Below are 57,671 nucleotides of genomic sequence, written 5' to 3' on the forward strand. Positions count from 1 at the left end.
GTGTTTCATAAGATCAGAAAGTGACCAATTCATTTAAAAACCTCCTAATGCAACGAATGTAATTATACCTGTGCAAAAAATCTTTGTCAATGGAAATTCCTTGACAGTCACACTAAAATAATTGGTTTTCGTCCAATTGTTTGTTCTTGACCTGTTAATAAACTATAAATTTGGTCAGCTTGACAAGTAATTCGGTAAACAGAATCACTTTCTTCTTTTCCAATTCTACTCAGCACCAACAAATTCAAAACCTGCATTTGATGTAAATACTGTTGTCCAATTGGATTAAATCCAAGAACTCGAAACACTGATTTTTGGTTAAGCATTTGCCCTTTCTTAAGATTTAACGTAATAGCCAAACACAAGCGCTGCAAATGGGTATACGTATACCGTTTTGTTTTTAACGCTTGTATAAAAGTTGTAAAATCAGTAGTTTTCTGAATGATAGCTTTAATTCGATTTTCAATTCCTTCTGAAACACCATAAATTTGACCTATTTCTTCTGCCGAAGTAGTTAATACCCGATACTTCAGGTAGGGCCATAAATCGTTCCAACTAACTACAGGACCTGCCAAATCCTTTTTCGTTTGTTCCGGAATAAAAATCTCATAATTTTTATTTTTTTTAAAACGAGCCTTCCGAATCGCCGAAGCACTCGCAAAATGTGCAAAATTTAAAGATCGATCCGAATGATCGCTTTCTAGTCTTTGTACAGGGACTAACTTCATTTTAGAAGTTTCCACTTTTTGATTGGCCAAAAAATAATTAAAGGCCAAAATATCATTGGCAGTCTTTAATTCAGTCCCGGTTTGTTGAGCGAGTGTTTTAAATAGCTGCGCAGCAAAGCTTTGAGCATGATTCGAACCTTCAAATTTAAGATTCTGCGCTTTTTCAACTAAATAATTATAGTTTAACTCTGGGTGCTCACTTCCAAAAACCAAATAATCACTACCCAGCTGTGCTGCCATTGAAACCGCACCTTGCGCAAATAAATGAGCAGCTTGCATGGAAACATTGATTGGCAGTTCGATAACCAAATCAGCCTGACTACTCAAAGCCTCTTTCGCGCGTTTCCACTTATCAATGATGGCAGGTTCTCCTCGCTGTAAAAAATTGCCACTCATTAGCACCACTAACACATCAGCGTGCGTTAATTCACGGGCTTTGTTTAAAAGATAGGCATGTCCGTTATGAAACGGATCAAATTCTGCAATTACACTGCAAACTGTCATTTAGTCACCTACTTTGAACACTCGAAAAACCACCGCGTACTTTTGTCGTTGATAGCATCTCTGCCAAAATTGCTTGAAGTTTTCACATTCTTAAAGCCAACTTCATTAAGCAAACTCAAATACGTTTCCAATTCATAAGTGCGTTCATGATGTAATTCATTAATTTTACTATAAGTGTTTGTGGCGTCATTTTTCACAAAAAAGGTCAAGTCGTGCTCTACACTATGTGGTTCCTCAGTCTGATAGGTTGTCCATAAAAACGCCTGCTCGTCATCCACATAGTTATACATATAGCCAGGATAGATCTCATCTGTTTGATACGGCGAAATCACATCAAACAAGAATTTTCCATCCGCGTTCAAATGCTGAAAAACCTGAGCAAAACAGGTTTTCAAATTCTGTTTATTTGGTAGATAGCAAAAAGAATCTGCAAAACATGACACCACATCGTAATTTCCAAGTTCACTCAAATCTAACATGTTACCTTGCATCAATGGCAAAGTAACTTTGGCCTCTTGTGCATGTTCATCCGCCAAAGCCAACATTTCATCAGATAAATCGAACCCTGAAACCTGATAGCCATCTTGAATGAGTTTAACCGCTAATCTTCCACTGCCACAAGCAAGATCCAACCAGTCAACTGTTTTGTCAGACTGCCGTTTGGAAACAAAATCCAGCCACTGATCATACATGGCTGGGTCCATCAAATCATCATATAGTTTAGCAAAGGTCTGATAAATCATGCTTCAACCCATTTTTGAACATCAACAGGATTGGCCTGTGACCAAAGCTTTTCCAAATTATAGAATTTACGTTGATCAGTCTGGAAAACATTTACAATAACGTCGCCCAAATCAATTAGGATCCATTCAGCGGCACGTTGGCCTTCTACGTGGCGGACGGACACACCGTTTTTTTCATTTTGGTCAACAATTTCATCTGCAATAGCGGCCACTTGTCGATTTGAATTAGCACTCATAATCACAAAATAATCTGCCAACAAACTCACATTTTCCATGTCTAAGGCAATGATGTTTTCTGCCCGTTTACTACTTGCTGCTTTCACAGTCGTTTCTAAGATTGTTTTACTTTCTGTCAATGAATTTCCTCCTATTTTTCGTTCTGCCATGCGTTATATGTGGCAATGGTACCCGGATAAATGGGCTTTGCATTTTCAACTAAATAACTTAGCGTCTGTTGTGTTTGAAAAAAGACACCCTTTTTTAAACTTTCATGTGTGATCTGGCGAGCTTTGTCAACACCAGGGAAATCTCGACCAGGCTCGATATAATCGGCCATATAAACAATTTGATCAAGTTTAGTCATATAGGCTGCGCCAACTGTGTGACGGCGCACAGCGTTCAATATATCTTCGTCATAGATATGCAATTCATCTTTGATGAGCTCAGCCCCAACCACACCGTGCCAAATTGCATTACCATAATCCAAAAGAACCGGATTCATCTGTTTATCATTAATCACTTTAATAAAATCATGATCAGATCGTTGCTTGGCATAATCATGTAAAAGGCCAGCAATAGCAGCTTTTTCAGGATCTACATTGTTTTCATTTGCTAATTCCATTGCTTGCTTTTCAACCCGTAAACAATGCTGAAAGCGTTTGTCATCTAACTTTTCTTGAACTTTATCTACTAATTGTTTTCTTGTATAAGGAATTAAATTTTCTGAATACTCAATTGTGTCATTTTTTTCCATATAATTTATGCTCCCTAATGTATTCGCAAACTTGCTGTGGAACAAGATACCTTATTGAATGCCGTTTAGCAATCTTGTGGCGAATTAGTGTTGAACTCAAATCAATTGTGGGGGTATCAACCCATAAAATTGGATAGGCACTATGCACTTTCACTCCGGGCCGTTTAACACCCACGAATTGAACCATTTTTGCCAAATCAGCGATCCGATACCATTTTGGTAAATAAGCAACCATGTCAGCGCCAATAATAAAATAATATTGATTTTCCGGATGAGCACGTTTCAAAGCTATCAATGTATCATAACTATAGCTTTTCCCACCTCGATTGATTTCGGCAAGTTCAACACCGAAATTCGGATTATCTTCAACTGCAAGTTTGACCATCGCCACTCGATGCTTGGCTTCAATTGCAGATTTAGTATCCACATGAGGTGGAATAAAATCAGGCATAAAATCCACTCGATCAAGTCCGAGTTGCGAACAAACCTGTTCTGCCATGATTAAATGTCCCAAATGAGGCGGATTAAATGTTCCTCCCAATAAACCAATTCGTTTATGCACAATATCACTAACTAATTCTGTTTCGACAGTAACTTTTGTCTGTTGAACGGTTTTTGTCCGCGTCAAAATCTTTCACACTCCGTTGATTAAACTTAAATATCTTTAACCTGCAACGAAATATTGCGTTTGTCTTCGTCATCAGACTCTTTAAACAACACTAAGACATGACCAATGATTTGAACAACCTGAATAGCAGTATGACTTTCAATGAAATCCTTAACCTCTTCAGGAGTAACGTCTGCACTTTGTTGCAAATTAATTTTAATTAATTCATAGTTATTCATGGCACCATCTAGCTGATCGACCCATGCTTGAGTTAAGCCATTTTTACCAACTGAAAATTTCGAGCGAAAGCGTTGAGCCTTACTACGTAAAAATCTTTTTTGTTTTCCTCTTAAATTCATATTTTCCTCTTTCATTTTTAAACCAGTGGGCGACGGACGACAGTTGAGATGCCTCTTGGCGCCCAAATAGCAATCGTTGAATGACCAGGAACCGTAATCCATCCCAATCCCTCAATCACAACATCACTCTTTTCATCCAAATGAAATTCATGGCGTTGTAACTCTGGCAATTTCTCCAAACCTTCTTTATCCGGCGGTGTTAAAAGTTCACCCACATGCTTGGTATAAAAGTTTTCTGCGTTGCTTAACTTCGTCCGATGAATCATTAAATTATTTTCAAAATAGGTAATTACTGCGCCATGGCCACTTATATAATCAAATCGACCTAGACCACCAAAGAAAAGTGTTTGTTGATCATCCAATTGGAATGTACTTGGTTTGATTGTCTTTTGTGGTGAGACGTATTTCAAGTCTTTTCCGGTTAACACATGGGCCATCTGATCCTCATGGACAATTCCTGGTGTGTCAATTAACATTTTACCGTCTTCGAAAGGTATTTCAATTTTATCAAGAGTTGTACCAGGAAAACGAGAAGTGGTAATCAAATCCTGGGTCCCGTTGTTTAACCGAATAATTTGATTAATCAGGGTAGACTTTCCAACATTTGTCACACCAACAACATAGGCATTACGATTTTTACGATACTTTTCAATCGTATTTAATAAAATTTCAATTTCATCAAGATTTTTTGCACTCGTTAAGAGGACATCAAGAGGCCGAATCCCTTGTAAGTTGGCCTGTTGTTTCAGCCATTCTTTCATTTTGTTTCGTTTCAAAGACTTAGGAAAAATATCTTCCTTATTTCCAACCAGCAAAACTGGATTATCACCAACGAAACGATGAATCCCAGGAATCATACTTCCATTAAAATCAAACATATCGACAACGTAGACAATCAAAGCATCATCATCGCGAATTTGGCTCAATAAACGTAAAAAGTCGTCATCCGTCAATGACACAGGTGCAATTTCATTGTAGTGGCGTAAACGGAAGCAACGCTGGCAATAAACTTCGCCCTTTTCTAATCCCTTATCTAACGCACTCTGAGGCGTATATCCCAGTTGGTTTTTATCTGTTGTTTGAATTTTTGCGCCACAACCAATGCAATAAACTTCATCTTCGGCTTGATCCATTTATTTAATTTCCTCCTGCCAGTTCATATCTGGGTATTTTTTTGTTAACCTTTTCTGAATAAAATATTCAAAAAAACGATTTATCTTAGTATTCCATGCATCCGAATTTAATAGTGGTTTCACTAGTATACTGCGTGTCCCTGCTGAATTTGCCGCTAAAATATCAGTAAGTAATTGATCCCCAACCATAACCACTTGATCGGCATTGAGATTTAATTTTCTTAGTGCCCGGTGAATTCCAAAACCTAATGGCTTCAATGCTCTGGAAACAAATGGTAACTGTATGTTTCTTAGTGCCCGTTTAACCCGTGAATGACTATTGTTAGAAACAACGATAACCGGGATCCCAGCTAATTCCATTTGTGTGATCCATGTCCTTAATTCACTTGTGCCATCTGGATTATCCCAAGCAATCAAAGTATTGTCTAGATCAGTTAAAACCGCTTTTATTCCTGCTTTTTTGAGCTCGTTTGGCGTTAAACTATAAATCTTTTTCAATCGCCAAGTTGGCTTAAACTTTTCAATCATCCTACTCTCCTTAAAACACACTATCCCATCATTATAGTTGATTTTCACAATTTTTGCATTCAAAGTCGCTAGAATCTCATTAAGATTTTTAATTGCCTAAATAAAATCAAATTGTTTAAGGTTTTTAACCTTGTTGAGTTAATATTAGTCATAAACTAATTTACTCACATAAACAATAAATATTAATTCACTTTAAAGGAGTTTACTCAATATGAAGGCATTTGGATTTGAAAAATATGGTAGCCCTAGTGTTTTTGAAGAATTCAACCTTACCCAGCCCACTCCTGAAAAAGGACGAGTCATTGTTAAAACCCAAGCTTTTGCGATGAACCCTTTTGATAGCAAACTGCGTCAGGGAAAAATTTCATTTAAAAATGCTCCCCAACTGCCATTCGTCCCTGGAAGTGACGTCGCTGGAACCGTTGTTGATGCAGCACCCGATGTCACGGAATTTAAAATTGGCGACTCAGTGATGGGTCGTGTCGTTCGTGGTGCTTATTCAGAATTTGTGTCCGTCCCTCATTTAAAACTTATCGCCAAACCAAAGGAGCTGTCGTTTGCAGAAGCCGCTGGGATACCCAGTGCTGGTGTGACTGCTTATGATGTGCTCAAAGGGGCAGTCCATTTAGAAAATGTGACTTCCATTTTAGTGTTAGGTGCATCTGGAGCTGTGGGTTCAATGATTGTCCAAATTGCAAAAGCAATGGGTTTGTTTGTTGCAGCTACTGCCTCACTTAAAAACGCGGATTTTGTCAATCAACTGGGTGCCGACTTATTTATTTCTTCAGATCAAGTGATGCAAAGAAATTTTTTAGATCACGCACCGGTTGACGTTTTAATCAATGCCACTCCAACCGAGTTCACAGAAAAAAATGGTTACAGATGGTTAAAACCTGAAGGTCAATTAGTTAGCTTGAACGGGTTTTCGAAAGAATTCAAAGTCCAATTTGAAACAAAATCCATTACCGATTTTAACGATGCTACTTACCACCAAAATAAAAAAGCCTTAGTTTATCTCACTGAATTAATCATGCACAATCAGTTACACGCATCAATTGCACAAACTTTCCCTTTTTCACTTGAAGGCGTCGTTCAAGGCCAGACTCTCTTGGACGACCATCATAAACCAGGTAAAATTGTTGTTTCCAAAGAATTAAATTAAGGCAACGCTTAACTGTTTATCTAATTTTTACAAAAAAAATCCTCGATTCTTGTTAACTATTTCAAAATGAAATAACCTAACAATTCGAGGATTTTTTACTAAGCCAAAGCCTTTTTAGCTGACTCAACTAAAGCTGTAAATGCTGCTGCATCACTAACTGCGAGATCTGCAAGCATCTTACGGTTCATATCAATGTTAGCAACTTTTAAACCGTGCATTAATTGGCTATAACTCATATCATTCAAACGAGCTGCAGCATTAATACGTGCAATCCAGATCTTACGAAATTCACCTTTACGGTTACGACGATCACGAAAGGCATACAAACCAGACTTCATAACTTGGTCTTTAGCAACCTTAAAGTTAGTATGTTTTGGTCCGCGATAACCTTTAGCAAGTTTCAATACGCGTTTACGACGACGACGTGTTACTGTTCCACCCTTTACTCGTGGCATAATAATTCCTCCTAGAACTGGTCACCCAGCATTTTATTCTTTAAATTAGACTATTTGCTGATTGGAGCTAGCATCTTACGATAACGCTTAACGCTCGTATGATCCATCATGCTCAATCCACGTAATTGACGACGTTGTTTCTTTGTCTTTCCATGGAATCGGTGACTTGTATAGGCATTTGCACTCTTAAAACCACCATTAGCAGTTCGTTTAAAACGCTTTGCAGCAGCGCGATTTGTCTTCATTTTTGGCATAATATGTTCCTCCTACTTTACTTTTCTGAAATTGGAGCCAGCATCAAAAACATGCTTCGTCCTTCCATTTTAGGATATTGTTCAATCGTTGCAACATCAGATACAGCTTTTGCCATCCGATTCAATACGTCACGACCAATATCCTTATGTGTAATGGCACGGCCCTTGAAACGAATTGATACACGAACTTTATCACCCTTTGCTAAGAACTTTTTAGCGTTCTTAAGCTTAGTATTGAAATCATTCGTATCAATCGTAGGACTCAGACGAACTTCCTTAATGCTAACTGTTTTTTGTCGTTTGCGAGCTTCACGTTGCTTTTTTTGAAGCTCAAAACGGTATTTTCCATAATCCATGATCTTGGCAACTGGCGGTTTAGCTTTTGGGGAAACCAATACCAAATCAAGTTCTGCTTGTTCAGCTAACTCTATAGCCTCTCGTTTCGACTTCACACCCAATTGTGTGCCATCATCACCGATTAATCGTACCTCGCGAGCACGAATACCGTTATTAACCATCATATCAACAGCTATGGCAATTCACCTCCAAATTATTTTAAGAAAAAGGCAGAAAAAAACGAGGTGCATACACACCCCGCCATTAAGACTATTCCTAGTCTATTCATCGTTTTAGCCCAGCAATCTTAATTACTAAGGCGAGAAGCGGGTGCCTCTGCTTAATTTCTCAACTTGTCCAGAATATCAGATTCCAGAGTTTCTGTCAAGAATGCTTACTTAATTAAGCTATCATTCTTGCCACTGTCACCGGTCCGACTATAATTCTGAATTTCAGCCAACAAACTATCGATGAACATATTGTTATTTTCACTTTCAGATTCCTTTTGACCATACTTACGAACACTTACGGTACCAGCTTCAAGCTCTTGGTCACCTACAACTAAAACATAAGGAACTTTTTGTGTTTGAGCTTCACGGATCTTGTAACCCATCTTTTCATTACGGTTGTCAACATCAACTCTGATCTGTTTAGCAGCCATTTTAGCCCGTAGTTTTTCAGCATAATCACCATGGAATTTAGGATTAACTGGAATAATTGTCACTTGTTTAGGCGCCAACCAAGTTGGGAATGCACCCTTGTAAATTTCTGTTAAGTAAGCAGTGAATCGTTCCATTGTTGAAACTAAACCACGGTGAATCATAACTGGACGATGATCTTCACCATCGGCACCAACATAGTGCAAATCAAATCTTTCAGGAAGCATGAAGTCTAATTGAATCGTTGAAAGTGTTTCTTCGTTGCCAAGTGCCGTCTTAGTTTGAACATCCAGCTTTGGACCATAGAACGCAGCTTCACCTTCAGCCTCAACATAATCCAAACCAAGATCATCCATTGCAGCTTTTAACATAGCTTGAGATTTATTCCACATCTCATCATCATCAAAGTACTTCTTAGTGTTCTTAGGATCACGGTAACTTAAACGGAATGTGTAGTCTGTAATATCAAAATCATCGTACACTTCCACCATCAAACTAAGAATCTTTTTAAATTCATCTTGAATTTGATCTGGAGCCACGAAAGTATGACCATCATTCAAAGTCATTTCACGAACTCGTTGTAATCCGGATAAAGCGCCAGATTTTTCGTAACGATGCATCATACCAAGTTCAGCAATTCGAATTGGTAATTCACGATATGAACGAATATGATGTTTGTAAACCTGAATATGTGAAGGACAGTTCATTGGACGTAATTCCAACATTTCACCATCACCCATGTCCATTGGTGGGAACATATCTTCACGATAATGCTCCCAGTGACCTGATGTCTTGTAAGCATCCAAGTTCATCAAAACGGGAGTATAAACGTGTTGATAGCCATTGGCAACCTCCTTGTCAATGATGTAACGTTCGATGGTGCGACGAATTGTGGCACCTTTTGGCATCCAGTAAGGTAATCCGGCACCGACCTTTGGATCAACAAAGAATAGGTCCAAGTTATTACCAATGACACGATGATCACGATCATGAGCTTCTTGTTGGCGTGCTAATTCAGCATCCAAATCTTTTTGCTTCAAGAAAGCTGTTCCGTAGACCCGTTGAAGCATTGGGTTACTTGATTTACCCTCCCAATAAGCACCAGCAACGGATAATAGTTTGAATACTTTTACTTCGCTCGTATTTTCAAGTACCACACCACTGTTCAAAATAACATTGTCATTAATTTTATAAACGCTGACCTTGCCATCTTTTGCTTGAGCATGAACTAATTTAGCACGGTAAGGATCACCATCTACAACCTTAAGTGCTTCTTCTTCAGACAAAAATTCTTGCTCCAATGGCAATTTTGCTTTAATTAATTCAGCCATCTTGTCTTCAATGGCGGGTAAACTATCTACACTAATTTGTTCACTACCATTGTCAGTATCACAATAGAATCCATGTTCAACATTACCTTTGGTACCAAAATGAATATCTGAGTAGATTTCGTGGACTGCAGCTTCCAAGACAACAGCTGCAGTATTCCAAATAACCTGTAATCCTTCTTCAGAATCCTTAGTTACAATTTCAAGTTTAGCATCCCCATCCAATTCTTGGTCTAAAGATACTAACTGATCGTTAACTTTACCGGCAACAGCCTTCTTTGCCAAACTGACACTAATATCTTTTGCAACATCTAATACACTTGAGCCAGCTGCAACAGCACGTTTTGCACCATCAGCTAATGTAATTTCAATATCTGCCATATTCTCTTCTCTTCTTTCTAATTTTTTGTATAAAAAAATCCCGAGTACACAAGTATGCACTCGGGACGTTATTAACGCGGTTCCACCCAAGATTACAGACCAAGGCCTGTATCTCATTGGGTTCGATAACGGGAACAATCCGTCCTGATATTTCCACCAGGCTCAGAAAAGTGGTAGTCATTGGCGCTTCATAGGTGACTTCCAGCTATAGTCACCATTCCCTGAATGAATTCACAATGATCATGTCTTTTCTTTGATTTCAAAACTAATTAAACCACACTCTGAAAAAATGTCAACAACCAAACTCACATTTTTCTTTAATAATTTTAAATTTACGATTGGCGCCGATTGACACCAACCATTGTCACTTCAGTAGCTAAAAACTTAATCCGCTCCATCAGCCGTTTAGCCTTCAGCGGTTCTGATTCACCGCGCTGATTAATCTGCAAATGTTCTTTTTCCAATTGATCCATTGAAAAATTTGAACTGAAAAAAGTAGGTAATTCATTTTGCATACGATATTCCAAAATCACGCCTAAAACTTCATCTCGCACCCAGCTGGACATGGCATCTGCCCCAACATCATCTAACATTAAAATTGGGGCTTCTTTAATTATATTTAGTTTTTCTGCCAAATTATTTTCACCAATGGCGTTCTTCATTTCCACCGCAAAACTCGGAAAATGAACTAAGGTAGACACAAATTCCTGCGAAGCCAATTCGTTGGCAATTGCCCCCAGCAAATAAGTTTTACCAACTCCAAAACTGCCCGATAAATAAAGTGCCTTGTGAAAGTGATGTGGATCAGTCTCATAAGCTTGAACAAAATCTAATGCAGCATTCAATGCGCTTTGCCGATTTTCATCTGGGTAAAAATCTTCAAAGTGAGCTCGTCTAATCATTTTAGGCATATTAACCGATTTGACACGTGAATTGAATTCTCGTTGCTTTTCATCTGCCAAAAGCTGTTTACTAGGCTTATACGAAACTTCAATCATATGATTATTCACAATCAAAACTGGCTGATATCCCGGCATTAGCGTGGGTTCATGGCGGTTAAATTTATCTCTTTCTTGCACATACTCATATAATTTAGAAGCTGATCGTGCCACACTATCAGAGGATAATTCCGCTTTGTGGGCCTCACAGAAAGCTAAAACATCGGCGTCTTCATATACGGAGGACATCAGATTCTGAAACTTAGTATCTAATTTGCGCTTGCTCATAAGTTCTGTTAAGACCTTGCGTACGTTTTCCATATCTACTTATCCTCCTTATGCTGCTTGCGAAGCTCATTTAAACGCTTATTAAGCCGCGCTTGATCATCCTTATTAACCTTAGTAGTAGTTGATGTATTGTCACTTTTGGCCCAGTCAGGAAGCGTTTCTTTAGCCACAACCCTTCTTGATTGAGTAACTTGTTTTCTGGTTGTGGCCTTAGCACTGGCAAAATTCTTAATTTGTAGAATTGCTCCTTCAGGTGTAGTCACATGTGCCCGACTCCAGTTATTGGCCATCGTATCTACCAATTTATTTGGTAATGTGGTAATTTCTCGATCAATAACAATGTATGAGATCAAAATATTGATCACACTAATCGGAAACAGATTACGATCAATTAAGTTTTTCAATAATTGACGTTCACTATACGTGACATAGCCCCCGTGAATCGAGCGTTTCAAATTTTCCAAATAAGTGGCCGGTGCATAGGCTTTGGCGGCCTTGATAAGTTCTTGATCTTCCTTAGTTAAACCGGTGTTATTATTAGCTTTTGCTTTTTCCGATGGCCCTGGAGTATCGACATATTTTTGATTTTGACCCTGATGGGCAGTAAAATTTTTGGCAATCTGTTGTTGCAATTTTTTGGTATTTAATTCAGCCGTTACCAAATCAGTTGCTTGTCCGATTTGACGCGCCATTTCCACTTCATCAAGTCCATACAAAAGATGCTCACTTAAAATTAGTTTCTGCGCCTCATCTACAGAGTCCCACTTGGTAAATCCCTTGCTGAGTAACTCTTTTAATAAGCTAAAATCAAAATTTGGATTGCCCAAATTTATTTGTGCTGGCTTACTATCTTGGCCCGCCTTCTTAAATTCAGCTTGTGTTTCACGAATCAAAGAGTTTGGTTCCTTAAGTGCTTGTTCAGAAATATGAAACGCGGTTAAAAAATCGGTTGAAACATTCTTTAAGTCTTTGACATTCGTTTGAATTAACTTAAAGTGATCAGCCAATTCAGAAAAGCGACGTTCTCCCACTGCTTCTAGCAGTAGGCTACTTAATAAATCATCTTTGAAAAAACTATCCGGCAAAACCGGTTTTCCAAGTTGGTATACAAAAAAGTGTCCAAGCGAGTCTTCACCCTCATAGGACTTCAATAAACCAATTCCTTCAAGCTTTTGCCGACTTGTATAGAACTCTGGCAAATCACAGTTCAGAATGTCTAATAATTCCAAATGAGACTTTCTTTCTGAACGCATTCCAACTGGATTCATTTCAGTCCAGAGAGTTAAAAACAGACTAAACGCCTTGGCACCAATAATTGGTTGATATAAATAAGTGAGCACTTTTTGATCAAAATTACTCAAATACGCCTGCTGGGTAACTAAAAAGCCATCCTTAGGACTTAAATTTGCCCATCCCTCATTCATTACGCCTCGCCACCATCATCTTTATCTTTATGCGTGGTTGGTTTCTTCACTTTCTTGTCCTGTGCCATCATATCTTTAAGTTCTTTCATAAACACATTCATATCTTTAAATTGTCGATAAACGCTCGCAAACCGGATATAGGCAATTTCATCTACTTTAGCAAGTATATTCATCACATACTCACCAATGATTTGACTAGAAACTTCATTTTCGCCTAAACCACGAACTTTATTTTCAACCTCATCAACAATTTTCGACATTTCATCCGCACCGACTGGTCGTTTCTCAGCCGCACGAATAAGCCCACGAAGAATCTTCTCTCGATTAAATTCTTCTCGGGTACCATTTTTCTTAATCACCAATAACGGTGAAGCTTCAATTCGTTCAAATGTTGTAAATCTAAATCCGCATGCTTCACATTCTCTTCGACGCCGAATAACTCGTCCATCATCAGTAGGACGGCTATCAACGACACGTGAACCATTATGGTGACAGTGTGGACATCTCATGGGCCTTTTACCTCCACTTACTAACGTAACTTCCTATTGTCAAGCCATTTTAACACTTGACGGTGGGTTTCTTCAATAGACCGACCGTTGTCAATCACAATATCAGCCATTTCAATCTTCTTTTTTTGTGACCATTGACTCAAAACTCTTTGCCGAGCTTCTTTATCTGAAAGACCATCCCGTTGTTTCAACCGCTCCAACTGAACAGCTGACGAACTGGTGACAACCATGATTTGATCAACTAATGATTGGTACCCTTGCTCTAAAAGTAACGGAGCATCTAAAACAATTAGGTTGTCGGAGCCTTTTTTGAGCGTTCGAATTTGAAATTCAATTTCAACTCTGATTGCTGGTTGCATAAGCTCATTTAGTTTTTTCAGAGCTTCAGAATCAGAAAAAACTAGATTTCCAAGTTTCTTTCGATTGAGGACATCGCCTTCAAAAATTTGATTTCCAAAAGTTTGTCGCAATCTTTGTGTTACTGGCTGCCCCGGTGCCACAATCTTGCGCGCAACTATATCTGCATCAATGACCGGGAAACCTAATTCTTTCAAATACTGGCTGACGGTGGATTTACCTGTAGCAATGCTACCAGTCAGACCTAATACAATTGCCATTAGTTATCAACTTCAATCAATTTTTGACAAAACGGACAAAAATGGGTACCACGTTGAGAAACCTTAATTCGTTCAATTAGCGTTCCGCAACGTTCACAAGGTTCCCCAGTACGTTGATAAACATGGAGTTGATTTTGAAAGCTTCCTGCATGACCACTAGCATCCAAATATGAAAAAACGGTTGTTCCCTTTGCTTTAATGGCTAAGTCCAGTTCATCAAAGATTTTTTGCCTAAGAGTCACAATTTTGCCAACCGGTACTGTATTAGTCGGTTGTAAAGGGTGAATTTTGGCCAACCACAAAACCTCATCACAGTAAATATTTCCTAACCCGGCAATCATATTTTGATCAAGTAAAAATGCTTTAATTGCCTTGTGATGCTTTCTCATTGTGGTTGTTAAATAATCAATGCTCAACGTTTCCGGCGTCGGTTCGGGACCAATCGTTTTAAGTCCAGCAACCGAATATTCTTCGCCAGTAGGCACTACCACCATTCGACCAAATTTTCTTGTATCGTTGTACCGTAATTCCGTCCCATCAGTAAACTCAAAAACCACATGATCATGTTTGTTGAGAGGCATTTCATGCGCTTGAACCGAGTATTTCCCCTCCATGCGTAGATGTGAAACCATTGAAATACCTTGGTCAAAATGAAAAATCAAGTATTTTCCACGCCGCTGAATTTCTACAATTGTTTTCCCCGTCAATGCTTTAACAAATTCTTTTTCATTTGGCAGAACCATTTTTGGATAATAAATATCAATTTTGTTTATTTTTTTATCAACTACAAGCGCAGTTAACCCACGTCTCACTGTTTCAACTTCCGGTAATTCAGGCATAGCAATCCTTCTAACTTTTACTTTTTAGCAGTATACCAACTTTTGCCATAAGCACTTTCAACTTTCAGCGGAACATCAAGTTTAATTGCGGAGTCCATCACACTAGGAACTAATTTCTTAATTTCTTCTAACTCATCATTAGGAACATCAAAAATCAATTCATCATGGACCTGTAACAGCATCTTTGTCTTAAGTTTCCGTGCTTCTAACTCTTTTTGCATTCTAATCATGGCAATTTTAATAATATCAGCCGCACTTCCCTGGATGGGGGTGTTCATTGCGGTTCGTTCTGCAAATGAACGTTGATTATGATTGCTGGAATTAATGTCAGGCAAATAACGCCGACGATGTGCAATGGTTTCAACGTAACCTTTTTCTTTTGCACTTTGTACAATCGTTTCAATATAATTTTTGACACCAGGAAATTCTTGAAAATACGTATCAATGAATGTCTTGGCTTGTTTTCGTGAAATACCAATATTTTGTGACAATCCATAGTCACTAATTCCATAAACAATTCCGAAGTTCACCGCTTTGGCCTGGCGCCGAATATTAGGAGTTACTTCTGAAGCATCCTTCAATCCGAAGATTCGGACAGCCGTACTTGCATGAATGTCTTCATCGTTTTGAAACGCCGCTTGGAGATTCTTATCTCCTGTAATATGAGCCAAAACACGGAGTTCAATTTGAGAATAATCAGACGAAAAGATTTGTGAATCTGCCTGGCTAGGTACAAATGCCTGCCGAATCTTGCGTCCTTCTTCTAACCGAATCGGAATGTTTTGTAAATTAGGATCAACTGAAGAAAGCCGTCCTGTCTGCGTCAATGTCTGTAAATAGGTTGTGTGCACCTTTTGATCAGTAGAATGGACAACTTTCAATAACCCCTTCACATAAGTGGATTGAATTTTTGAAATTTGTCGATAAGCTAAAATGTTGTCAATGATCGGAGCTTGTCCACGTAAGCCTTCCAGAACACTCACGGCAGTTGAATAGCCGGTTTTTGTTTTTTTAGAACTTGGTAACCCGAGTTTATCAAATAAAATGGTGCCTAATTGCTTGGTGGACTTAATATTAAACTTTTCGCCAGCTTCATTGTAAATGGTCTGTTCAATTTCACTCAAGCGTTCCGTAAATTCACTTTGCATCTGTTCTAAACGGCCAGTATCAACCTTGATCCCCGCAATTTCCATCTTAGCAAGAACTAAAGCTAATGGTAATTCAATAGTGGTATACAACTCACTTTGTTCATTTTGCTTAAGTTCTGTTTGCAATTGGGGTACTAATTTTTGAATTGCCCGCAATTTAGTTGCCAAATGTTTAAAAAAGACAGTATCATCTTCAGGAATACCCCGTTTGACTCCCGTTCCATATACTTCTTCATCAGTTTGAATGTCTTGGTAGCCATGGCGGTGCGCTAATGCACCCAAATCATTGGAATTATCGTTGGTATCCAAAAGATAGGATTGCAGCAAAATATCATTTTTACCATTTGTAAATAAAATTCCCAAACGATTCAAGCCAACATAAGTCCGTTTGAGATCGAAAACGTTGAGTTGTTTATCGGAATTTGTAAAAATGTCTTTAATCACCGGCTCTGATAACAAGTCAACATTACGCGTAACGTACCATTTTTCATCACACCCAATGCCAAAACCGGCAAATGCTGAAGTATGATAATTCTTATCAGGCAATTCTAAGTAAAACGAAATTTCACCCTGTAACTTGGCCACTTCAGTCAAATTTTCTTTTGTCAATTCAACGTATGATATATCTTGAAGAGTTTGCGAATCCTCAAATCCTTCTGTAGATCGCATTTGTTTTAAAAATGATTGAAAATTCATGCGTTCATAAAAATCAACTAAATTAGCCGTATTCTTCCCAGTATATTTCAAGTCTGCCAAAGTCACTTTAATTGGCGCCTGCCGGTTAATTGTTGCGAGTTTTTTACTGAGAAAAGCATTATCATGATCCTCAATCAAATGCTCCTTAAGTTTGGAAGTTTTCATCTCATCAACATGTTCATAAACACCCTCAACCGAGTCGTATTGTTGAAGCAGTTTTATTGCTGTTTTTTCGCCCACTTTAGTGACACCAGGGTAATTATCCGAAGTGTCGCCAGCAAGGCCCTTCATATCAATAATTTGAGCTGGTTTCAAGCCTAACTTTTCTTGAACATGCTCGGGGGTGTAATGCTCAACTTCACTAACCCCTTTAATTGTAACCGAAACCGTGGTCTTTTCACTTGATAGTTGCGTTAAGTCTCGATCACCAGTGACCACAGTTACTTGATAGCCGGCATCTTCTGCTTGCTTTGAAAGGGTCCCAATAATATCATCAGCTTCATAATTAGCCAACTCATATGTTTTAATGCCATATCCTTTTAACAGTTCACGCAAATAAGGCATCTGTTCAGAAAGCTCTGGTGGTGTCTTTGACCGACCACCCTTGTAATTGTCATACATTTCAGTTCTAAAGGTTGTTTTGCCTGCATCGAATGCAACCAACGCATCGGTTGGCTGGACAATTTCTAAAATATGATCCAACATTTTATTGAATCCATAAATCGCATTAGTATGGAGCCCATCCTGATTTGTGAACTTGCTTAAAGCATTATGGAGCGCAAAAAACGCACGAAAGGCCACACTGTTTCCATCAATCAAAAGTAATTTTTTATTGGCCATTTTATTCTCCTTTTATATTCATAGCTTTATTTTAACAAATTCCAGACACTTATTGTTACGAATCGTTTCTTTAATTTAGATTGATTCCAGCCGTTTTAAAAATTTTCTAAAAAAAACAACCAACCTGTAATAACTCACAAGTTAGTTGCTTTTTCTAAAAACTGTTAATCACGACTACCAAATCCACCAAAGATTTGTAATAAGAATTGGAATAGGTTCAAAAAGTCTACATAAAGCTGCAAGGCACCTTGAGTAGCTAATCCATTCATGGAAACCCGATCCCCATATTGTAAATAAATAGCCTTCATTTTGTTAGTGTCCGTCATTGATAGCCCGGCAAAGATGATCACGCCAATAAACGAAAAAAGATAATCAATCACTGCACTTCGTAAGAAGATGTTTATAATCATCACGACAAACAACGCAATAAATGCGGCAAACAATTGATTGCCAATTCGTGTCATGTCTTTGTGTGTAGTTGCGCCAATTACCGACATGGAAACAAAAGTAATTGCGGCCGCAATAAACGCCGAAGCAATGGTGGGTAAATTAAAGGTTAAAAAGATAACCGAAAATTCTAACCCAAAGAATAAAGCAAACAACGTTAACATCAAAAAGCCAGTCTTAGCATTTTGAAGAGCTTTTCTACTTGCCGTGCCACTGAAAACCAATAGCCCAATTAAGACGATTATGAAAATAAACGGATGTCCTGAAAGGATTGGCATCATCTGTGCTCTAAACACAACGCCACTCAGATAGGAAATAAGTGCTGAAAGCGCAACGGCATATCCCATAAATCCATACATTCTTGTCATAAAGGTACTGAGACCTACTTCAGTGTTAACAAGATTTCGTGGTTCTTGCATACCAAACTCCCTCTTTCTTTCATTTTGAATACATTCTATCAGATTAAAAATTTCAATCAAGGAAAAAGGTCAGAATTAGTCAAATTATTTAATTATTTTTAAAACTTAAATTGCTAAGGAGTTCCTCATAAGCCTTTTCATAGCGTTGTACATCCCCAGCACCCATGAATACAACTACCGCATCATGATAATCTAAAAGTGGCGACATATTATCGACCTTTAGAATCTCGCCGCCTTTATTAATTTTGGCACCCAAATCTGCTGATGAGACTTTACCATTCTTTTCACGAACGGAACTAAAGATGTCGGTCAAATAAACTTTGTCAGCTAAATTCAAGCTTTTGGCAAAATCGTCCAACAAAGCAATTGTCCGACTAAAAGTATGTGGCTGGAAAACGGCGATAATTTCTTTTTCAGGATATTTTTGTCGGGCAGCATCAAGTGTTGCTTTAATTTCCGATGGATGATGGGCATAATCGTCAATAATTGTCATATCAGCCACTTTTTTCTCAGAGAAGCGCCGTTTAACACCCTTAAAATCTAGTAATTCATCTTTAATTTCGTTTAAATCCACTTTTTCAAAGTAAGCCACTGCAATGACAGCTAAACTGTTTAACACGTTATGTTCGCCATATAAATGAATTTGATAATGACCTAAAAATTCATCTTCATGATAAACGTCAAACTCAGAACCCAGCGTTGTCCGTTTAATATCACGAGCTTGGAAATCATCATTCTTGCCAGTCCCGTAATAATAAATTGGGACATCAGCCTTTAAGCGACGTAAATTGACATCGTCACCCCATGCAAAAATTCCTTTTTTGACTTGTTGAGAAACGTCTTGGAAAGCATGATAAACATCTTCAATACCGGTATAGTAATCTGGATGATCAAAATCAATGTTGGTCATGATCATATAATCTGAATGGTAGGCCATAAAGTGCCGCCGATACTCGTCAGCTTCAAAAACAAAGAAGCGGGCATTCGGAGTTCCCTTACCAGTTCCATCCCCAATCAAGTAACTGGTTGGGGCCACACCGCTTAGCACATGAGAAAGTAAGCCTGTCGTACTTGTTTTGCCATGCGCACCAGCAACACCGATACTGGTATATCCAGACAGCATTTTTCCTAAGAAGTCATGATATCGAGTGACGGACAATCCCATTGCTCTTGCTTTTTTAATCTCAGGATGATCATCTGTAAATGCATTACCTGCAATGACCGTCAATCCTTCTTTAATATTAGCTTCATCAAAAGGAAGAACCTCAATGCCGGCCTGCTCTAATCCGCGCTGTGTAAAAGTATATTTTTCGATGTCAGACCCTTTTACTGTATACCCTTCATCATGAAGAATTAACGCTAGCGAGCTCATTCCCGAACCTTTAATACCTATAAAGTAATATGTCGTCTTGTTATCCAATTTTTCTCTTCCTCTTTATCAGTTTTATTAACAGTTTACCACAATAAAAACCCGTTTTTTATCGAAATCAGGGCTGTTCATCATGAATCTTTTTCAAATCTGTTTGAGTAAAATAAACTTCACGTGGTTTTGACCCGCGAGCTTCCGAAACGTAATTCTGACTTTCAAGTTGGTCAATAATGGTTGCCGCGTGATTATAACCAATCGAAAAGACCCGCTGCAACTTGGATGTGGAGATGGTATCCTCATCAGCCAGATACTCTAAAACGTCTGGTAGTAACTCATCTTGTTCATCAATTTGTTCAACCTGCTTTTTCAATAAATCTGGATCGAATTCATAATGGGGTTGCGATTCAGAACGAATAAACTCAGTAATTTCATCAATTTCGCCATCGACATAAGATCCCTGCAGCCGAATCGGCGTACTTGCCCCATTACCCAGAAATAACATATCTCCACGGCCCAACAACCGTTCTGCCCCACTATGATCCAAAATTGTGCGCGAATCAATTTGGCTAGAAACCATGAATGCCACTCGCGTTGGGATATTATTCTTAATCAACCCGGTGACCACGTCCACACTAGGTCGTTGCGTCGCGATGATTAAATGAATTCCTGCTGCTCTAGCCTTTTGGGTAATCCGGACAATATAATCTTGAACTTCAGAGGAAGCGACCATCATCAAATCAGCTAATTCATCAATGACAACTACGATGTAAGGCAAATAATCTGCAGCATGACCTGATGTTTCAGCTTTCTTATTGAATTGTTCAATATTACGCACTCCAGCGGCTGCTAACTTTTCATAGCGCTCATCCATTTCGTTGGTGACCCATTTTAAAGCTGCTGACGCCGACTTAGGATCCGAAATGACAGGAGCAAGCAAATGCGGCAATTCATTATATGGTGCCAATTCAACTGTTTTGGGATCAATCAAGAGTAACCGTACTTGCCGTGGCGTCGCCTTATAAAGAATTGAAATCAATAAACTGTTGATAAACACACTTTTACCTGAACCAGTTGCCCCCGCAATTAAGCCGTGCGGCATTTTTCTCAAGTCATAAACGCGTGGTTGACCAAACAAGTCCACCCCTAAGGCAATTGTTAACGGTGACTGACTTTCCTTAAAGGCAGCTGAGTTTAATACTTCTGACAACATAACTGGTCGCGATTTAAAATTTGGTACCTCAATACCAACGGTACTTTTACCTGGTATTGGGGCCTCAATTCGGATGTCTTTAGCTGCTAACTGTAATTTCAAATCGTCCGTTAGGTTGGTAATCTTATTAACTTTTACTCCCCGTCCCAGTTCAATCTGAAACTGGGTGACAGTTGGCCCGACCGTCCAATCCACAACCTTCGCATCTACCCCAAAAGCGTTTAAAGCGCTGTCCAAACTTTGCACCTGATCCTTTAACCACTCTGATTGGGAGTCTGCATCCAGTTTAACAGGAGGTTTCAACAAGTCAACTGACGGAAATTGATATCCCATCGCCGTTGAATTTTCTGAAGGTCCAAGTGCTGTGGTTGTCGGCTTTTGTGGTGTCATCTGACGTGATTCAAACTGACGCTCACTGGAAAATGCCGGGTCTGCTTCATTATCAATTTGTGAATGCGCCATCTGGACTGGTGCCACACTTGAACTCATGGACATCTTAATTTCCGCCAATGAACCGTGATCTTCACTTATCGAAGGTTCTTCACTAGCTGGCGAATAATTCGTCTCAGGGGCCGAATCAGGTTGAACCGTTGGTGCTGCCTTCACAGCTTCACTTTGATCTTCCGATCGATCATTTGCCATTGCCGCAGAACGCAAAATTGTGCGTTTATCTATGGCTTTTGGCTGCTCTAAATTAACCGCCGATCTAGCATCCTGATTATTTAAAAAGGGAATATTCGTTTTTGAACGCTTTTCAATTAATGGTTTCCTTCGTTTTTCGTGTTTCTTATTCACTTGTTTATTTAGCGAATCCTGATCTTTTCGAAAAAAAGCAGGACCATCATAATGCCTCATAATTTCGTTCACCCAACTTTATTTAGTCTTAAACAACTTGGCACCCTGTGAAAAATCAAACGGCGCCCCAACTTTAAATTCACCATTATCGGGTAAAATTAATGCGCCCTTCTTTTGAGGAGCGTTTGGCAGATGTAATTCTCTACCAGAACAAATCATGCCAAAACTATCAACCCCACGGAGACTACCAGGCCAAATAATTAATCCGTCCGGCATCATTGCCCCCACTTTAGCTACGACAACTTTAATTTGGGATTTCATATTAGGAGACCCACTTACGATCTGAACCTTTTCATCATGGTCAACAAGAGTTTGGGTAACCAGCAAGTGATCTGAATCTGGATGTGGCTCAGCCGTTTCAACAAACCCAACTATAAATTTGCTTTTAGTATCTGCTTTTAACTCTGGATCAAAACCAACTGACTTTAAATACGCATTTAATTTTTCAACTTGTGCAACTGTTAGAAAAACTTGACCCCGGGTCTTTAAATTACCTAATAGCTCAGAGATTGCTTTAAAATTAAAACCTAAAGTGTTATTGGTTTTGGGATCATAAATCCGGGTGACATTTTCTTTTGTGGCAACCGATTGCGTTTCTGTATCTGGATTTAAAATGCAAACTAAGACGTCGCCTAACTCTGTGGGATTATAACTACTGATTAACATAGCGTTTCCTTTCTGTTTTAACTCATTCTGATATATTATTTTAAACGATCTTGGTATACTATAACTATAAATAGGAACTAAAAGAGGAGTGACTCACAATGTCCAAAAAAGAAACCGTCATTACACAAGTTGCAATCGGCTCAATTGGTTTAACAACTGGCGCCTTGGCAAGCTGGTTTTTATTTCATAAAAAACGGGTTTCCGCCAACGCTATTTTGGAAACTGTTCGCAAGGCTTTCTTAAAAGAAGGTCCGATTGAAGGTTCCTGGATAGAAATGAAACAAGCACCCTTGCAAAAATTTGCAATCAAAACAAACGTCTATTATGGCGGGATTACTCGCTATGAAGACGGGGACCTAATTCAATACGAGTTTTTAGCAGACGCAAAAACAGGCACAATTATTGATATTTATCGTCTCTAAAAATGACTTTTTAGTTTGTAAATGCGCTGTCCTTTTTCACTAAATTTGTGTTCATACTCGGTTTCAACGTTCTCCAGTGCTTCATCACTATGATGCAAATCTAAATAAACACCGTCAAATACCAGGCCAAAATTATTCATACTTAAAAGGGAATATTCGAATAAGCCCTGATTATCAGTTTTTAACTCAATAGCTCCATGTTCCACCAAAATTGTGCGATAAACTTGCAAGAAGGTTTTGTAAGTCAGTCGTCTTTTTTCGTGCCTTGTTTTTGGCCAAGGATCAGAAAAATTCAAATAAATACGGTCAATTTCACCATCCTCAAAATATTCATTCAAATCGGCCCCATCAGCTAAAACCAATTGTAGGTTTGGTAAGCCATTGGCCAAGGCTTTTTTCAAGGCAATTGCTGCCACTGAACGTTGAATTTCAATACCAATAAAATTAATTTCCGGATATTTTAAAGCCATTTCGACAATAAAATGGCCCTTCCCCATGCCGATTTCAATCCGAATTGGTTGTGGCTTTTTAAATCGAGCCTGCCAATTTCCCTTAAATTCAATAGGATTGGTACTTATCACTTCAGGGTGAGCCGCAATCAGTGGTTCAGCCCATGGTTTATTTCTAACTCTCATTATTTTTCCTCAAGTTTCTCTTCAAAATTCCGTCATCAATTAATTCTATAGATTGTCCCCACACGCGTCAAGAATTCATTTTCTTAATTCGACTAGGAAAATAAAGCTTAACTAAGAGCCAAACTTCAATTACTCCTAGTACAAAACTCAAGCCGGCTTGCACTATAGAAGTATTTGCGATGCCGACAACCAACGCAAATAAAATAACTGTCCCCATCAGCAAACGACTGACTAACCAATTAAAACCTGCATTTTTGATTGCATTCTTAATGGGATATAAATGTGTGAAGACATTTTCATTATAATTGACTAACAAAGGTAACAATTGAAAACTGATTAAATAGATAAACAGGATTTGCAAAAACAGCGACAAATACATATTTGGCACAAAAATCAATAGCACCATTCCCAAAATAGTCAAACGAAAATATAAGCCACTATAAATCGTACTCCGCATGAGTGCGCGGGAAAACAAATAAACATATGGATTTTTTGAATGACGATCGACCATAGTGAGCAGCCGGTCTAAATATTTACGCCGATGAACCGTTCCGTGGACATTCGGTACATCTGTAAACAAGTTAAAGAAACGATAAATCCTTAACATTCGCTGCTCTTCAACGTTAACGGCTAAATTCCAGCTTAACGATCTTTGTTGCCACTGACTGTTTTCTCTAAGTACTTCAATCAGGCTCTGTACAATTGACAAACCAATAGCAATCCAAACGTTCAAATAAATGCCCATGATCATCCATAATATGGGTAAAATCCAGTCCATTACTAGGCGTTGCCACCACAAAAAAACTTGATTTTGATATAACTGATTTAATGCCATAGAAAGTTGACCAAATTTTAGAATAACCACGGTAATCCCAAAGCCCAAAATTTGCCAGCCGGAAAGATGAAACGCAATAGCCATAAATGGAAATAAAACTGCTATTCCAACAATTTCAACACAGGCACTAAAAATTGCACTATGCACACGGGCTTGTTTTAGGTAAGCATGCATGTCATGTTCTCTAGGAAGCAAAAAAACCGGGTCAGCTTTTTTTAATAAGGTCGCTAAATTGCCTATTTGCAGAATTACCACTAAACATAAAATGGTAACCGGTCCTGCCCACCAACTTGTTGTTTTAAAACCTTTCAAGAAATTGGAATATCCATATCCAAGACCACCTACCAAAAACATCAAAGCAATCACAAAATGATCATTTAAAACGTATCGTAAATATTTCAGCATCTCCAGAAAGTGAGCACGTTGTCTTTTCTTCCAAAGATCAGTCATGTGATTCACCCTCTCTTGCCAATCCAAGATAGATATCTGTCAAAGATTGTCCTAAAGTTGGATTCTGTTTTCTTAAGGAAGCCAAATCACCTTGAGTTTGAATTTTACCGCTATGAAGCAAGATAAATCGATCACAGTATTTCTCTGCCGTATCCAAAACATGGGTGGACATCAACACAGCTGCACCATGCGATTTTCTATCATTAATTAATTTCAATAAATCATCGGTTGCTAATGGATCAAGTCCTAAAAAAGGCTCGTCAATAATGTAGAGTTTGGCATCTGTCAAAAATGCACAAACAATCATCACTTTTTGTTTCATTCCTTTGGAAAAATTATCAGGAAACCAATCCAATTTGTTAGCAAGCCGGAATGTCTTAAGCAATTCGGTTGCCCGTTGCCAAGCTCGAGCTGCATCTAAACGATATGCCATAATCGTAAGGTTGATATGTTCTTTTAAAGTCAATTCTGGGTATAAAACGGGTAATTCGGGAATATAAGCAATTTGTTTTTTATAGGCATCACTATCTTGATAAACTGTTTTCCCATCAATCGTGATTCTACCCTTCTGTGGCGTCAACAACCCAATGATGTGATTTATAGTTGTTGATTTTCCGGCTCCATTTAACCCGATCAATCCAACTAGTTCACCCTCGTGGACCTCAAAATTAATGTCTTTTAAAACAGGGATTTGTGAATATCCGCCGACTAAATGCTCAATTTTTAAAACCATTCTAGTTTCTTCCTCTTTCAATACTTGATTTGATTCGATTATATCATGATCTTCCCGTTTTCACAGGTTTCATGAGCAATGTTCTTTTGGGCTTACCTCTAAATATTGGTATAATGAAATCAATTAAGAAAAAGAGGTAATCAATATGGCTAACAAACGTGATGCATCTTGTATTTTTTGTAAAATTATTGATGGTGAAATTCCTAGTTATACAATCTACGAAGACGAAAACATTAAGGCCTTTCTAGACATTTCTCAAGCAACTCCAGGTCATACACTCATTGTCCCCAAAACTCACGTAAAGGACATTTTCGAATACGATCCCGAGTTAGCTTCTAAAACTTTTGCTAAGATTCCTTTAATTGCACAAGCTATTAAGGCTAGTAACCCCAACATCATTGGTATGAACATTGTTAACAATAATGGGTCAATCGCCTACCAATCAGTTTTTCACTCTCATTTTCATCTTATTCCTCGTTACTCTGAAAATGATGATTTCAAAATGATCTTCGGTGACAACACAGATTCCTACTCGAAAGAACAACTTGTTGCTATTCAAACAAAAATAAAATCTGAACTGGAGGCTTAAAAATGGCCAAAAAAAAGAACCACCGTTTACTCAAGCTCACCGTTTTGTCCCTGCTAGGATATCGTGGTGGTAAATATGTTCTGTCCCACCCCGATTTTTTAACTAGTATTAAGCAAAGTTTTACAGAAACCATTGAAAGTATCCATCATTTCGGCCAAGCAGTCACCAAATTAAAGGACAGCACTCAAAAATTACAGCAAGCTGTTGCCGACAGTCAACCCACTTTAAATGCCATTCAAAAAGATGTTGACCACTTTCAATATAAATTACAGCCCCGATTAGAAAGAATTGAAAAGCTGACTCAAGATATTAATAAACAACTAGATTCTATTGGTTCTGATAAACCAACAAAATAATGATTCATGAATATAGTTTGAATTTTTATTAAAGATTCATGTAGGCTTATAAAACAAACGGTTTGTATGTTATGATGGGAATTGAAGTTTTTCAAACAATTTAGTTAGGATGTGTTTATGGATGAAGAAATGGTTAATTGCATTAGCCAGCGTTTTTATGGCAGTGAGTTTAGCTGCATGTAGTAAAACAGTTGCAACAACAAAGGGTGGTAAGATCACCGAAAGTGCTTATTATAGTAGCTTGAAGTCAACTTCAAGTGGTAAACAAGTGCTTCAACAAATGATCTTGAATAAAGTTCTCGAAAAGGACTATGGTAGCAAAGTTTCTAAGAAAACTGTTACTAAGCAATACAATGCTTATAAGACAGAATACGGTACCTCATTCAAGAGTGTTTTGACACAAAACGGAATGACAGCTTCAAGTTTTAGACAAGAAATTCGTTCTAATTTACTTTTGAAGGAAGCCGTAAAAGATAATGCTACAATCACTAATGCTGATCTTAAGAAAGAATGGAAGACCTATGAACCAAAAGTTACGGTCGCACAAATCCTTGTTTCAAAGAAATCAACTGCAGAAACAGTTATCAAAAAGCTTAAAAAGGGCGAAAGCTTTACTAAGCTAGCCAAACAATATTCTACCGACAGTTCTACTAAGAACAAAGGCGGAAAACTTTCAGCATTTGACGATACTAATACTTCTTTAGATTCCAGCTTTACTAAAGCTGCATTTGCTCTTAAAGAAGGCGAATACACCACTACTCCTGTTAAGACAACTTATGGTTACCAAGTAATCAAGATGCTCGACTATCCTTCTAAAGGTAAGATGAGTGATCATACTAAGGCACTTAAAGAACGTATCTGGACTGCTGATATGAGCAGTAGCTCTAAGTTAAAAGCTGTTGTTGCTAAGGTTCTCAAAAAGGGTAATGTTTCAATCAAAGATAGCGATTTGAAGAATGTACTTTCAGATTATCTATCAAGTTCAAGTTCTTCATCTAAATAAGTTCCAAAGTAAAAAGATCAACCAACTTCAAGTTTTGAAGTTTGGTTGATCTTTTTTTGCGCTTATTCTGATTGATGGCCAATTCGTTTATAGAAGTTACGTCCGTCCATTCCAAAAATACGTTCTGAGAAAGTGCCGTCTTTAGTATGGCTAAGTGCCCCGGTGACCATCTGAATGGACGCATCCAAATCATCTAACGCATGTAAGACAACCGCTTCTAATAATAAGGGTTCAATTGGTGAGCCATATTCTTTCAACCCATGATGCGAAACGATCATGTGCCGTAACAGTAAGATGTCCTCACTACTATCACTAATTTTCAGTTCTTGGCAGGCTTTGACAATTTCGCCGTCCATGATAACAATATGACCTAACAGATTTCCCTCAACGGTATAGGTTGTGGAAACTGGCCCTGATAATTCAATTGTTTTACCTAAATCATGTAAAATGGCTCCGGCGTATAATAACGACCGATCCACTTGAGGATATTGATCACTGACACTTTTGGCAAGTCGCAAAATAGATATTGTATGAAATGCTAGTCCACCCTGAAAGGCATGGTGATTTGTTTTTGCGGCCGGATACGTATAAAATTGTTCATCATACTTCTGGAGTAAAAAGCGGACGACTCTATTCCAATTTGGGTTAGTGATGTCAAAGAGAAGTTTGCTGACCTCTTCTTTCATATCAGCAACCGTCATTGGTGCTTTTTTTGTATACAAACTGGGGTTACTAGGTTCTGTTTCTGTTGCCAGTCTCATACCCAAAATCTTAATTTGCGGTGTTCCCTTGTAGTTTTCTCGTTTACCATTTAAAAAAATAACTTTTCCAGCTTCAAAGTTCTTAATATCTTGGGAACTAGCATCCCAAAATTTACCACCAATATCGCCGGATCGGTCTTCAAAAACCATTGCGAGAAAATCTTTACCATTTTTGGCCACACGTACCTCAGCACTCTTAATCAAAACAAAAATGTTTAAGGTATCATCAACTGCAAAGTCAAAAAGTTTTTTACTATCCATTATTAACCGCTCCTTATGCTTATTTAAGCCGAATTACTTGAGCCTTTGTATCTAAATCATCAATTTGATCATCAGCTGTAAAATAAATAACTTGATGTTCTTCACTAATCTGATTAAGTAGCGCCATCACATTTTGCTTCCGGTTTGAGTCAAAGTTGACAAAACCATCATCGATAATAATTGGCAAACTGACTAAATCAGCCATCACTTTTACAAACGCCAACCGAATTGAAACATACAACTGTTCGGCGGTTCCTTGAGAAAGTTCCCCCACTTCGGAGCTTTGGTGATCGGAATCAAATACAACAATTGTCTCGTCATCGAAACTAATCTTATTGTACCGTTTATTGGTTAACAAAGAAAAATATTGTTCAGCATAGTTCATAATCTTTGGTAATCGGCCTTGACTAGCTACTGATAAAGTTTCATCAATCCATTGAGCTGCTAATTTTTCGGTCAACCAATCACGTGTTTGGGCCAAGATCTCAGCCTCTAAGTTAGCCTGTTGTTGTTGCAAATTAGCGTAGGTTTCATCATTTGCTAATTGTTGCATTTGTGTGTTCAAAACTGTCTTTTGTTCAACTAATTTTTCCTGTTCATCACGCAACTGGGTCAAATTATTTTCTTGCCTGTGCAATTGGGATTGAATTTCTTCCTGATCAGAAAAGTGTTGCAAGTCTGTTAAAGTACTTTCCCCTAATTGCTGTTTAAGCTGGGCAACTTGTCCTATCATAGCCTCTTGATCAAACTGGGCTTTCTTAGCAGTCTCAAAACTTTCCCAATTTTTCAAAGAAAGTTTCTGGAGATATTCTGATTCAGCTTGCTTAGCTTTTTTACTTTCCAGTTCAACTTGATTAAAACGATCCTGATAATATTTTAGATCTTGTTTATTTTGGTGAGTAATCTTTTGTTCTTGTTCAATTTTTTTGAAATAGTCTGCTAGGTTCTTTAATTGCTGATTAATTGATCCTGTTAAAACTACCCAATCGGCCAATATTTTCGTTCTTTCATTAAACACCGCAATGATTTCTTGATTGTTATGTTGCTGACTTTGATTAGCTCGCTGATCTTCAGATAATCTCTCAAATCGTTTTAAATCATTTTGCATTGCCAACCAGGTTTGTGGATCAGTCTGCGAGATCCCTTTAGCCACACCAAATTTTTGAATCCGCTCGTTCACGTCCTTGCTTTGCTCTGTGATTTCTTGTAGCTGTTTTTGCAAACTTGTCACTTGAGTTTGTAAATCGTCTTCAGCATGATCTGTCTTGTTCTCATTTGGATTGATCAACCATCCACCTAGAATGATGAGTAATCCTAACACTAATAAACCTATTTTGACACCCATTGACAAACTAAGCGCCCAAGGCAAAATGATAATTATAAAACCAATTACTGAAAAGCTCATTTTTAGCTTGTCTTTTGAGTTATTTGAGTTAGGATTGGACGTTTTAAGCAGCTTGTCTTGTAATTCAACAACTTGGTTTTGCAGATTTTGCTTTTCGCGAGTTCGCTCACTTTTTTGCTTTAAATCACGTTGAAGCTGATCAAACTCCTCTTCACTAAAAGGCTCCGGAACTGTTTCTTGAATCCCCAGTTGACGCCGAATTTGATTTTGTTCCGCATCAATTTCAACCTGCTTTTTTCCCAACTGCTCATCTTGAATCACAACATTTTCAATCTTATTTAAATCCTGACGAATGTTCTCAAATTCTTGTTCATGGCTACTATAAAATAAGATTCGCGGATTTTGTTGTTCCTTTTGTTTTAGGTCGGAAATTTTTTCTTGCAGAGTTTGAAGTGTTTGTGCTGCTTCACTAATCTGCTGGTGATTATGTTCAACAGCCTGCATTAAATCGGAAGATATTTCCACAAAATGGCTGTTTAGTTTAGGCGCAAGCTCAAGATATTTTTGATAAGCATCCCAGCCAGACAAATCATGTTTTAGCTTATCTAGTTGGGCTTTGCTAGTTTCAATTTTTACCTGCAATTGCGACAACTTAGTTTGGTTCAAATTCATATCAGTCGCGTATTGTTTATACAATTCAGTTTCATTTGCCGCTTTTTGAACCGACTGACTAAGTGAATCATATTCTTTGAGTAACTTATTTAATGGCCGCACTCGTCCTTTAGGAGCATAAATTTTATCGGCACTCTTTTCAAAGGAACTCTGGAGGCCAATCCATTCATCGCTGCCAACTGCCCCAATTTTTAAAACTCGTTTACGAAATTCATCCCGATCTAATTGGCGCACCTCGGCTAATTCGCTTTGACTAAAACTAAACATCTCATTGAAAAGTGTTTCATCAACCGAACCCAACAAATTGCTCAACTCATCATTTGCCAAAACTTCTTGTGTTGCCACATTTGTTATGGTTAGCTTGCCGCCACTTTTTCCCTTTACACGGGTCAACAAGTACTGCTCATCATGGTTCTCAATTAATAGCTCACCGCCGTATTTGGACCCATTTTTGGGTTCATACCTCAAATAACGGTCAGCTCCTCTTTTGGTGCGAAAGCCAAACAAAACACTTAAAATAAACTGGCGTAAGGTAGATTTTCCGGCCTCGTTGGGACCTGAAAACACAGTTAAGCCATTCGTTAAATCAAACTGTTGGTCTTGCCATTTGCCAAACCCATAAACATTAATCTTTAGTATCTTCATCGTTTTGCTCCTCACGACCACCATTTTCAAGTAGTAAAGTTTCCGCTAAATCCTGGAGTTGTGTATCTTGAGACTTTTCATTTAGGGCTTCAGTAATAAATGAATAATTCAGTAATTTCCCCGCAATTTGAGTCACGTTTTCTTCAGTAAAAATCTTTTTGCGACTTTGCTCCCAAAACCCACTATCCAAAGCACTCAAATTGGATAGTTCTTGAGCTGGTACTGGTGTAATTTCATAAACCCAAGATTGGCTATTTTTAAGAAGCTTTTGCTGAACAACTTCTAATAAACTACCATCTTTAATTCTTGTTAAAACCGCTCCAGATAAGGTCTGGACATTTTTTATTTTGACATCAATAAAGTTAGGTTGCTTATCAAGCAGAATTTCGATGTGATGTAAAATTGTTTTCACAATCTCATCAAACGTGTCGGCCGCCGTCACCTCAATCGTGAGTTTTTGCCAATTAATCACTGAGGCTTCCTTAAATTTCGGAATGAGTTTTTCCCCCTCACTTGAAACCAAATAAAAGCCCTTCGTTCCTGGTTCATTTTTATGCCGTCCTTGTAAATTACCAGAATAAATAATGGCCGGATCTTCATTTAGAACCTGACGTTTGTGAATATGGCCAAGCGCCCAATAATCATAGTGTAAGTTTAATAATTCGGTTTTGGAAAAGGGAGCGTAGTTCGCTTCTGGTGCATTTAAAGAATCCAAACTACCGTGAACCGTACCAATTTCGAAATCAGCTTGATCACGTGCTGGAAATTCGGCCACAATATCTTCTTTCACAGCCTGTTTATCATAGCTAAAGCCAATGATAGAAACGGTCGTCCCATCCTTTAGCGTCAACTGCTCTTTTTGAGGATTACTTGAAAAGACATGCACATTTTTCGGATAATTAATAATTTCCGTATTGTCATTTAAATAATCATGATTACCATAACTCAAATAGACCGGAATTTGTTTTTGATTTAAGCGTTCGAATTGTTCGTTAACAAACAAATCCGCCCTAATGCTGTGTTGAACTTGGTCAAATAAGTCTCCTACAATTAAGACAAAATCCACATTTTCCTTAATGGCCGTCGTGACTAAATTAGAAAACGCCCGATACGTAGAATCATGAATAAGCTGCCACACTTGATCTGGTGCTTTTCGTAATCCTTTAAACGGACTATCCAAATGAATATCTGCTGAATGAATAAATTTCATAGTTTAACTCCTTGATTCATAAAAAAGGGCCAGAACAAATCATCATTTGCACTAACCCTGTTTGTATTTAAAATACGCTTTTTGAAGCGTTATTCATCTTAATTTTGATACAATTCTTGTATCGGTTTAGTAATAATTTGATTGATATCATTTAAAAGTTGGTTCAAATTGCGTTCTTTGTCCATCAACGCCTTAATGACATCCACGTTGCCAACTTGACTCGCAACTTCGCGTGCATGCTTCATCTCATCGTCAGTTAGATCTTCACCATTCATCTGTTTTTGCTGCAAATTAACTTGAACTTCTTGAAAATCTTTAAAAAGTTCATATGCCTTAGGATCTTTCTTCATTTCTGCATATGCTGCACTCAAACTCGTATACTCAGTTGTTTGGCGAATTTCTTCTTCCATTTTGTTTGCAGTATCGTAAATATTAACAGCCATTGTCTTCCTCCTAGATGTTTACGCTTTTATACTGATATTGTATCATACCAAAGCCGGTTTGATACGCGCATTCAATAAAGTTTAATTACCACCAAGAAAATTCTTGGCTTTATCAACCCATTCACTTGCCTTTTGCTTAAAGGATTCTGTTCCTTTTGAAAAGCTTTTTTCTGCGCTAGAAGTACCATTTTGAATACTGTCCCAAATACTAGAACCTGAACTGGAACTTTCCGCGGTAGCTAAAGTAGACGCATTGGTGGTATTGAAACTCGTGCCAGCAGTATTTGGTAAAATGCCTTCCATCTCCGCCTTAAACAAGGAGCTTAAACCAACTCCACTTAGGTTTTCCAAATGGTTCGTTTTGGTGGTATCGTCAAAGCCTTCCCATGTGGCTACCACCATATCTGGCGTATAGCCAATCATCCATTCATCAGTGGTTGCGTCGCTAGTTGAGGCACCATCTACCTCAGTACTACCGGTCTTACCGGCAATTGTGTACCCAGCAGGTTTCGCATTCACGCCAGTCCCATATGAATCACTATAAACACCTATCATCATACTTGTCATTTCTTTAGCCACTTTTTTGGAAATCACACGTTTGGTTTGTGTCGTATTATTCACAATAGTCTTTCCAGAAGAATCCACAATCTTTCGAATAAAACCGGTTTGCGCCAGTTCACCATTATTCGCAAAAGCCGTGTAAGCACTTGCCAACTGGTAAGGCGAAATACCTGTCGTTAATCCACCCAGAGCTAATGCCAAGTTCTTATCACTTTTATCAATATTCAAACCAAATTTTTGAACAGACGCATACCCTTTAGCCACACCAATCTTATTAAGTAACCAGACTGCTGGGGCATTACGACTCTCCGCCAACGCCTTATACATTGGCAACGAACCCACATACTCATTGTTATAATTTTCTGGGCGATACTTGTTTGTCCCGTAGGATTGTAACTTGTCCGTCAAAGTAGAATCGTAGGAATATCCGCTAGACAATGCTGGTGCATAAATGGCAATCGGCTTCAATGTTGATCCAGGTTGACGTTTCATCTGGGTTGCACGATTAAAGCCCCTGAAAACGTGCTTGCCACGTCCGCCGACTACAGCGGCCACTCCCCCCGTTTTAGGGTTGATCGCAATTGAAGCCGCTTGTACTTTTGTCCCATCTGATGCATTCGCAGGAAAATAACTAGAATTCTTGAATTTTTCCTGCATACTTGTTTGATCGCTCTGATTCAAGTACGTGTAAATTTTGTAGCCACGATTCATGATATCAGATTCAGTCAAACCATAGCGACTAATTGCCTCGTTGATTACGGCATCAAAGTAATACGGATACTTATAGCCACTGGTATCTGAAAAAGTATTAGCGGTTGTTAAAGCCGTTCTTTCATACGTTTTTGCTTGAGAAGTCGTTATTTTTTTATTTTCGGCCATCAAGCTAAAAACGACATTCCGTCGTTGTTTTGAAGCCGCGGGGTGATCGGCCGGATTATATGCACTAGGTGACTTCAATATCCCCGCTAAAACAGCTGCTTGGGGGACTGTTAATTGACTTGCAGAAACCCCAAAATAGCGTTTAGAAGCATCTTGAACACCCCAGACACCGTTCCCAAAGTAAGCATTATTCAAGTACATTTCTAAAATTTCTGATTTAGTGTATACATTTTCGACTTCAATCGACAAAAACAGTTCTTTTGCCTTGCGCGTAAAGGTCTGTTGTTGTGATAATAGAGCGTTTTTAACCAGCTGTTGAGTTAACGTACTACCACCACCACTTATATAATTCCGCCTTAATACTTTATTCACTGCATACAACAATGCCGCCCTACCAATTCCTTTAACAGAGAAACCATACTCTTTATAAAAGCCTCTATCTTCAGTTGATATTACTGCATTTTGCACATTGATTGACATCTTGCTTAAGCTGACCCAAGTTCCCTTTTGAGAATACAAGGAGCCGGCTTTTTTATTTTTTGCATCATATACGACCGTTGGTTTTTCTAATTCTGTCTTTAGGTCAGCAACATTAGCCGTTTTGGCCCGGTAAGTCAGATAACCACTCATCACCAAAAAAAAGCTTAAGAACAAAATAATCAACCATCGCGTTAATTGAAATCTTCGCCAGTAACGACCAAAAAGGACTCTAAATTGACGCCAATATGGCGCTAAAAAATGACCAATTCGTTTAATTACCGTTAAAACCGAAGAAAGGAAATTATTAGTTTTCATAAAAGTCTCCGTTTAAATAGAATGTTAGCTGTATTGTATCACAGTTTAAGAACCCCTTTTAAATCCTCATCGAATTTTAAAAGACCCTTAAAAAGCGGCCGAAAAATTTTTCTTTTTGAAACCACAAAAACAGAGCAAAACTAGATTTTAACGATAATTGAGCCGTCGTCAAAGCTTCTGGTTTTACTCTGTATTCTTATTAGCCTTCAGCAGATAAATAATGAGCTAACTTTTGATGTAATTGAGTTGCTAATGCTTCATCGGGACTAAAAACCACAATCGTATCAAATCCCGCTAAAGTTCCAACGATTTCTGGCATCTGTGTATCATCAAAAACAGCTGCCAATCGATTACCATCATTTGGTGTTGTTTTAATAATATTAACAAACTGAATTTGATCAATTTGTTGTGCCGTTTGCTTAAAGGTTTTAAAAAGAGCTTCTGCTGGATCTTCATCATTGGTTTCAAAAATCATATACCTTTGATGACCTTCATGATCGGTTCCCTTTACAATATGCATTTCGCGCATATCACGAGAAATAGTAGCCTGCGTTGCCACAACTTGATGAGTTTTCAACAAGGTCATCAAATCATCTTGCTTCGCAACTAGTTGATTTGCAATAAGGTCTTTAATGATCTTTTGACGTTCACTTTTTTTCATAACTGCACTTCACTTCCGTATTAACTTTCTCAAGTATACCAAAATTCAAAAACACATAACAGTCTAGGCTTCTTCGGTATAGATTTCTGGAAAGAAAAGATATTTACGTGAATACTCCAGCTCAGTTTCATCAACTAATTCGTGAATAACTTGGCCAGCTGTTTCCCGGGTAGTGCCCGCAATTGTGGCAATTTCTTTAATTGTTAACGGAAACGGGATTTGTCTGCCGCCTTCCAATTCTATACCATGATGATTATTCAAGTACTTTAATACCTGCTCCACTCTTTTTGTTGCAGATGGAGTCAACGCCCTCTGAATAAAAATCTCCTCTTCTGAAACGACCTCTTGCATCTTTTTAATAATCATTAATGAAAATTTGTGATTACTTTTCAGCAAGCCCTCAAACGTTTTTGTTGGGATAAAAATGACTTCTGCGTTAGTCAACGCTGTAACTGTATAACAATAACGACTGTCAACAAACATCCCCCGTAACGGAAACAGCATATTGGGACTGAGAAAGCTCACGTAGGACGCGTCCTCTTTGGCATCGAATGATCTGATTTTTAAAAAACCCTTTTTTAATATAAACGTGTAATTTCGATCATCGTGCTGATCAACCAAATTCTGACCCTTGGCAATCTTCTTATAATGCAGACAACTTACCACCTTTTTATATTCGGAAGCTTTAAGAATATGACTTCCTGGGACATGTGCTAGATGACGCTCAAAAATTCTTTGTTGCTTGGGGTTAATCATATAGTTAGCCTCTTTTCAAAAAAATATAATGTATCTATTATCCCAGAAACAGATATAAAAGCCAAGAATTATTCTTAAAATAGTTTGACGTGATTTTTACTCACACTGATTTAAGAAATCACCTAATTTTTTCAATCCAATCTTTAACGTTTCTGTATCTGTACAGTAGCCAATACGAGCATGCCCTGGCATATCGAATCTAGATCCAGGAACAATTAATACGCCAGTCTTTTGCAACAACTCTTCGCAGAATTCTTCATCATGCATTTGAATATTTAGTTTGACACAGGCTGTTGAAACTTGTTCTGGCATAATTATTTCTACTTTGGGTTGATTCTTGACCCACTGCTCTAAAATTTTATGATTTCTTTGTACTAATTTTCCGTTACGCTGTAAAATGGCCTTTCGGTTTCGCAATGTCATACAAGCCAATGTATCATTAACCACACCGCCTGAAATCATTGTATAATCCCGATATTTTCTAAATATGTCGGCAAGTTCTTTAGACTGAGTTGCAATCCAACCAATTCGTAATCCAGGAACAGAATACGTTTTTGAAAGGCTATTTACAGAAATTCCCTTTTCATATAAATCAGCGATATCTGGAAATTCATCAATTTTATCCACCGGCTGATAGACTTCATCAGCTAAGACATAAGCGCCAACTTTTCTAGCCAACAAAACGACCTGCTCCAACAACGCCTTATTGAGGAGGCTGCCAGTTGGATTTTGAGCATTATTTAAACAAATCATCTTGGTTTTTGGCGAAATAAGCTGTCGTAATTGAGCCAAATCAGGTTGCCAATTTAAACTCTCTTTTAAATCCCACTCATCAACTTTCACGCCCAAAGACTTGGGCAAGTCATACAGTTGCTGGTAACTGGGATATAAGGAAATGATGTGATCTCCGGGATTCAATAAACTGAAGAGTGCCAAAAAGTTTCCACCGGTAGCACCATTTGTCTGTAAAATATTTTGACTATCAACCTGGTCGTATAGTTGCGCAACTAATTTTTTAAATTCTGGTGATCCTTCGATCCAACCATAATTTAATTTAGTGTTTAAATATTTAGTAAATGTCGCTGTCGGATCCTGGCTATCAAAACTAAGTAATTCCCCCAAAGTTAGTGAACTAATTGTGCTCTGCGAGATATCAAATTGAGCCGCTTTTTCATTTTTGTTTAGCCATTCTTCGACACCAAAGCCTTTGATTTCCATCTTTGTTTCCTCCTCAAATATAATTCGACTCAATTAATACCTCAACATATCTATTGTATCAGGTCTTAATTTTGCATGCTTCGAGATTCCCTACTTTTGAAATGAGAAATTCTTCTCATTTTCGGCTATTTTGGCCTATATTTAAGAGGTTGAGGAAACTTTTTCCCCAACCTCTTCTTTTTTATGAATTTCATTAGGTAAAACATGATCAATATCCTCACTTTTACCTAACTTACGATTTTTTGTAAATTACATTTCTGATGGTGCTTGGACACCCAAAAGGCTCAAAGCAATTTCTAGCACAACACTGACACTTTGAACAAGTGCAAGGCGCGCATTTAAATCGTCGTCTTCAACTAACACTTTTGAATTGGCATAGTATTGGTTGAAAGATTTAGCTAAATGTAGCGCATATTTAGCAATAACTGAAGGTTCATATTCCTTTACTGCCCGTAAAATAGTCTCTGGAAATGCTTGCAAGAACTTCAATGTTTCCCAAGCATTAGGATCTGCTAAGTTCAAGTCGGTAATTTTCACTTTATGATCCGACTTTCTTAAAATACTTTCCGCACGTGCTCTTGTGTATTGCACATAAGGACCAGTTTCGCCTTCAAAACGAACAACTTCGCTCAAATCAAAATCAAACGAGTTCATACGCTCATTTTTCAAATCATGGAAGATGACAGCTCCTACCCCAACTTCATGCGCGACCTTATCAGCATCCTTCAAATCAGGGTTCTTAGATTGAATTTGTTGTTTAGCTAAATCGATGGCATCATCTAAAACTTTATCTAGTAAGACAACTCGACCAGAACGAGTTGACAGCTTCTTACCATTCAACGTGATTAAACCAAACGGAATGTGGTGGATATTATCTGACCAATCAAAGCCCATTTCTTTTAAAACAGCTTTCAACTGTTTAAAGTGATTAATCTGCTCTGCACCAACGACATATAAAGATTGTACAAAGTCATAAGTCCGTTTTCGATAAATAGCAGCTGCCAAATCACGGGTAATATACAGAGTTGCGCCATCTGTCTTCTTAATTAGCGCCGGATTCAAATTATATTTATCAAGGTCAACAATTTCTGCTCCTTGACTTTCTTTTAAGAGGTTCTTATCCTCTAAGAGTTGAACAACTTCATCCATTTTATCATTATAAAAAGCTTCACCCTTATAGGAATCAAACGTAATTCCTAACTTATCGTAGATCCGTTTAAATGATTTCAATGAAACAGAACGGAACCATTGCCAAAGTTCAGTGGCTTCTTTGTCGCCATCCTCAAGCTTTTTAAACCATTTGCGCGCTTCATCATCTAGTTCAGGGTGTTCCTGGTCTTCTTTATGAAAACGCACGTAATATTCAAGTAATTTATTGATTGGATCAGCTTTAACTTCTTCTTCACTTCCCCAGAGTTTGTAGGCTTCAATAAGCTTACCAAATTGGGTCCCCCAATCGCCTAAATGATTAATTTTAACGGGTTGGTAACCCGTTTTGGATAGCAAATTGGCCAAAGAATTACCAATTACAGTTGATCGCAAATGACCCATTGAAATTGGTTTAGCAATGTTAGGCGAAGACATATCGATTGGCACTTTACCGTTATTACCGATTGTGGCATCCCCATAGTGGCTATTTTGCGTTAAAACGGTTTGTAAAACTTCATTACTGAACGTACCTTTATCTAAGAAGAAGTTCACATAAGGTCCTTGTGCTTCAACTTTTTCATAACCAGATTTATTGATTTGTTCCACTAAATCCTTTGCGATCATTTGTGGGGCCTTGTGCAAAGTCTTAGCCAACACAAACGTTGGAAAAGCATAATCTCCAAGATTTGTCGCCTTTGGTACTTCAATCTTTTCGTAAACTACCTGCTCATCTAACTGATTATCTAAGGCATCTACAATACTTTGTGCCACTTGTTTCTTGTAATTCATCTTTAGTTCCTCCATTTATAAATTCAAATTAAAAAAGTCTCTTACAAATAAACTTTGTAAGAGACGAGAAAACCCGCGGTACCACTCTAATTGATTTTAAAATCCACTCAATTTCTTAAATTATAAACATAAAAGCACGTTCACTAACTTTTTCTATTCGGCTTCCACCATTCCGAACTCGCTAAAAGAAAATGAATTAGGTACTACTCTCTTACGGAAAAGCGGGCAACGGGAATCGGACCCGCGACGCAAGCTTGGGAAGCTTGAATTTTACCACTAAACTATGCCCGCAAACACAAAAGTAAGTATAGCATATTGACCAATTTTTGTCATGAATGTTTTCATCTAACTAGTCACTTACTAACCTACTCTATCATAATTATTTTGCTCTTAACTTTGTTGCTAATTCAATTGACTTATCAACCAAGATTGATTGAGAATCAGCAACTGGAAATTTCAGTTCAGGAGCCAGTTCTTGCGCGTAAGATAATTCCGTACAACCTAGAATAACAACCTCAGCACCTTGCTCTTGAACCATTCGTTTCACAATTTCATGGAAAAGCTCACCATCAACCTGATTTTGGTTTTTAATATCATCAAAAATTAATTCAGTCGTTAGCTTTTGAATTTGATCAGTTGGTTTCACAACTTCTAAATTCTGTTGAATTAGTTCCCGATCATAAATGCCATCAGTCGTGGTTCCTTTTGTTCCAATAACCCCAATTCGCTTAGCATCTGGATAATTCTTTTTGATGTAACTTACAGTTTCTCGTGGCATATGCACAATTGGTACAGGTGTTGCCGCTTGTAAATCATCATAAAAGTAATGAGCAGTATTGCAGGCAATCACAAAAAAACTAGGTTTTAATTGACTTTGTTCCTTAATATCCGCCAACAGATCAGGTAATGGACTTGGTTGAGAATGGTCCATCAGATATGTGGAACGATCTGGAACTGTGGCATGGTTTACTAAAATATAATTAAAGTAATCTTGGTCTTGATGAGCGGGTGTTCGTTTGTTTAACAACCGCAAATAACTTTCCGTTGCCGGTGTCCCCATACCACCAATAATTGTAAAGAAATCTTTCATTTAACTCATCCCTTGTTTTCTTCAAAATAACGATCAAAATTTTTAGCATAGTTGTGATTCATCCAAGTCAATAACGCAAATCGCTTAGGATTCATATCTTTTTTATCAAAAGCTGTCATCCCATATCGTTTTTGCTTGATAAGTTGTAAGGCGGTTAATTTATCTCGGTTATCACGGGCATATTTTTTGAACACCCGAATTGGCACGCCTAACCATAACTGATGGGTATCCTCAGATCGGTTAGCATAGACAGTCGGCTTATTCTTCAAATCTTCGCTCACATAATCTTGCACAACCCACTGAGCAAGATTATAACCATTCAACGTCACAAAGAAACTGCTTCGTCCTTGGCGTAAGTTAATTTCAAATAGTTTATAGGTCTTATCACGAGAATCATACTTCAAATCAAAATTAGCATAACCGGTAAAATTGATCTTTTCTAAGAAATCTTGGATCGTCTTATAAATCGTCGAATTGTATTCAGGTAAAATTGCCACATAATTGCCGATAGCAGATGGTGCAACATCTTCTAATAGAGGATGACCCAAACACATCATTTTAACGTGATGATACTGATCCACATAGGCATTCAAGACACGCATGTTACTGTCATCACCAGGGACAAAATCCTGTAAAATCAAATCGGAAGTATAGCCATTGTCGTAAATCTTCCCAACAATTTCATCAAACTCCGCACGTGATTGAATACGAAAGGCCTTTTTTCGACCCTCAAAATGAATATCAAGCCATTCCACACTGTTGGCAGGTTTTAAAGCGACTGGATAACCAAATGGTTCTTCAATTTCTTCAGAACTTTCATATTCATCTTTAGTAATGATTCTAGTCTTAGGATATGGTAAATCAAACTCATCACAAATTTTATAAAAACGTTCTTTGTTGTTTAATTGACGTAGCAAATCATAATCAACATATGGGCAAATGAAGGTTTTAGAAAGTTCTTCTTTGTGTTTTGAAATTAATTCGGCATATCCATCACCCATTCCAAGCAAAATCACCTTTTCAGAACGATTTTCATAACGCTTGGCAATCTTCTTCATCGTTTCAAAGAAAACGGGATCCTCTGAAAAACCAGGAATCAACTCCAAATCCACGATTTTTGTGAATCGGGTTGGGGCTAATTCTTTTTCTGCAAATGCTTTGACCTTTTTGCCAGTCATTTTATAAAATGAACGCGCCATTCCATATGCATTAAAATCACTACCTAATAGCACTGGTATATAATCATTTTTTGAGTTTTCCATTACGCCAATCCTTTCAAAACTTCTTTTGCAACTTTCATATCTGTTGGCCAAGGAGTATCAACTCCTCTGACTTTTTGATATGGGTCCTCTCCTTTAGCTGCTAAGACAACAACATCCTCTGGACGACTAATTGAAATTGCCCGTTTAATTGCAGAATAACGATCAATAACTTTTTCAACCTGCACTTTTGTATGATCAATGTAGCTGTCAATCACATCAATGATTGCACTTGGCTCTTCAAACCCTGGATCGTCCGTCGTTAAAATTGCAACATCTGCATGAGCAGTGAGCGCCTCGCCAAAGCCCTTTCGCCGAGAAATTCCCTTGTCTCCTGGACTACCCACAACCACAATCATACGTCCTTTTGGATACTGACTTTTTAAAAAGCTCAAAAGGGCATTCATGCTGGCATAATTATGGGCATAATCAACATAGATGACCCCATGATTTTTCGAAACCACGGATTCCATTCGGCCCGGGACTTTCATCTTTGTTAACAAGTTGTGCGTTTGATCATAAGTCGCACCAGCTAATCCGGCAGCAATCAAGGCACTTGTGGCGTTGCTTTGATTATAGTCACCAGGCATACTCAAATCATAACGACCATCAATCTTTAAAGCTTTTGCTCTTGGACTTACTGCTTTGACTTCAATCTCGGTCAATCGCAAATCATCACGATCATTATAAAAAACAACATCAATAGGAACTGCGCGATTAATTTTAGCATTTGCCTGCTTAAATAAATAAATTTTTTCTGGATCTGTCGTTGCACGAGCAGCCTGATAAATTTCTTCAAGATGAGCAGTTTGTGCATTAATCACACAAACATCCGAATTAACCATCAATTGCATTTTACAATGCAAATAATTTTCAAATGTCGGATGTTCATTACGGCCAATATGGTCAGGCGTAATATTCAGGAATACTCCTACGTCATAATGTAGACCATATACCCGATTTCGTAAATAAGCCTGTGAGGAAACTTCCATAACAAGCGAATGCATGCCATTATTGACAGCTTCTCGCATATCGTGAAATAAATTTAACGATTCAGGCGTTGTTAAATCAGATTTAAATTCTTGTTCTGGTTTAGGTCCCGTTATACGATCAATGGTTGAAAATAAGGCAGCTTTATTTTCCGAAATGGTTTTTAAAATATGGTGCGTAAAATAAGCCGAAGTTGTTTTACCTTTTGTGCCTGTGAAAGCAATGATAAACAAATCATTTTGCGGATAATCATAAAAAGCTGCCCCTATTAACGCCATCGCTTTGGTCACGTCGGTTACAATAATGCCACACATCATTGGAACTTCTTCAAATTGCTGTTCTGCAATGTAAACCGTCGCGCCTTTATCCTGTGCGACTTTTAGATAATCTGGTTTAAAATTACCCTTACAAAAGAAAAGGTCATTGGCAACTGCATGACGAGAGTCATATTTAACCCCCGTTATTTTTTGATGATCGCCTTTAACATTATTTACTATTTGTTTCAGTAAATGATGTTCTTTTAAAATCATGGTAATTTCGGCAATCTCGAGTGCCATATTTTCCATCTCCAAATATTAAACTTGTGTGCGACGAACTAACTTACTTGTTGTGGCTGTAGTATTTTCTGGGAAATAAACTTCATACCACAAAATAAAGGTGTAAATTGTAAAAATCTTTTGCATACTTGATTTGCCATTAATATGTTCATGCAGAATATGCATTAAAGCCTCTGGTTTGAAAAAACGTTTGGCAACATCAGAGTTAAAGGCTGTTTCAATCCGTTTACGATACTTGTCTTCTTTAATCCAACTCGCAATTGGGGATGGGAAACCCATCTTCTCTTTCTTCGCTACTCGTTCTGGAAGTTCACTTTCAGCAGCCGTTCGCAAAGAAATCTTTGTCTCTTCTTTATGAATTCGAGTTTTAATTGGCATCGTTGCCGCAAACTTAGCCACTTCTTTATCAACTAATGGTGTGCGAACTTCCAAGGAATTACACATACTCATCCGATCTGCCTTATGCAAGATATCAAATGGTAGCCAAGTATTGATATCAAAATATTGCATTTGAGTCATTTCATCTTTGCCCTTGACCTCATCAAAAATATGTTTGGTGTAAGCACCAGAATCCACATTTATACTAGGATCACGTAAGATTTCATCCCGTTCATGTTTGTCAAAAACATAATTAACTCGGTAATAACGTTCACTTAATGGCTCTGCACCTCGAACTAAGAAACGTTTGCCATGGAATCTTGGCAGATTTTGAACCAGTTTAGCAAGACCTGTACGCACAAACTGAGGTACCCATTTTTGATAACGTTCAAATGGAAATGCTTCTAAATAAGTGTTATACCCACCAAAGAATTCGTCGGCACCCTCACCTGACAAGGCAACCTTCACATGTTCCCTTGTCCCTTTAGACAAGTAATAAAGCTGCATTGCTGAAGGATTGGACAATGGTTCATCCATGTAATACATAATGGTTGGCAAAATATCAAAATAGTCGTCACCATCCATCGTTAAAGGTGTGTTTTGTTGATGAATTTCTTTTGCAAATTCAGTCGAATAACTTAATTCACTGTACTTTGAATTATTAAACCCAAGTGAAAATGACTGAATTGGCTTTAATTTAGCTGCTTCAGCCAAGACATAGCTTGAATCGATCCCACTTGATAAGAAACTACCAACTTCCACATCCGCAATCATATGAACCTTCACAGAATCCTTGACAATTCCGCGGATCTTCTTGGCATCACCTTCAATGGTTTGTGATTCGTCAATATGATCATAATTAAATTTAAAGTACGTATGGGTTTCAGTTTTGCCGTCTTTGTGCAAGAAATATGTTCCAGGTAAAAGTTTGTACACATTCTTGAACATTGTTTCTTTTGAAGGAATGAATTCAAAACTTAAATGAATTGGTAGCAATTTTTCATTGAATTCTTTGTGGAACTTTGGATGCTCCAAAAAGGCTTTGATTTCTGATCCCCAAAGGAAGGATTCACCATCATCATAATAGTAAAGCGGTTTAATTCCAAAATGATCCCGCGCACCAAACACTTCTTTTTTCTGCGTATCATAAATCACAAAAGCGTACATTCCGCGAAGCTTTTGTAAAAGGTCTGCCCCCCATGCATCATAGCCATGGATCAACACTTCGGAATCTACATCAGTTTGAAAATTATATCCTAATTTTTTTAATTCTTCACGAATCTCTTTATAATTGTAAATTTCACCATTAAAAGTTAAAACTTTGGTTTTCGTTGAGTTCAGCATTGGTTGTTTACCATGTGCCAAATCAATAATTGAGAGACGTCTAAAACCTAAAGAAGCATCTTCGTCTTGAAAATAAGCCTCATCATCTGGACCACGATGTTTAATCCGGTCCGCCATTGATTTAATGACATCAGAATTGACATCAGTTTGGTTGAGATACCCCACAAATCCACACATTTTATAGACTCCCTTTTTTTTCTTAGTTATATTAGTTATTTGATTGATAATTTAACGACTTGATCCTCAATTAATAAATTACCGTAACAAAAATATTTTACCAAATTTAGCACTAGAATACTACCAGCAGTGAAAACTCAATAATTGCCATCCGTCTTTAATCTTATCTTGATTTTCCATTTTTATTGTCAGCAGTTCTTGAAAATCGTTGAAATTTGCTAATCCTTATGTAATAGTATGATTAACATTTAATTAGAAAATTATGAGCTCCACAGAAAGGCGTTATTTCCTATGAAAAATAAACCGGTTTTATTTACAAACATGTTGGTCAATATGGGTATTGGTCTGATTATGCCGATCACCACCCTTTACATTCATAGGACTTTAAACAAAAGCTTAGTAACTGCAGGTTACGTGCTTTTTTGTTTTTCAGGAGCTATGATGATTGGCAACCTGATTGGCGGCAAGCTCTTTGATAGTTGGCGGCAAAAACCACTCATGTATGTGAACGGAATTGGCGTTGTGACTGCTTTATTTCTACTAGGGCTTTTCCCACAATGGCCGATTTATCCGGTCTTAATCACGCTATACGGCCTGTTTTTAGGTGGCCTAAATTCCGCCATTAATGGTTACATTGCCTTCCTTCAAGTCCAAGATCCTAACATTTTTAATAACGGTTACTGGTTCGCTAGCTTAGGCATGGGATTTGCTACCTTTATGTCAGGAATTTTATTTGGGATTAGTATCCGCATGGTCTTTTTTAGTTCTACTGTCTTATTTTTGTTAACAACATTGCTGATTAGACTGTCATTTAAAACTATCAAAAAACATCCAGTAACCACTAATCAAGGTACAACTGATAACGGTTCTCGACACGCTCTAGGAAGTATTCTCATTATTTGTTTGGTCATGGTCATAATTTGGATCTGCTATGAACAGTGGAATAGTAATGTTTCGGTACTGATGGTTGCTAAACACATCTCTGTTCCTAAGTATAGTCTCCTTTTTACAATCAGTACTGTAGAAATTATTTTAATTCAACCATTTACCACTCGTTTATTCAAACCCAGTTTTAAGGCCGAAAAAATGCGCATTATTTTAGGATTAATTTCGTTTGCCCTTTCTTATTTGGCAATTATTAATACTGGAAGCTACTGGCGTTATGTTTTAGGCATTACCTTAGTCACTTTTGGTGAAATGTTGGCCCTCATCGCAATCCCGGCTTTATTAAACCGGTTTGCTGATGATCGTAATCGAGGCACCATCCAATCTGTAGGGAGTTTTGCCGGATCCATGGGTCGCGCACTTGGTCCTTTATTTGGTGGCTATTTTATTACGGCTTTTGACTATAGCTGGACCTTCTTGGGCATGTTTATTATTCATCTATTGCTAATCATTCCGGTCTTCATGCTAAGGATGAATAAGCCCAAATAATTCTTCATTCTACTGGTAATTTGACTAGATTTCATTTATAATGGTTTTAGAATCATTCTAAATAAGAAAGAAGTTGCTGGGTATGAAACATACTACTAAATTTGCCTTAGTTGTCCTTCTTGGGGTTTTAGCACTTTTCCTAGAGTTTGTTTTCCATCTCAATTTAGTTGCTCAAATTATTATCACTGTGGTAGGAATCCTGATTTCGATCTCCATGTTAATTGAAATGATTAAGACCTTGCGTGCTGGCAAATATGGAATAGATCTGTTGGCGATCACGGCTATCATTGCTACCTTAGCTGTTGGGGAATATTGGGCAAGTATCGTAGTGCTCATTATGCTGACTGGCGGGGATTCCTTAGAAGATTATGCCGCCCATAAGGCAGGCAAAGAACTTCAAAATCTGCTCGACAATTCTCCACAAAATGCCCATGTGCTCTTAGATGGCAAAATTACCACCAAACCGGTTGATGCTGTTCAAATTGGTGACCAAGTTGTGGTCAAACCTGGCGAAGTCGTACCTGTTGATGGGATTGTGCTATCCGGCTCTTCAATTTTTGATGAATCTTCATTAACTGGTGAATCTAATCCAGTATCTAAATCGCTTAATGATGACCTGATGTCCGGATCCATCAATGGGGATGGCGCCATTACGATGAAAGTCACAAAAATAGCCGCCGATAGTCAGTATCAAACAATTGTTAAACTGGTCAAAGCTTCCGAGGCACAACCTGCTCACTTTGTTCGTTTAGCGGATCGATACGCCATTCCATTTACAATTGTTTCTTATCTCATTGCCGGAATTGCTTGGTATATTTCAAAAGATCCTGTTCGCTTTGCAGAAGTTCTCGTTGTGGCTTCCCCATGTCCACTGATTTTGGCGGCACCAATTGCGCTTGTATCTGGAATGAGTAGTGCGAACCGAAATGGAATTATCATTAAAAATGGTACAACAATTGAAAAATTTGCCACTGCCAAAACAATTGCCTTCGATAAAACAGGAACGCTGACGAAGGGAATTTTAGCCATCGATCAAATTAAAAGTTTGCCACCTTACACAAATGAACAATTATTAAGCCTTGCAGCTAGTGCTGAACAACAATCAAGCCATATCTTGGCCCGTTCCATTGTAAATGCTGTTGATTCTAAAACACTTTTGCCAGTTTCAGACATTCAAGAAGTTACCGGCATGGGTATTACGGCTCAAGTTGATCACCAACAGATCAAAATTGGCCGTCAAAAATTTGCAACTCGAGAAATTAAGCCGTTATCTAAACAAACTGCAATCTTTGTTTCCATCAACGATAAATTTGCAGGTTACATTACTTTTTCTGATCAAATTCGCCCTGAAGCACAAATTACAATCTCGCAGTTAAATGAATTGGGCATCAAAAACACCTTAATGATTAGTGGCGACCAAAAAGCTACTGCTGAAATGGTCGGTAACCAAATTGGAATCGCAAAAGTTTATTCTGAGTGTTTACCTAAAGACAAAATTGCGGTTTTGAAGGATCAAGAAAATCATCTCCGTCCGGTTGTTATGGTAGGTGATGGCGTCAATGATGCGCCATCATTAACCGTCGCTGATGTTGGAATTGCAATGGGCGCGCGTGGTTCAACCGCTGCCAGTGAATCGGCCGACATTGTGATCCTAAAAGATGATTTAGGTCGAGTTGCGCGTGCTTTGAGCATTTCTCAATATACTATGAAAATCGCGAAACAATCCGTTTTAATTGGCATTTTTATCTGTATTGGTCTGATGCTCGTCGCTGCCACTGGTATCATCCCTGCCTTGCTTGGCGCGCTATTTCAAGAAGTTGTCGATACCGTCACGATTCTTTGGGCCTTACTTGCCCATCGAGATAACGCTAGTCTAAAAGCATTAATTGCGCAACAAAAGAATAATTAATTCCACAAAAAAACTATTCATGTGAAGTGCCTTTGCATTCCACGTGAATAGTTTTTTTACATTGCTTCTTCAACATCTTTTGGTTCGCGAATCTTCGCTAAAGCTGTATCAATTTGACCCAGTACAGTTTCAACATTTTTTGGATTCTCTAAATCGTACTTTTGTAAATCAATTTTGAGCTTAGGACTTGCATCGTAATCACGATACCATTCTTTATACGCTGCCCACATCTTAAGATAATAGTCCTCAAGTTCAGGATTATTGTCGAATTGTTCATAGTCACGACCCCGCTTTTTAATACGATATAAAATCGTATCAAAATCGGTTTCCGCATACACCATCAAGTCTGGTGCTTTCTTAGGAAGGTCATTCAACTCATTCATCATATTATCCAGAAGATTCAAATAAACACCAAATTCGGTATCTGTAATGTTACCTTCTTTATTATTTTCACGAGTAAACAATGCATCTTCATAAATTGAGCGATCCAAAACATTATTATCATCAGAAAGTGCTTTTTTTATCATTGCAAATCGTTTATTTAAAAAATAAATTTGCAGTAAAAATCCATAACTTTTTTGATCAGAATAATATAATGGCAATACTGGATTATCACCAACTGGTTCGTAAAAAGCTTTTGAACCATAATGCTTTGCAATCTTTCCAGTTAACGTTGTTTTCCCAACACCAATCATTCCTGCTGTAATTATCACCATACAAGGCCCCTCTTTTATCTATAATCAATATTTAGTATATCATAATTAATTGGTCTACAACATATTGCGTTTCATTTTAAATTATGCTGTCGTCTTTAAACAAGCTTAAACGTTTTCCTTACGCTATTTCTCAAATAAATTAAAGTATATTGATTTCAACTTTTATTAATTAACCGCATTTATTCAAAATTTCAAAATCAAAAAGTGCACCAATAAGCATACCATATTCAGATGCCAAAATTTAGACCTAATTTCAAACTTCCCTATTTTTTATGAATTTGAACGCACCCTTTGTTCCAAGTTGCTTTTTATAAAACTGTTTTCCCCGTTACAAAAAACAAATTCTTAATCTGTTCCAAAGCAAAAACAGCTCCGTCCCTGTCATTACCAAGGAAAGAGCTGATTTTATAGAATTTGTAGCAATTTTGAAAATAGATTAAAACTAGTAAATAGTAAATTATGCCCCACTTCGGCAGCGTGCAACAAAACACTCAAAAAAGCCCTTAGCGACCTTAAAATAGTTAAAACGGGCTTTCACTTTCATTCGTTAAGACATACTCATGTGGCCTTCTTATTAGCCTCTGGAATAGATCTGTATGTGATCTCTAAACGGTTAGGCCATTCTGATCTATCAACTACATCGAAAATATATGCATATCTGATTGATGAGTTTAAAGCACGATCTGATCAAAAAATAGAAAAAGAATTAAATAAATTAACTGTTAAAAAGGCATCAGATAAGGCGTCAAAGATTTCCTAGCTGTGCAAAATTTGTGCAAAATGTATTTACTTGTTAGTGTTTTCTAGTGCTTTCTTGTGATAACGAAAAATCAGGAATGCCGGTATAAAGCCATTCCTGATTTCTAAAAAGTTCCTATATTGTACTAAAATGCCCCAGGCAGGATTCGAACCTGTACATGGTTGCCCATACAGCGACCTGAACGCTGCGCGTCTGCCAGTTCCGCCACTGGGGCTAAACAACAGTAATCATTTTACACTATATTCAAAAGAATGAAAAGCTCTATTAAACTTGTGCGCCACTTACTGTCAAAAAGATTATTCTTCAGATAATACTCACTTATCTAGTTTAACCACGGTACCGTAGCCCACTACAATCAAAAACTTTGGCGCCACACTCACATTCACAACTTCTGTGTTAAAATGTACCCCAATTAAACCGTCCCCGTCTTTAAGTTCAGCCCGTTTACTTAATTTATTTTTAGTTTCTTCAATAAGTTGGTCAAACATTTGATACTGGTCAATTTCATCAGCCGATAACATAATCCGGCTTGTGGCAGAAACAATCCCCACAATTGTATGACCCACGTTGATTTCTTCCGTAGACATAAACATAATAATCCCTCTTTATTTCTCAGATTGTTCTTTTTTGACTGCTTCTTCTGCATCCCGTTTCATGGCTGCTAATTTGATTTTGAGTTCAAACACCGTGACCAAAATAATGGCAGCAACAAATCCAACTGCCCACAGCACGATTAAAAGCCAGAAGGGCAGTTGTACATACAATGTGATTACCACTAGCATAATTGCAATTAAACCAGGGACACCCACTAATGCTGCTTTTAACATCTTGTTCCTCCATGACCTAAACTAATATGGATTTATAACACAAACTTTTCAATTGCCTCGGCAACCCCAGTTTGATAATTATTCTTAGTCACATATTTAGCTAAACTCTTTGCCTCAGTAGTTCCATTTGCCACAACAACAGGCATTCCCACTTTACGTAACATAGGAAGATCATTACTATTGTCACCAAGCGCCAAAATTTCGTCTTTTTTGATTCCTAAAGAGTCAGCAAGCTCCAAGGTTGCCGTTCCTTTGTCAGTGCCTAAATGATTAAACTCAGCATACATCCCGGAAGAATAGCTGGCATTCAACTGGTTATCAAAAGTATCCATCACCTTATCATGAACTGGCCGCAAAACCTCTTGGTCAGGATTCATGGTAATGACTTTCATAATTTTATCATCTTTAAAAATTGAAAAATCATCATTTTCCATGATGTGATAGTTCACATGCCGTGGTTTCAAGTAAGCCAGATCCTCTTCACGGGGATTATAGATATACAATTGGTTTAACGTATACACATGGGTATCATTGTGCAGATATTGAGAAGTAATTTCAAAAACACCTTTGGCTTCTTCATACGTCATTTCATTTGTTTGAAGAACCCTATTATCCTGGTTCTCAACAATTGCGCCACCATTATAAGAAATCACAAATTCATTAGCCTCTTGATAGAGACCTAATTTTTGCAATAAAACTTGCACTGAAGCAAAACCTCGGCCCGTATTGGGCACGAACTTAACTCCCTTTTTGGAGGCTGCTTTAATAGCCTCGATATTTTCTTGAGAGATTTTTCCATCGCTACCAAGTAACGTTTCATCCAAATCGCTAACGATTAATTTATACACTTATGATCATCGACTTTCTTATTTACTAACCTTACCATATCGAAAATTGAAGTCGTTTTCAATGTTAATTTACATATTTAAAAATTATTTTTAAAACGCCTTAGATAAACCAGCAGAATTACTGCCTAAAAGCGGTAACCACTGTTTAATAATCGTTTCAATCTTAAACGCCTGAATACGTTCTAATGATTTCTTAGAATAAATATGCCGCAACGGCTCACTGATTATGACTTTATTAAGTTCTTTGACAAAGTCCATCACGTCCTCAGGTTTCGTTAACACGCCATATTGATTGTGACCAAGAAACTCTGCAGATCCCGTGTTTTCCATGGCGACAATTGGCAAACCAAATCCCATGGCCTCACCAATCACAAGTGGCATCCCTTCCCACCGCGAAGTGGATACAAAAATTGATGCCGTTTCATAGTGTTCCTGTAACGTCTTATCTTTCAGCGCGCCCCGATAGATAATTTTATCTGCCACATCAAATTTTTCAACTAGTTGTCTGAATAAAGCCATCTGCTCTGGCACTCCTTGTCCGGCAATGGCGATCTTCCAATCATCTGGCAAATACTGAGCAGCCTCCAATAATAAATCAATTCCTTTATGTGGAATCGCAATTCGTGCTGTAAATGCAATTGTATGAGAAGTTAAATCGGCTTTTTTATCTGGATTCAAAGTTAGCGGATTGTATATTTTGACAGTATTCGGATTAAACTGACGATAATTTTTTAAATCTGAATCTGTTAAAACAACAACCGCATCCGCTTGTTTCAAACCAGCCACAAATTCTTTTTCCATTCGTTGATAATATTGAGTCAGATAAGTCTTATAGTTGTTGTGCATCCAGGCCACAATTCGAACATTTGGAATTCTTTTTTTAATTAACGGACCAAAACTTGTGGTCAATCCGGCAGCTAAAATAACGCTTTGGAAACCACCCTGTTCAATAAATTCACTTAAATCATCGATCTGATCACGATAATTTTCATAAGGTTTTTCACCAAAAAAATTAAGAACGTGTCCGGAGGCTGGTCGTTTTGCCACAACCAGTTTGGCTTTTAATTCGTAATAAGGCGTGACGTTTTCTAATGAATAATAAGTCACATCTGCATATTTAGTCAGAGCATTCCCCAAAACAGTTGCCGCACGTTTCACACCATCCATTACCACATTTTCAAGCACAATTAATGTTTTCATCTGTTAGTCTACTAAGGTCCTTAGATTTCCCTCAGTATGCCTCCTTACTTATTTTAATAGTTAATGCCGTGTTTCTCTTTTTTTGAGTAAACGAATAGCGGAACAGTCATTTACCGATCCTAAATAGCTATTTCGCTATACCTTACTTAATTCAAGTTTGGCAATTTTTTATCTAACCACCATAACGTCCGCAATAGAATTCTCTAGAATATAAGTTGTGTTCGATCCTAAAAACATTTGCGCCACCCGATTTGCACCTGTTGCCCCAATGTAAATTAAATCGATCTTTTGTGCTTGTTGAATATTACGAGCTAACTCTTCTCGTGGATTGCCAATCTTGACAATGCTCGTGACATCTTTAACACCCTTGTCCTTTGCTTGAGCTACCACGTCATCTAAAAGTTGCTTTTGCTCTTTCAGACGACTTTCATCATCTATATCTGTTTCAACGACGCCAAACCCTATAGATGCCCTTCCTACAGTTGATAATTGGGGTTTTAAAACTTGCGCGATATATAGTTTGGCTTGGTTTCGAATTGCGGCATCAATTGCCTTATCTAGTGCTCTCATTGAAGTTTCAGAACCATCGATTCCGACTAAAATATTTTGATATTGTTGATTTTGCATGGTACTCATCTCGCTTTCTAGTTTATCTATTTTCATTGTAGCAAACGCTTATGAATTCTTATAGTAAAAGGCCCTTCTGATTTTACTATCGTATTTTTTTCGTTATACTAACTTTATGGAGGACTAATTTTATGAAAACAATTACACAATCAATGGTTACAGAAACCATAAAAAAACGAGCCACTCACACGCACAAAGGTTCATTTGGACGATTATTAGTCATTGGTGGTAATGCTCAATTTGGTGGTGCGATTATCTTAACTAGTAGTGCCGCAGTCTATTCTGGTACTGGTTTGGTAACCACTGCCACTCATTCCACCAACTTTGCTAGTCTGCACGCTCGCCTTCCAGAAACAATGGTGATCGATTTTCAAAATGATACGGAACTTAAAAAATTAATCAAAACAGTCGACGGCATTGTCATCGGCCCTGGTTTAGGTGAAGACAAATTGGCTCTCCAAGTTGTGCAGGCTGTCTTTCAGTCCATTCAATCTACTCAACATTTGATTATTGACGGTTCTGCGATCGATCTAGTAGCTGCCCACCACTTATCCCTCCCAGATGCCAAGATCGTCTTTACACCTCACGAGATGGAATGGCAACGACTGTCTGGCATTCCGATTGCTGAACAAACCGAAACCAAAAATCGAAAAGCCCAACAAAAATTACAAGCCACCGTTGTTTTAAAAAAGTATCACACTGAAATTTATACCAATGATACTGTTTATCAATTAAAACTGGGTGGTCCTGAAATGGCAACTGGCGGGATGGGCGACACATTAGCCGGCATGATTGGTGGCTTTGTTGTTCAGTTTTCAGATCACGAAATTCAAGCAATCCTCAGTGCAACCTATTTGCACAGTTATATTGCCGATGAATTAGGTAAAACGCAGTATGTTACCTTACCGCATCAGATTATTAACCAAATTCCGCAAGCAATGGCAAACTTTTCAAAACGAGAGTAAAAAAACGATTAGATCTTAAGCATATCCTGAAATCTGTCTTTTTTTCACGTTTTAGTAGCCCAATAATATTCGAGAAGTAGAAAGAGGCCGCGCAAAACCTATGTTTTTGCGCGGCCTCTTTTCGTTTTTATTTAGTTAAAGCCAATAAGTCATCGACCTCATCTTGACTTAATTCACGATAATTACCTGGCAACAAACCAACATCAATAGCCAAGGTCCCCATTTGAATTCGCTGAAGATGTACAACCTTTTCACCCATCGCGCCAAACATTCGCCGTACCTGGTGATATTTGCCTTCCTGAATTTGAACGTGAACTTTAGTCGTATCTTCAAGTTTGTTATAATTTAGGATTTCAAGTTTGGCTGGATATAACTCAGTCCCATCCTTTAACGTAATCCCCTTAGCAAATTTTTCAATGACTTGATCATCAAGTTTACCAGTTACTGTCGCTTCATAAACTTTCTTAACATGATGGGCTGGTGATAACAGCTTGTGTGCTAAATCGCCATCATTGGTAATAAGTAGGAGTCCCTCCGTATCCTTATCAAGTCTGCCAACTGGAAAAAGGTCAGAACGGTAATCAGACTTATTAAACAAATCCATTACTGTTTTTTGATGGTTATCCGTTGACGCAGAAATGACACCCAAAGGTTTGTTGAGCAAATAATAATAATGAACTTGATATTGAATCTCACGTTCACCCAATTTTACCAGATCTTGACCTGGATTTAATTGCGTTTTGCCAGTGAGTACTCTGCGTGCGTTTAAGGTAACTGCACCCTTTTTAATTAACTGGGTAACCTGACTTCGTGTTCCAATATTCATCTGGTGCAAAAACTTATCAATTCGCATAACGCGCTCCTTAATGGATCCGTAATATTCTTCGAATCCGTTCAACCCGATCGCCAATCATCATATCCGCTAATCTCGTTTTTAAAGTCGCATATAAATAAACAATTCCACCTAAGCAGGCTGCCAAAACCGATACGAAAACAGCCATAAATTTACTATTAGGGTTCAATGCTAAATAGCTCAAGTGGACAGTTGCATACGCCACAATAAAAGTTAAAACGCTAAATACGAGGATCCCTGCAAAAGGTCTGCTGATACGATGGAAACTTATGCCATACTCTTGATTTAGATGACGTAGAATCAACCAACTCACTACCCCGAATCCAATCGCCGTCGAAAGAAGAGGACCCATCACTCCAAAATAAGATACCAGTGGAAATTGTAAGGCAAATTTAACAACGACGCCAATCGCAAAGTAACCAACCGCGCGGACATTTTCGGAAATTCCTTGCATAATTGCTGAAATTACCGTAAACAGTCCCAAAATAATGGACACATATGAAGATGCCTGCAGAACTAAAGTTCCCACAACATCATAGTGATAAAAAAGTGTATTCAAAGGCTGGGCAATGGCAGCCATACCAAGTGCTGAAGGAATCATAAAAAACGAAAACAAAAGTAAAGCATCCGTAATCTGATTATTGATTTCTCGTTTATTACCGCGGGTTTTAGCCTCAGATAACATTGGCACCGCCGTAATCGCCATTGCAGATCCTAAGGAAACCACAATCATAATGAGTTTATTAGAATTAAACGCAAAATCAGCATACAAGGTGTTGACCACAGTCGTCGAATAGTCAAAGGCCCGTTGCATGATGTTAAAAAATGTATATTGGTCAATTAATTGAAAAATTGTAATTGCAGATCCAATAATAATAAATGGTGTCGCCTGAGCAATAATTTCTTTATACAACTGCTTAGTCGGGATTGCCAGTTCTTGCTTACTATTCTCGGCCAATTCTCTTAAACGAGATCGGTGACGGAAATAATACCAAACTAAAACCAACATCCCGCCAATCGCACCAATAAAGGCTGCAAATGTAGATTGGGAAACGGCACTCACCCAATTACCATGGTGAACATGCATGATTAGAAATGCCGTAATCAACATGTAGGCCACACGGGCTAATTGTTCAACAAATTGTGAAATTGCTGATGGTGCCATTTCCTGATAGCCTTGAAAAAAACCCCGAGTCAAACTCATCGTTGGAATAATCAAAACTGCCCAGGCAAGTGAGTGCAAAATCGGAATAACATTGGGATCATGATTAGAAAGAAATGGTGCCCCAAAATACAAAATCAGTGCACACACAATTCCGGTAGCGCCGGACAACAATAGTCCTCGTTTATATAACCGTTGGCCCACTGCAAATTCATTGATTGTATTGTAATGTGCCACTTGTTTGGCAATCGCAGATGGAATCCCAGCAATCGCTGCAATTAAAAAGAAACTATAAATATTATATCCCTTTGCAAATAAGGCATTCGCTTGATTACTCATAGTGCCAAACCAGATTACCCAAGGAATAATGTAGATTGCACCTAACAAGCGTGAAAAAATGCTACCAGCCGTCATCCAGGCTGAGCCTTCAATCATTTTATCTTTTGAAGTGGATTCTTTACTTGTTTGTCTTAGCGGTTGAAATCCCGCATCAGTTGTCTGTGACTTATCTTGAGGCGTCTCAGCCATAATTTATCGACCTACTTTCGAATACTCAATCTTAATCATTTTATCATTACTACAGGGCAATTCAAATTTAAATTCATTTCGTAAGAAAATATAAAGAAACTTTCAGGATCTAAATGTAAGCAAAAAAGGCAGACTCTTCCACTCAGCTACATCAACAAACGGTTCAAGTAACGAACCATATGTTAACTTCGGCTACGCTCAGAATCTACCCGCCTTTTTTCACTTTTCTCTTTTCTAAGTCTTAATTAGCAACCACATTCACAATTTTATTAGGAATTGCAATCACTTTTCGGACCGTTTTACCATCTATCCATTCTTTTAGAGTTTCGTCAGCCAAGGCAATCTTTTCCAAGTCTGCTTTGCTTGTATCCTTAGCTACTTTGATGTGGGAACGAACTTTTCCGTTGACTTGGAGAACAACTTGAACAGTTGACTCAACTAACTTATCTTCATCGTAAGTTGGC

Annotated in this window: 56 protein-coding genes, 2 tRNA genes, 1 pseudogene and 1 other annotated feature (2 of these 60 only partly in view); of the genes and pseudogenes, 9 read left to right on the forward strand and 50 right to left on the reverse strand. The window is 38.0% G+C overall.

Going from position 1 to position 57,671, the window contains the following annotated elements; all coding sequences use genetic code 11:
* From DD627_RS00835 to DD627_RS00875, 9 genes are all read right to left on the reverse strand, one after another.
* On the reverse strand, window positions 1-33 hold the 5' portion of the coding sequence (locus DD627_RS00835) for a YceD family protein (protein WP_260274368.1). 513 nt of this gene lie to the left of the window's left edge; only the first 33 of its 546 coding nucleotides appear in the window; its start codon is at window positions 31-33; the stop codon falls past the left edge of the window.
* 74 nt (window positions 34-107) lie between these two features.
* Complete coding sequence (locus DD627_RS00840) at window positions 108-1,232, reverse strand: nucleotidyltransferase (RefSeq protein WP_260274367.1); 1,125 nt, start codon at window positions 1,230-1,232, stop codon at window positions 108-110.
* Window positions 1,233-1,240: 8 nt separating this feature from the next.
* Entirely contained in the window at window positions 1,241-1,975 is a 735-nt protein-coding gene (locus tag DD627_RS00845; RefSeq protein ID WP_057783122.1) for a class I SAM-dependent DNA methyltransferase, read from the reverse strand.
* Window positions 1,972-2,331: a ribosome silencing factor gene (gene rsfS, locus DD627_RS00850; protein ID WP_057783120.1), complete on the reverse strand. Its 360-nt coding sequence runs from the start codon at window positions 2,329-2,331 to the stop codon at window positions 1,972-1,974. Before rsfS ends, DD627_RS00845 begins: the two co-directional genes overlap by 4 nt.
* Before the next feature lie 11 nt (window positions 2,332-2,342).
* Window positions 2,343-2,948 carry a bis(5'-nucleosyl)-tetraphosphatase (symmetrical) YqeK gene (gene yqeK, locus DD627_RS00855; RefSeq protein ID WP_057783118.1) on the reverse strand — a complete coding sequence of 202 codons (606 nt, stop codon included), beginning with the start codon at window positions 2,946-2,948 and terminating at the stop codon, window positions 2,343-2,345.
* Window positions 2,935-3,579, reverse strand: a complete 645-nt coding sequence (locus tag DD627_RS00860; RefSeq protein ID WP_057783116.1) for a nicotinate-nucleotide adenylyltransferase — start codon at window positions 3,577-3,579, stop codon at window positions 2,935-2,937. Before DD627_RS00860 ends, yqeK begins: the two co-directional genes overlap by 14 nt.
* 23 nt (window positions 3,580-3,602) lie before the next feature.
* Window positions 3,603-3,914 (reverse strand): YhbY family RNA-binding protein, encoded by a 312-nt coding sequence (locus DD627_RS00865; RefSeq protein ID WP_057783114.1) that lies wholly within the window; start codon window positions 3,912-3,914, stop codon window positions 3,603-3,605.
* 17 nt (window positions 3,915-3,931) lie between these two features.
* Complete coding sequence (yqeH, locus tag DD627_RS00870; protein WP_057783112.1) at window positions 3,932-5,047, reverse strand: ribosome biogenesis GTPase YqeH; 1,116 nt, start codon at window positions 5,045-5,047, stop codon at window positions 3,932-3,934.
* Complete coding sequence (locus tag DD627_RS00875; RefSeq protein ID WP_057783110.1) at window positions 5,048-5,575, reverse strand: YqeG family HAD IIIA-type phosphatase; 528 nt, start codon at window positions 5,573-5,575, stop codon at window positions 5,048-5,050.
* Between the two features lie 211 nt (window positions 5,576-5,786).
* Between DD627_RS00875 and DD627_RS00880 the strand changes: the two genes are divergently transcribed.
* Window positions 5,787-6,737, forward strand: a complete 951-nt coding sequence (locus tag DD627_RS00880) for an NADP-dependent oxidoreductase (RefSeq protein WP_260274365.1) — start codon at window positions 5,787-5,789, stop codon at window positions 6,735-6,737.
* Window positions 6,738-6,835: 98 nt separating this feature from the next.
* On the opposite strand, the gene rplT is transcribed toward DD627_RS00880, so the two are convergent.
* The 14 genes from rplT to ytpR form a co-directional block, all read right to left on the reverse strand.
* The gene (rplT, locus tag DD627_RS00885; protein WP_057783106.1) at window positions 6,836-7,192 is read right to left on the reverse strand and encodes a 50S ribosomal protein L20; all 357 of its coding nucleotides are present in this window, start codon (window positions 7,190-7,192) and stop codon (window positions 6,836-6,838) included.
* A 50-nt stretch (window positions 7,193-7,242) separates the two neighbouring features.
* Window positions 7,243-7,446, reverse strand: a complete 204-nt coding sequence (gene rpmI, locus DD627_RS00890) for a 50S ribosomal protein L35 (protein ID WP_057783104.1) — start codon at window positions 7,444-7,446, stop codon at window positions 7,243-7,245.
* A gap of 17 nt (window positions 7,447-7,463) precedes the next feature.
* Window positions 7,464-7,964, reverse strand: coding sequence for a translation initiation factor IF-3 (gene infC, locus DD627_RS00895; protein ID WP_057783160.1), 501 nt, complete (start codon window positions 7,962-7,964; stop codon window positions 7,464-7,466).
* Between the two features lie 45 nt (window positions 7,965-8,009).
* Window positions 8,010-8,130 (reverse strand) — a sequence feature (ribosomal protein L20 leader region).
* A 46-nt stretch (window positions 8,131-8,176) separates the two neighbouring features.
* Entirely contained in the window at window positions 8,177-10,150 is a 1,974-nt protein-coding gene (thrS, locus tag DD627_RS00900; RefSeq protein ID WP_260274364.1) for a threonine--tRNA ligase, read from the reverse strand.
* 332 nt (window positions 10,151-10,482) lie between these two features.
* The gene (dnaI, locus tag DD627_RS00905) at window positions 10,483-11,409 is read right to left on the reverse strand and encodes a primosomal protein DnaI (protein ID WP_057783100.1); all 927 of its coding nucleotides are present in this window, start codon (window positions 11,407-11,409) and stop codon (window positions 10,483-10,485) included.
* A 2-nt stretch (window positions 11,410-11,411) separates the two neighbouring features.
* Window positions 11,412-12,800, reverse strand: a complete 1,389-nt coding sequence (locus DD627_RS00910; protein ID WP_260274362.1) for a replication initiation and membrane attachment family protein — start codon at window positions 12,798-12,800, stop codon at window positions 11,412-11,414.
* Entirely contained in the window at window positions 12,800-13,309 is a 510-nt protein-coding gene (gene nrdR / locus DD627_RS00915; protein WP_260274361.1) for a transcriptional regulator NrdR, read from the reverse strand. The genes DD627_RS00910 and nrdR overlap by 1 nt, the downstream gene beginning before the upstream one ends.
* 20 nt (window positions 13,310-13,329) lie before the next feature.
* Window positions 13,330-13,926: a dephospho-CoA kinase gene (gene coaE / locus DD627_RS00920; RefSeq protein ID WP_068805239.1), complete on the reverse strand. Its 597-nt coding sequence runs from the start codon at window positions 13,924-13,926 to the stop codon at window positions 13,330-13,332.
* Window positions 13,926-14,765 carry a bifunctional DNA-formamidopyrimidine glycosylase/DNA-(apurinic or apyrimidinic site) lyase gene (gene mutM, locus DD627_RS00925; protein WP_068805237.1) on the reverse strand — a complete coding sequence of 280 codons (840 nt, stop codon included), beginning with the start codon at window positions 14,763-14,765 and terminating at the stop codon, window positions 13,926-13,928. Before mutM ends, coaE begins: the two co-directional genes overlap by 1 nt.
* Window positions 14,766-14,782: 17 nt before the next feature.
* Window positions 14,783-17,449: a DNA polymerase I gene (gene polA / locus DD627_RS00930; protein ID WP_068805234.1), complete on the reverse strand. Its 2,667-nt coding sequence runs from the start codon at window positions 17,447-17,449 to the stop codon at window positions 14,783-14,785.
* Between the two features lie 164 nt (window positions 17,450-17,613).
* Window positions 17,614-18,315, reverse strand: a complete 702-nt coding sequence (locus tag DD627_RS00935) for a Bax inhibitor-1/YccA family protein (RefSeq protein WP_260274360.1) — start codon at window positions 18,313-18,315, stop codon at window positions 17,614-17,616.
* A gap of 88 nt (window positions 18,316-18,403) precedes the next feature.
* Window positions 18,404-19,735 carry a UDP-N-acetylmuramate--L-alanine ligase gene (gene murC / locus DD627_RS00940; RefSeq protein WP_260274359.1) on the reverse strand — a complete coding sequence of 444 codons (1,332 nt, stop codon included), beginning with the start codon at window positions 19,733-19,735 and terminating at the stop codon, window positions 18,404-18,406.
* Between the two features lie 67 nt (window positions 19,736-19,802).
* Window positions 19,803-21,749, reverse strand: a complete 1,947-nt coding sequence (locus DD627_RS00945; protein WP_260274358.1) for a DNA translocase FtsK — start codon at window positions 21,747-21,749, stop codon at window positions 19,803-19,805.
* An 18-nt stretch (window positions 21,750-21,767) separates the two neighbouring features.
* On the reverse strand, window positions 21,768-22,415 hold the full coding sequence (ytpR, locus tag DD627_RS00950) for a YtpR family tRNA-binding protein (protein ID WP_057783083.1): 648 nt from the start codon (window positions 22,413-22,415) through the stop codon (window positions 21,768-21,770).
* Between the two features lie 98 nt (window positions 22,416-22,513).
* Between ytpR and DD627_RS00955 the strand changes: the two genes are divergently transcribed.
* On the forward strand, window positions 22,514-22,837 hold the full coding sequence (locus DD627_RS00955; RefSeq protein WP_057783080.1) for a PepSY domain-containing protein: 324 nt from the start codon (window positions 22,514-22,516) through the stop codon (window positions 22,835-22,837).
* On the opposite strand, the gene trmB is transcribed toward DD627_RS00955, so the two are convergent.
* The 3 genes from trmB to DD627_RS00970 form a co-directional block, all read right to left on the reverse strand.
* Window positions 22,834-23,472: a tRNA (guanosine(46)-N7)-methyltransferase TrmB gene (gene trmB, locus DD627_RS00960; protein WP_057783078.1), complete on the reverse strand. Its 639-nt coding sequence runs from the start codon at window positions 23,470-23,472 to the stop codon at window positions 22,834-22,836. The genes DD627_RS00955 and trmB overlap by 4 nt on opposite strands.
* A gap of 67 nt (window positions 23,473-23,539) precedes the next feature.
* A complete protein-coding gene (locus DD627_RS00965; protein ID WP_068805225.1) occupies window positions 23,540-24,757 on the reverse strand; it encodes an ABC transporter permease in 1,218 nt (405 codons plus the stop codon).
* Window positions 24,750-25,490 (reverse strand): ABC transporter ATP-binding protein, encoded by a 741-nt coding sequence (locus tag DD627_RS00970; RefSeq protein WP_068805222.1) that lies wholly within the window; start codon window positions 25,488-25,490, stop codon window positions 24,750-24,752. The genes DD627_RS00965 and DD627_RS00970 overlap by 8 nt, the downstream gene beginning before the upstream one ends.
* Before the next feature lie 145 nt (window positions 25,491-25,635).
* Here DD627_RS00970 and DD627_RS00975 point away from each other — a divergent pair, with 145 nt between their 5' ends.
* The 3 genes from DD627_RS00975 to DD627_RS00985 all read left to right on the forward strand — a co-directional run bounded on the left by DD627_RS00975 (window position 25,636) and on the right by DD627_RS00985 (window position 27,438).
* Window positions 25,636-26,079: an HIT family protein gene (locus DD627_RS00975; RefSeq protein WP_057783073.1), complete on the forward strand. Its 444-nt coding sequence runs from the start codon at window positions 25,636-25,638 to the stop codon at window positions 26,077-26,079.
* A 2-nt stretch (window positions 26,080-26,081) separates the two neighbouring features.
* A complete protein-coding gene (locus DD627_RS00980) occupies window positions 26,082-26,435 on the forward strand; it encodes a hypothetical protein (protein ID WP_068805219.1) in 354 nt (117 codons plus the stop codon).
* Between the two features lie 121 nt (window positions 26,436-26,556).
* Window positions 26,557-27,438, forward strand: coding sequence for a peptidylprolyl isomerase PrsA (locus tag DD627_RS00985; protein WP_057783069.1), 882 nt, complete (start codon window positions 26,557-26,559; stop codon window positions 27,436-27,438).
* Between the two features lie 62 nt (window positions 27,439-27,500).
* On the opposite strand, the gene DD627_RS00990 is transcribed toward DD627_RS00985, so the two are convergent.
* The 14 genes from DD627_RS00990 to asnB all read right to left on the reverse strand — a co-directional run bounded on the left by DD627_RS00990 (window position 27,501) and on the right by asnB (window position 45,378).
* Window positions 27,501-28,460: a 3'-5' exoribonuclease YhaM family protein gene (locus tag DD627_RS00990; protein ID WP_057783067.1), complete on the reverse strand. Its 960-nt coding sequence runs from the start codon at window positions 28,458-28,460 to the stop codon at window positions 27,501-27,503.
* A 19-nt stretch (window positions 28,461-28,479) separates the two neighbouring features.
* Window positions 28,480-31,122 (reverse strand): ATP-binding protein, encoded by a 2,643-nt coding sequence (locus DD627_RS00995; protein ID WP_068805214.1) that lies wholly within the window; start codon window positions 31,120-31,122, stop codon window positions 28,480-28,482.
* A complete protein-coding gene (locus DD627_RS01000; RefSeq protein WP_068805211.1) occupies window positions 31,103-32,332 on the reverse strand; it encodes a metallophosphoesterase family protein in 1,230 nt (409 codons plus the stop codon). The genes DD627_RS00995 and DD627_RS01000 overlap by 20 nt, the downstream gene beginning before the upstream one ends.
* 98 nt (window positions 32,333-32,430) lie before the next feature.
* Window positions 32,431-32,775 carry a YlbF/YmcA family competence regulator gene (locus DD627_RS01005; RefSeq protein WP_057783061.1) on the reverse strand — a complete coding sequence of 115 codons (345 nt, stop codon included), beginning with the start codon at window positions 32,773-32,775 and terminating at the stop codon, window positions 32,431-32,433.
* Window positions 32,776-32,856: 81 nt separating this feature from the next.
* Entirely contained in the window at window positions 32,857-35,010 is a 2,154-nt protein-coding gene (locus DD627_RS01010; protein WP_260274357.1) for a PBP1A family penicillin-binding protein, read from the reverse strand.
* A gap of 199 nt (window positions 35,011-35,209) precedes the next feature.
* Complete coding sequence (locus DD627_RS01015) at window positions 35,210-35,671, reverse strand: arginine repressor (RefSeq protein ID WP_057783057.1); 462 nt, start codon at window positions 35,669-35,671, stop codon at window positions 35,210-35,212.
* A 63-nt stretch (window positions 35,672-35,734) separates the two neighbouring features.
* Entirely contained in the window at window positions 35,735-36,427 is a 693-nt protein-coding gene (locus DD627_RS01020) for a Crp/Fnr family transcriptional regulator (RefSeq protein ID WP_057783055.1), read from the reverse strand.
* Between the two features lie 96 nt (window positions 36,428-36,523).
* A complete protein-coding gene (locus tag DD627_RS01025) occupies window positions 36,524-37,645 on the reverse strand; it encodes an aminotransferase (RefSeq protein WP_057783053.1) in 1,122 nt (373 codons plus the stop codon).
* A gap of 249 nt (window positions 37,646-37,894) precedes the next feature.
* A complete protein-coding gene (argS, locus tag DD627_RS01030) occupies window positions 37,895-39,583 on the reverse strand; it encodes an arginine--tRNA ligase (RefSeq protein WP_057783051.1) in 1,689 nt (562 codons plus the stop codon).
* 220 nt (window positions 39,584-39,803) lie between these two features.
* A tRNA-Gly gene (locus DD627_RS01035) sits at window positions 39,804-39,874 on the reverse strand.
* A gap of 88 nt (window positions 39,875-39,962) precedes the next feature.
* Window positions 39,963-40,673 (reverse strand): aspartate/glutamate racemase family protein, encoded by a 711-nt coding sequence (locus DD627_RS01040; RefSeq protein ID WP_057783049.1) that lies wholly within the window; start codon window positions 40,671-40,673, stop codon window positions 39,963-39,965.
* 5 nt (window positions 40,674-40,678) lie between these two features.
* Window positions 40,679-41,935 (reverse strand): carboxylate--amine ligase, encoded by a 1,257-nt coding sequence (locus DD627_RS01045; protein WP_068805198.1) that lies wholly within the window; start codon window positions 41,933-41,935, stop codon window positions 40,679-40,681.
* Window positions 41,935-43,479 (reverse strand): UDP-N-acetylmuramoyl-L-alanyl-D-glutamate--2,6-diaminopimelate ligase, encoded by a 1,545-nt coding sequence (locus DD627_RS01050; RefSeq protein ID WP_057783044.1) that lies wholly within the window; start codon window positions 43,477-43,479, stop codon window positions 41,935-41,937. The genes DD627_RS01045 and DD627_RS01050 overlap by 1 nt, the downstream gene beginning before the upstream one ends.
* An 18-nt stretch (window positions 43,480-43,497) precedes the next feature.
* Window positions 43,498-45,378 carry an asparagine synthase (glutamine-hydrolyzing) gene (gene asnB, locus DD627_RS01055; RefSeq protein ID WP_260274355.1) on the reverse strand — a complete coding sequence of 627 codons (1,881 nt, stop codon included), beginning with the start codon at window positions 45,376-45,378 and terminating at the stop codon, window positions 43,498-43,500.
* A 291-nt stretch (window positions 45,379-45,669) separates the two neighbouring features.
* On the opposite strand from asnB, the gene DD627_RS01060 reads away from it, so the two are divergent.
* Together DD627_RS01060 and DD627_RS01065 are read left to right on the forward strand one after the other, a co-directional pair.
* Entirely contained in the window at window positions 45,670-46,812 is a 1,143-nt protein-coding gene (locus tag DD627_RS01060; protein ID WP_260274354.1) for an MFS transporter, read from the forward strand.
* A gap of 82 nt (window positions 46,813-46,894) precedes the next feature.
* Complete coding sequence (locus tag DD627_RS01065) at window positions 46,895-48,721, forward strand: heavy metal translocating P-type ATPase (protein WP_068805191.1); 1,827 nt, start codon at window positions 46,895-46,897, stop codon at window positions 48,719-48,721.
* Window positions 48,722-48,777: 56 nt separating this feature from the next.
* Here the strand turns inward: DD627_RS01065 and DD627_RS01070 are convergent, their stop codons facing one another.
* Window positions 48,778-49,437, reverse strand: a complete 660-nt coding sequence (locus DD627_RS01070; protein WP_068805188.1) for a deoxynucleoside kinase — start codon at window positions 49,435-49,437, stop codon at window positions 48,778-48,780.
* A gap of 463 nt (window positions 49,438-49,900) precedes the next feature.
* Here DD627_RS01070 and DD627_RS01075 point away from each other — a divergent pair.
* Window positions 49,901-50,197 (forward strand): annotated as a pseudogene (locus tag DD627_RS01075) (tyrosine-type recombinase/integrase); the annotation flags it as partial.
* A 130-nt stretch (window positions 50,198-50,327) separates the two neighbouring features.
* Here the strand turns inward: DD627_RS01075 and DD627_RS01080 are convergent.
* The 6 genes from DD627_RS01080 to DD627_RS01105 form a co-directional block, all read right to left on the reverse strand.
* Window positions 50,328-50,411, reverse strand: a tRNA-Leu gene (locus DD627_RS01080).
* Window positions 50,412-50,511: 100 nt separating this feature from the next.
* Entirely contained in the window at window positions 50,512-50,790 is a 279-nt protein-coding gene (locus DD627_RS01085; protein ID WP_057784814.1) for a hypothetical protein, read from the reverse strand.
* A gap of 12 nt (window positions 50,791-50,802) precedes the next feature.
* Window positions 50,803-51,024, reverse strand: coding sequence for a hypothetical protein (locus DD627_RS01090; RefSeq protein WP_057784815.1), 222 nt, complete (start codon window positions 51,022-51,024; stop codon window positions 50,803-50,805).
* A 32-nt stretch (window positions 51,025-51,056) separates the two neighbouring features.
* The gene (locus DD627_RS01095) at window positions 51,057-51,872 is read right to left on the reverse strand and encodes a Cof-type HAD-IIB family hydrolase (protein WP_068805184.1); all 816 of its coding nucleotides are present in this window, start codon (window positions 51,870-51,872) and stop codon (window positions 51,057-51,059) included.
* Between the two features lie 90 nt (window positions 51,873-51,962).
* Window positions 51,963-53,072 (reverse strand): glycosyltransferase, encoded by a 1,110-nt coding sequence (locus DD627_RS01100; RefSeq protein ID WP_260274353.1) that lies wholly within the window; start codon window positions 53,070-53,072, stop codon window positions 51,963-51,965.
* A 168-nt stretch (window positions 53,073-53,240) separates the two neighbouring features.
* A complete protein-coding gene (locus tag DD627_RS01105; RefSeq protein WP_057784818.1) occupies window positions 53,241-53,699 on the reverse strand; it encodes a universal stress protein in 459 nt (152 codons plus the stop codon).
* 131 nt (window positions 53,700-53,830) lie between these two features.
* On the opposite strand from DD627_RS01105, the gene DD627_RS01110 reads away from it, so the two are divergent.
* Window positions 53,831-54,664, forward strand: coding sequence for an NAD(P)H-hydrate dehydratase (locus tag DD627_RS01110; RefSeq protein WP_260274352.1), 834 nt, complete (start codon window positions 53,831-53,833; stop codon window positions 54,662-54,664).
* Window positions 54,665-54,791: 127 nt separating this feature from the next.
* Here DD627_RS01110 and DD627_RS01115 read toward each other — a convergent pair whose 3' ends face one another.
* From DD627_RS01115 to leuS, 3 genes are all read right to left on the reverse strand, one after another.
* On the reverse strand, window positions 54,792-55,517 hold the full coding sequence (locus tag DD627_RS01115) for a pseudouridine synthase (RefSeq protein WP_068805177.1): 726 nt from the start codon (window positions 55,515-55,517) through the stop codon (window positions 54,792-54,794).
* A gap of 10 nt (window positions 55,518-55,527) precedes the next feature.
* Window positions 55,528-57,207 carry a putative polysaccharide biosynthesis protein gene (locus DD627_RS01120; protein WP_057784821.1) on the reverse strand — a complete coding sequence of 560 codons (1,680 nt, stop codon included), beginning with the start codon at window positions 57,205-57,207 and terminating at the stop codon, window positions 55,528-55,530.
* A gap of 241 nt (window positions 57,208-57,448) precedes the next feature.
* On the reverse strand, window positions 57,449-57,671 hold the 3' portion of the coding sequence (gene leuS, locus DD627_RS01125) for a leucine--tRNA ligase (RefSeq protein WP_068805172.1). 2,195 nt of this gene lie beyond the right edge of the window; 223 of the gene's 2,418 nt are visible here — the last part of the coding sequence; the start codon falls outside the window, past its right edge — the gene reads right to left on this strand; its stop codon occupies window positions 57,449-57,451.

It is taken from the genome of Pediococcus sp. (genome assembly GCF_003533255.1).
Lineage (GTDB): Bacteria > Bacillota > Bacilli > Lactobacillales > Lactobacillaceae > Pediococcus > Pediococcus parvulus.

Excerpts from the sequence above, each read along its gene's own strand:
- DD627_RS00840 (WP_260274367.1), bottom strand. The coding sequence starts at position 1,232 with ATGACAGTTTGCAGTGTAATTGCAGAATTTGATCCGTTTCATAACGGA.
- DD627_RS00845 (WP_057783122.1), bottom strand. The coding sequence starts at position 1,975 with ATGATTTATCAGACCTTTGCTAAACTATATGATGATTTGATGGACCCA.
- yqeK (WP_057783118.1), bottom strand. The coding sequence starts at position 2,948 with ATGGAAAAAAATGACACAATTGAGTATTCAGAAAATTTAATTCCTTAT.
- DD627_RS00865 (WP_057783114.1), bottom strand. The coding sequence starts at position 3,914 with ATGAATTTAAGAGGAAAACAAAAAAGATTTTTACGTAGTAAGGCTCAA.
- yqeH (WP_057783112.1), bottom strand. The coding sequence starts at position 5,047 with ATGGATCAAGCCGAAGATGAAGTTTATTGCATTGGTTGTGGCGCAAAA.
- DD627_RS00875 (WP_057783110.1), bottom strand. The coding sequence starts at position 5,575 with ATGATTGAAAAGTTTAAGCCAACTTGGCGATTGAAAAAGATTTATAGT.
- DD627_RS00880 (WP_260274365.1), top strand. The coding sequence starts at position 5,787 with ATGAAGGCATTTGGATTTGAAAAATATGGTAGCCCTAGTGTTTTTGAA.
- rplT (WP_057783106.1), bottom strand. The coding sequence starts at position 7,192 with ATGCCACGAGTAAAGGGTGGAACAGTAACACGTCGTCGTCGTAAACGC.
- rpmI (WP_057783104.1), bottom strand. The coding sequence starts at position 7,446 with ATGCCAAAAATGAAGACAAATCGCGCTGCTGCAAAGCGTTTTAAACGA.
- infC (WP_057783160.1), bottom strand. The coding sequence starts at position 7,964 with ATGGTTAATAACGGTATTCGTGCTCGCGAGGTACGATTAATCGGTGAT.
- thrS (WP_260274364.1), bottom strand. The coding sequence starts at position 10,150 with ATGGCAGATATTGAAATTACATTAGCTGATGGTGCAAAACGTGCTGTT.
- dnaI (WP_057783100.1), bottom strand. The coding sequence starts at position 11,409 with ATGGAAAACGTACGCAAGGTCTTAACAGAACTTATGAGCAAGCGCAAA.
- DD627_RS00910 (WP_260274362.1), bottom strand. The coding sequence starts at position 12,800 with ATGAATGAGGGATGGGCAAATTTAAGTCCTAAGGATGGCTTTTTAGTT.
- nrdR (WP_260274361.1), bottom strand. The coding sequence starts at position 13,309 with ATGAGATGTCCACACTGTCACCATAATGGTTCACGTGTCGTTGATAGC.
- coaE (WP_068805239.1), bottom strand. The coding sequence starts at position 13,926 with ATGGCAATTGTATTAGGTCTGACTGGTAGCATTGCTACAGGTAAATCC.
- mutM (WP_068805237.1), bottom strand. The coding sequence starts at position 14,765 with ATGCCTGAATTACCGGAAGTTGAAACAGTGAGACGTGGGTTAACTGCG.
- polA (WP_068805234.1), bottom strand. The coding sequence starts at position 17,449 with ATGGCCAATAAAAAATTACTTTTGATTGATGGAAACAGTGTGGCCTTT.
- DD627_RS00935 (WP_260274360.1), bottom strand. The coding sequence starts at position 18,315 with ATGCAAGAACCACGAAATCTTGTTAACACTGAAGTAGGTCTCAGTACC.
- DD627_RS00945 (WP_260274358.1), bottom strand. The coding sequence starts at position 21,749 with ATGAGGCATTATGATGGTCCTGCTTTTTTTCGAAAAGATCAGGATTCG.
- ytpR (WP_057783083.1), bottom strand. The coding sequence starts at position 22,415 with ATGTTAATCAGTAGTTATAATCCCACAGAGTTAGGCGACGTCTTAGTT.
- DD627_RS00955 (WP_057783080.1), top strand. The coding sequence starts at position 22,514 with ATGTCCAAAAAAGAAACCGTCATTACACAAGTTGCAATCGGCTCAATT.
- trmB (WP_057783078.1), bottom strand. The coding sequence starts at position 23,472 with ATGAGAGTTAGAAATAAACCATGGGCTGAACCACTGATTGCGGCTCAC.
- DD627_RS00965 (WP_068805225.1), bottom strand. The coding sequence starts at position 24,757 with ATGACTGATCTTTGGAAGAAAAGACAACGTGCTCACTTTCTGGAGATG.
- DD627_RS00970 (WP_068805222.1), bottom strand. The coding sequence starts at position 25,490 with ATGGTTTTAAAAATTGAGCATTTAGTCGGCGGATATTCACAAATCCCT.
- DD627_RS00975 (WP_057783073.1), top strand. The coding sequence starts at position 25,636 with ATGGCTAACAAACGTGATGCATCTTGTATTTTTTGTAAAATTATTGAT.
- DD627_RS00980 (WP_068805219.1), top strand. The coding sequence starts at position 26,082 with ATGGCCAAAAAAAAGAACCACCGTTTACTCAAGCTCACCGTTTTGTCC.
- DD627_RS00985 (WP_057783069.1), top strand. The coding sequence starts at position 26,557 with ATGAAGAAATGGTTAATTGCATTAGCCAGCGTTTTTATGGCAGTGAGT.
- DD627_RS00990 (WP_057783067.1), bottom strand. The coding sequence starts at position 28,460 with ATGGATAGTAAAAAACTTTTTGACTTTGCAGTTGATGATACCTTAAAC.
- DD627_RS00995 (WP_068805214.1), bottom strand. The coding sequence starts at position 31,122 with ATGAAGATACTAAAGATTAATGTTTATGGGTTTGGCAAATGGCAAGAC.
- DD627_RS01000 (WP_068805211.1), bottom strand. The coding sequence starts at position 32,332 with ATGAAATTTATTCATTCAGCAGATATTCATTTGGATAGTCCGTTTAAA.
- DD627_RS01005 (WP_057783061.1), bottom strand. The coding sequence starts at position 32,775 with ATGGCTGTTAATATTTACGATACTGCAAACAAAATGGAAGAAGAAATT.
- DD627_RS01010 (WP_260274357.1), bottom strand. The coding sequence starts at position 35,010 with ATGAAAACTAATAATTTCCTTTCTTCGGTTTTAACGGTAATTAAACGA.
- DD627_RS01015 (WP_057783057.1), bottom strand. The coding sequence starts at position 35,671 with ATGAAAAAAAGTGAACGTCAAAAGATCATTAAAGACCTTATTGCAAAT.
- DD627_RS01020 (WP_057783055.1), bottom strand. The coding sequence starts at position 36,427 with ATGATTAACCCCAAGCAACAAAGAATTTTTGAGCGTCATCTAGCACAT.
- DD627_RS01025 (WP_057783053.1), bottom strand. The coding sequence starts at position 37,645 with ATGGAAATCAAAGGCTTTGGTGTCGAAGAATGGCTAAACAAAAATGAA.
- argS (WP_057783051.1), bottom strand. The coding sequence starts at position 39,583 with ATGAATTACAAGAAACAAGTGGCACAAAGTATTGTAGATGCCTTAGAT.
- DD627_RS01040 (WP_057783049.1), bottom strand. The coding sequence starts at position 40,673 with ATGAAAGATTTCTTTACAATTATTGGTGGTATGGGGACACCGGCAACG.
- DD627_RS01045 (WP_068805198.1), bottom strand. The coding sequence starts at position 41,935 with ATGGAAAACTCAAAAAATGATTATATACCAGTGCTATTAGGTAGTGAT.
- DD627_RS01050 (WP_057783044.1), bottom strand. The coding sequence starts at position 43,479 with ATGGCACTCGAGATTGCCGAAATTACCATGATTTTAAAAGAACATCAT.
- asnB (WP_260274355.1), bottom strand. The coding sequence starts at position 45,378 with ATGTGTGGATTTGTGGGGTATCTCAACCAAACTGATGTCAATTCTGAT.
- DD627_RS01060 (WP_260274354.1), top strand. The coding sequence starts at position 45,670 with ATGAAAAATAAACCGGTTTTATTTACAAACATGTTGGTCAATATGGGT.
- DD627_RS01065 (WP_068805191.1), top strand. The coding sequence starts at position 46,895 with ATGAAACATACTACTAAATTTGCCTTAGTTGTCCTTCTTGGGGTTTTA.
- DD627_RS01070 (WP_068805188.1), bottom strand. The coding sequence starts at position 49,437 with ATGGTGATAATTACAGCAGGAATGATTGGTGTTGGGAAAACAACGTTA.
- DD627_RS01085 (WP_057784814.1), bottom strand. The coding sequence starts at position 50,790 with ATGTTTATGTCTACGGAAGAAATCAACGTGGGTCATACAATTGTGGGG.
- DD627_RS01090 (WP_057784815.1), bottom strand. The coding sequence starts at position 51,024 with ATGTTAAAAGCAGCATTAGTGGGTGTCCCTGGTTTAATTGCAATTATG.
- DD627_RS01100 (WP_260274353.1), bottom strand. The coding sequence starts at position 53,072 with ATGAAAACATTAATTGTGCTTGAAAATGTGGTAATGGATGGTGTGAAA.
- DD627_RS01105 (WP_057784818.1), bottom strand. The coding sequence starts at position 53,699 with ATGCAAAATCAACAATATCAAAATATTTTAGTCGGAATCGATGGTTCT.
- DD627_RS01110 (WP_260274352.1), top strand. The coding sequence starts at position 53,831 with ATGAAAACAATTACACAATCAATGGTTACAGAAACCATAAAAAAACGA.
- DD627_RS01115 (WP_068805177.1), bottom strand. The coding sequence starts at position 55,517 with ATGCGAATTGATAAGTTTTTGCACCAGATGAATATTGGAACACGAAGT.
- DD627_RS01120 (WP_057784821.1), bottom strand. The coding sequence starts at position 57,207 with ATGGCTGAGACGCCTCAAGATAAGTCACAGACAACTGATGCGGGATTT.